54 protein-coding genes (2 of these 54 cut by a window edge) are annotated in these 56963 nt (G+C 64.9%); 29 read left to right on the forward strand and 25 right to left on the reverse strand.

The annotated features are described in order from the left end of the window. From D8676_RS21175 to D8676_RS21190, 4 genes are all read right to left on the reverse strand, one after another. Positions 1–441, reverse strand: the 5' portion of a protein-coding gene (locus D8676_RS21175; protein ID WP_245427026.1) for an SLC13 family permease. It extends 1536 nt beyond the left edge of the window; the window shows 441 of its 1977 coding nt (coding positions 1–441); the start codon lies at positions 439–441; its stop codon lies beyond the left edge, outside the window. A 179-nt stretch (positions 442–620) separates the two neighbouring features. Next, positions 621–1889: a Zn-dependent hydrolase gene (locus D8676_RS21180; protein WP_121583090.1), complete on the reverse strand. Its 1269-nt coding sequence runs from the start codon at positions 1887–1889 to the stop codon at positions 621–623. Further along, complete coding sequence (locus D8676_RS21185) at positions 1886–3268, reverse strand: amidohydrolase family protein (RefSeq protein ID WP_121583091.1); 1383 nt, start codon at positions 3266–3268, stop codon at positions 1886–1888. Before D8676_RS21185 ends, D8676_RS21180 begins: the two co-directional genes overlap by 4 nt. Before the next feature lie 84 nt (positions 3269–3352). Further along, positions 3353–4543, reverse strand: a complete 1191-nt coding sequence (locus D8676_RS21190) for a LysR family transcriptional regulator (protein WP_183097187.1) — start codon at positions 4541–4543, stop codon at positions 3353–3355. A 106-nt stretch (positions 4544–4649) separates the two neighbouring features. Between D8676_RS21190 and D8676_RS21195 the strand changes: the two genes are divergently transcribed. From D8676_RS21195 to D8676_RS21235, 9 genes are all read left to right on the forward strand, one after another. After that, positions 4650–6146, forward strand: coding sequence for an aromatic amino acid ammonia-lyase (locus tag D8676_RS21195; RefSeq protein ID WP_121583093.1), 1497 nt, complete (start codon positions 4650–4652; stop codon positions 6144–6146). Between the two features lie 7 nt (positions 6147–6153). Continuing rightward, the gene (locus D8676_RS21200) at positions 6154–7524 is read left to right on the forward strand and encodes a UbiD family decarboxylase (protein WP_245427029.1); all 1371 of its coding nucleotides are present in this window, start codon (positions 6154–6156) and stop codon (positions 7522–7524) included. Positions 7525–8077: 553 nt separating this feature from the next. Continuing rightward, a complete protein-coding gene (locus D8676_RS21205) occupies positions 8078–9013 on the forward strand; it encodes a substrate-binding domain-containing protein (protein WP_121583095.1) in 936 nt (311 codons plus the stop codon). A gap of 33 nt (positions 9014–9046) precedes the next feature. After that, positions 9047–10537 (forward strand): sugar ABC transporter ATP-binding protein, encoded by a 1491-nt coding sequence (locus D8676_RS21210; RefSeq protein ID WP_121583096.1) that lies wholly within the window; start codon positions 9047–9049, stop codon positions 10535–10537. Then, positions 10534–11526 carry an ABC transporter permease gene (locus D8676_RS21215; protein WP_121583097.1) on the forward strand — a complete coding sequence of 331 codons (993 nt, stop codon included), beginning with the start codon at positions 10534–10536 and terminating at the stop codon, positions 11524–11526. The genes D8676_RS21210 and D8676_RS21215 overlap by 4 nt, the downstream gene beginning before the upstream one ends. Beyond that, positions 11523–12737: a M20/M25/M40 family metallo-hydrolase gene (locus tag D8676_RS21220; protein WP_121583098.1), complete on the forward strand. Its 1215-nt coding sequence runs from the start codon at positions 11523–11525 to the stop codon at positions 12735–12737. The genes D8676_RS21215 and D8676_RS21220 overlap by 4 nt, the downstream gene beginning before the upstream one ends. A gap of 56 nt (positions 12738–12793) precedes the next feature. Beyond that, complete coding sequence (locus D8676_RS21225) at positions 12794–13546, forward strand: glutamine amidotransferase (RefSeq protein WP_121583099.1); 753 nt, start codon at positions 12794–12796, stop codon at positions 13544–13546. A 118-nt stretch (positions 13547–13664) separates the two neighbouring features. Next, positions 13665–14684, forward strand: coding sequence for a LacI family DNA-binding transcriptional regulator (locus tag D8676_RS21230; RefSeq protein ID WP_121583100.1), 1020 nt, complete (start codon positions 13665–13667; stop codon positions 14682–14684). A 78-nt stretch (positions 14685–14762) separates the two neighbouring features. Continuing rightward, the gene (locus tag D8676_RS21235; RefSeq protein WP_121583101.1) at positions 14763–15128 is read left to right on the forward strand and encodes a hypothetical protein; all 366 of its coding nucleotides are present in this window, start codon (positions 14763–14765) and stop codon (positions 15126–15128) included. 36 nt (positions 15129–15164) lie between these two features. On the opposite strand, the gene D8676_RS21240 is transcribed toward D8676_RS21235, so the two are convergent. From D8676_RS21240 to D8676_RS21270, 7 genes are read right to left on the reverse strand one after another with little or no spacing between them, the layout of a single operon-like run. After that, positions 15165–16598: an amidase gene (locus tag D8676_RS21240; protein ID WP_121583102.1), complete on the reverse strand. Its 1434-nt coding sequence runs from the start codon at positions 16596–16598 to the stop codon at positions 15165–15167. Positions 16599–16615: 17 nt separating this feature from the next. Next, entirely contained in the window at positions 16616–17458 is an 843-nt protein-coding gene (locus D8676_RS21245; protein ID WP_121583103.1) for a BtpA/SgcQ family protein, read from the reverse strand. Between the two features lie 20 nt (positions 17459–17478). Next, positions 17479–18405 (reverse strand): PfkB family carbohydrate kinase, encoded by a 927-nt coding sequence (locus D8676_RS21250; RefSeq protein WP_121583104.1) that lies wholly within the window; start codon positions 18403–18405, stop codon positions 17479–17481. Further along, a complete protein-coding gene (locus D8676_RS21255) occupies positions 18402–19607 on the reverse strand; it encodes a M20/M25/M40 family metallo-hydrolase (RefSeq protein ID WP_121583105.1) in 1206 nt (401 codons plus the stop codon). The genes D8676_RS21250 and D8676_RS21255 overlap by 4 nt, the downstream gene beginning before the upstream one ends. 2 nt (positions 19608–19609) lie before the next feature. Further along, positions 19610–20563 (reverse strand): ABC transporter permease, encoded by a 954-nt coding sequence (locus tag D8676_RS21260; RefSeq protein WP_121583106.1) that lies wholly within the window; start codon positions 20561–20563, stop codon positions 19610–19612. Between the two features lie 21 nt (positions 20564–20584). Beyond that, positions 20585–22084, reverse strand: a complete 1500-nt coding sequence (locus D8676_RS21265; RefSeq protein WP_121583107.1) for a sugar ABC transporter ATP-binding protein — start codon at positions 22082–22084, stop codon at positions 20585–20587. Positions 22085–22138: 54 nt separating this feature from the next. Then, positions 22139–23242: a substrate-binding domain-containing protein gene (locus tag D8676_RS21270; RefSeq protein ID WP_121583108.1), complete on the reverse strand. Its 1104-nt coding sequence runs from the start codon at positions 23240–23242 to the stop codon at positions 22139–22141. A gap of 248 nt (positions 23243–23490) precedes the next feature. Here D8676_RS21270 and D8676_RS21275 point away from each other — a divergent pair, with 248 nt between their 5' ends. After that, on the forward strand, positions 23491–24249 hold the full coding sequence (locus D8676_RS21275; protein ID WP_183097188.1) for a GntR family transcriptional regulator: 759 nt from the start codon (positions 23491–23493) through the stop codon (positions 24247–24249). A gap of 63 nt (positions 24250–24312) precedes the next feature. Here the strand turns inward: D8676_RS21275 and rhmD are convergent, their stop codons facing one another. Genes rhmD through D8676_RS21295 form a run of 4 tightly spaced genes read right to left on the reverse strand, consistent with a single transcriptional unit; the run spans position 24313 to position 27482 of the window. Further along, positions 24313–25497: an L-rhamnonate dehydratase gene (gene rhmD / locus D8676_RS21280; protein WP_210210745.1), complete on the reverse strand. Its 1185-nt coding sequence runs from the start codon at positions 25495–25497 to the stop codon at positions 24313–24315. Then, the gene (gene rhaM / locus D8676_RS21285; RefSeq protein ID WP_121583111.1) at positions 25494–25811 is read right to left on the reverse strand and encodes an L-rhamnose mutarotase; all 318 of its coding nucleotides are present in this window, start codon (positions 25809–25811) and stop codon (positions 25494–25496) included. Before rhaM ends, rhmD begins: the two co-directional genes overlap by 4 nt. Next, positions 25804–26592: an FCD domain-containing protein gene (locus D8676_RS21290; protein WP_183097189.1), complete on the reverse strand. Its 789-nt coding sequence runs from the start codon at positions 26590–26592 to the stop codon at positions 25804–25806. The genes rhaM and D8676_RS21290 overlap by 8 nt, the downstream gene beginning before the upstream one ends. Positions 26593–26603: 11 nt before the next feature. Beyond that, positions 26604–27482 carry an amidohydrolase family protein gene (locus D8676_RS21295; RefSeq protein WP_121583113.1) on the reverse strand — a complete coding sequence of 293 codons (879 nt, stop codon included), beginning with the start codon at positions 27480–27482 and terminating at the stop codon, positions 26604–26606. A gap of 165 nt (positions 27483–27647) precedes the next feature. Here D8676_RS21295 and D8676_RS21300 point away from each other — a divergent pair, with 165 nt between their 5' ends. The 5 genes from D8676_RS21300 (at position 27648) to D8676_RS21320 (ending at position 33244) form a co-directional block, all read left to right on the forward strand. Further along, entirely contained in the window at positions 27648–28673 is a 1026-nt protein-coding gene (locus D8676_RS21300; RefSeq protein WP_121583114.1) for an aldo/keto reductase, read from the forward strand. Continuing rightward, positions 28670–30193 (forward strand): sugar ABC transporter ATP-binding protein, encoded by a 1524-nt coding sequence (locus tag D8676_RS21305; protein WP_121583115.1) that lies wholly within the window; start codon positions 28670–28672, stop codon positions 30191–30193. Before D8676_RS21300 ends, D8676_RS21305 begins: the two co-directional genes overlap by 4 nt. Beyond that, positions 30190–31176 carry an ABC transporter permease gene (locus D8676_RS21310; protein ID WP_121583116.1) on the forward strand — a complete coding sequence of 329 codons (987 nt, stop codon included), beginning with the start codon at positions 30190–30192 and terminating at the stop codon, positions 31174–31176. Before D8676_RS21305 ends, D8676_RS21310 begins: the two co-directional genes overlap by 4 nt. 13 nt (positions 31177–31189) lie before the next feature. Continuing rightward, complete coding sequence (locus tag D8676_RS21315; protein ID WP_121583117.1) at positions 31190–32188, forward strand: ABC transporter permease; 999 nt, start codon at positions 31190–31192, stop codon at positions 32186–32188. Positions 32189–32251: 63 nt separating this feature from the next. Continuing rightward, entirely contained in the window at positions 32252–33244 is a 993-nt protein-coding gene (locus tag D8676_RS21320) for a substrate-binding domain-containing protein (protein WP_121583118.1), read from the forward strand. Positions 33245–33407: 163 nt separating this feature from the next. Here the strand turns inward: D8676_RS21320 and D8676_RS21325 are convergent, their stop codons facing one another. The 6 genes from D8676_RS21325 to D8676_RS21350 all read right to left on the reverse strand — a co-directional run bounded on the left by D8676_RS21325 (position 33408) and on the right by D8676_RS21350 (position 38945). Further along, entirely contained in the window at positions 33408–34454 is a 1047-nt protein-coding gene (locus D8676_RS21325) for an L-idonate 5-dehydrogenase (RefSeq protein ID WP_121583119.1), read from the reverse strand. Then, complete coding sequence (locus D8676_RS21330; RefSeq protein ID WP_121583120.1) at positions 34451–35857, reverse strand: TRAP transporter large permease; 1407 nt, start codon at positions 35855–35857, stop codon at positions 34451–34453. The genes D8676_RS21325 and D8676_RS21330 overlap by 4 nt, the downstream gene beginning before the upstream one ends. A 3-nt stretch (positions 35858–35860) precedes the next feature. Then, positions 35861–36433, reverse strand: coding sequence for a TRAP transporter small permease (locus D8676_RS21335; protein WP_121583121.1), 573 nt, complete (start codon positions 36431–36433; stop codon positions 35861–35863). Positions 36434–36504: 71 nt separating this feature from the next. After that, the gene (locus D8676_RS21340; RefSeq protein WP_121583122.1) at positions 36505–37470 is read right to left on the reverse strand and encodes a sialic acid TRAP transporter substrate-binding protein SiaP; all 966 of its coding nucleotides are present in this window, start codon (positions 37468–37470) and stop codon (positions 36505–36507) included. Positions 37471–37539: 69 nt separating this feature from the next. Continuing rightward, positions 37540–38250 (reverse strand): FadR/GntR family transcriptional regulator, encoded by a 711-nt coding sequence (locus D8676_RS21345; protein WP_121583123.1) that lies wholly within the window; start codon positions 38248–38250, stop codon positions 37540–37542. Between the two features lie 131 nt (positions 38251–38381). Continuing rightward, positions 38382–38945 (reverse strand): TetR/AcrR family transcriptional regulator, encoded by a 564-nt coding sequence (locus D8676_RS21350; protein WP_121583124.1) that lies wholly within the window; start codon positions 38943–38945, stop codon positions 38382–38384. 139 nt (positions 38946–39084) lie between these two features. Between D8676_RS21350 and D8676_RS21355 the strand changes: the two genes are divergently transcribed. The 14 genes from D8676_RS21355 to D8676_RS21420 all read left to right on the forward strand — a co-directional run bounded on the left by D8676_RS21355 (position 39085) and on the right by D8676_RS21420 (position 53799). After that, complete coding sequence (locus D8676_RS21355) at positions 39085–40290, forward strand: efflux RND transporter periplasmic adaptor subunit (RefSeq protein WP_121583125.1); 1206 nt, start codon at positions 39085–39087, stop codon at positions 40288–40290. Next, positions 40287–43361: an efflux RND transporter permease subunit gene (locus D8676_RS21360; protein ID WP_121583126.1), complete on the forward strand. Its 3075-nt coding sequence runs from the start codon at positions 40287–40289 to the stop codon at positions 43359–43361. The genes D8676_RS21355 and D8676_RS21360 overlap by 4 nt, the downstream gene beginning before the upstream one ends. A 174-nt stretch (positions 43362–43535) precedes the next feature. Beyond that, the gene (locus D8676_RS21365; RefSeq protein WP_121583127.1) at positions 43536–44360 is read left to right on the forward strand and encodes an AraC family transcriptional regulator; all 825 of its coding nucleotides are present in this window, start codon (positions 43536–43538) and stop codon (positions 44358–44360) included. A 199-nt stretch (positions 44361–44559) separates the two neighbouring features. Further along, positions 44560–45003, forward strand: a complete 444-nt coding sequence (locus D8676_RS21370) for an SRPBCC family protein (protein WP_121583128.1) — start codon at positions 44560–44562, stop codon at positions 45001–45003. 18 nt (positions 45004–45021) lie between these two features. After that, complete coding sequence (locus tag D8676_RS21375; protein ID WP_121583129.1) at positions 45022–45807, forward strand: FAD binding domain-containing protein; 786 nt, start codon at positions 45022–45024, stop codon at positions 45805–45807. A 44-nt stretch (positions 45808–45851) separates the two neighbouring features. Then, positions 45852–46334: a (2Fe-2S)-binding protein gene (locus tag D8676_RS21380; RefSeq protein ID WP_121583130.1), complete on the forward strand. Its 483-nt coding sequence runs from the start codon at positions 45852–45854 to the stop codon at positions 46332–46334. 8 nt (positions 46335–46342) lie between these two features. Then, positions 46343–47707 (forward strand): xanthine dehydrogenase family protein molybdopterin-binding subunit, encoded by a 1365-nt coding sequence (locus D8676_RS27960; protein ID WP_121583131.1) that lies wholly within the window; start codon positions 46343–46345, stop codon positions 47705–47707. Positions 47708–47710: 3 nt separating this feature from the next. Next, positions 47711–48724 (forward strand): molybdopterin cofactor-binding domain-containing protein, encoded by a 1014-nt coding sequence (locus D8676_RS27965; RefSeq protein WP_121583132.1) that lies wholly within the window; start codon positions 47711–47713, stop codon positions 48722–48724. A gap of 5 nt (positions 48725–48729) precedes the next feature. Beyond that, a complete protein-coding gene (locus tag D8676_RS21395; RefSeq protein ID WP_121583133.1) occupies positions 48730–49611 on the forward strand; it encodes a MoxR family ATPase in 882 nt (293 codons plus the stop codon). Next, positions 49608–50738 (forward strand): VWA domain-containing protein, encoded by a 1131-nt coding sequence (locus tag D8676_RS21400; RefSeq protein ID WP_121583134.1) that lies wholly within the window; start codon positions 49608–49610, stop codon positions 50736–50738. Before D8676_RS21395 ends, D8676_RS21400 begins: the two co-directional genes overlap by 4 nt. Next, positions 50738–51625: an amidohydrolase gene (locus tag D8676_RS21405; protein WP_183097190.1), complete on the forward strand. Its 888-nt coding sequence runs from the start codon at positions 50738–50740 to the stop codon at positions 51623–51625. The genes D8676_RS21400 and D8676_RS21405 overlap by 1 nt, the downstream gene beginning before the upstream one ends. 119 nt (positions 51626–51744) lie before the next feature. Next, complete coding sequence (locus D8676_RS21410) at positions 51745–53172, forward strand: aldehyde dehydrogenase family protein (protein ID WP_121583136.1); 1428 nt, start codon at positions 51745–51747, stop codon at positions 53170–53172. Positions 53173–53323: 151 nt separating this feature from the next. Then, on the forward strand, positions 53324–53518 hold the full coding sequence (locus D8676_RS21415; protein ID WP_121583137.1) for a type II toxin-antitoxin system HicA family toxin: 195 nt from the start codon (positions 53324–53326) through the stop codon (positions 53516–53518). 2 nt (positions 53519–53520) lie between these two features. Further along, complete coding sequence (locus D8676_RS21420) at positions 53521–53799, forward strand: type II toxin-antitoxin system HicB family antitoxin (RefSeq protein WP_121583138.1); 279 nt, start codon at positions 53521–53523, stop codon at positions 53797–53799. 57 nt (positions 53800–53856) lie between these two features. On the opposite strand, the gene D8676_RS21425 is transcribed toward D8676_RS21420, so the two are convergent. The 4 genes from D8676_RS21425 to D8676_RS21440 form a co-directional block, all read right to left on the reverse strand. Next, positions 53857–55131 carry a cysteine desulfurase-like protein gene (locus tag D8676_RS21425; RefSeq protein WP_121583139.1) on the reverse strand — a complete coding sequence of 425 codons (1275 nt, stop codon included), beginning with the start codon at positions 55129–55131 and terminating at the stop codon, positions 53857–53859. Positions 55132–55165: 34 nt separating this feature from the next. Then, the gene (locus D8676_RS21430) at positions 55166–55840 is read right to left on the reverse strand and encodes an amino acid ABC transporter permease (protein WP_121583140.1); all 675 of its coding nucleotides are present in this window, start codon (positions 55838–55840) and stop codon (positions 55166–55168) included. A gap of 186 nt (positions 55841–56026) precedes the next feature. Further along, entirely contained in the window at positions 56027–56824 is a 798-nt protein-coding gene (locus D8676_RS21435; RefSeq protein WP_121583141.1) for an ABC transporter substrate-binding protein, read from the reverse strand. Positions 56825–56899: 75 nt separating this feature from the next. Beyond that, positions 56900–56963 carry the final stretch of a pyridoxal phosphate-dependent aminotransferase gene (locus D8676_RS21440; protein ID WP_121583142.1) on the reverse strand. The gene runs 1142 nt beyond the window's last position, so only the last 64 of its 1206 coding nucleotides appear in the window; its start codon lies off the right edge, out of view; it ends in the stop codon at positions 56900–56902.

Consider the following 56963-nt stretch of genomic DNA (forward strand, 5'->3'; position numbering starts at 1 on the left):
TACCAGTCGGGTCTCCCTCGATCCGGCATAGCGGATCAGCACATCTCCCGTTCTCTGCGCGACGCCGGTGCGCACGAGCGCCTCGCCGACGACGAAGAGTGCAGCGATCAGAATGATGTTCGGATCGCTGAATCCTGTGAGCGCATCCGATACCGTGACCACACCCGTCAGCGGCAGGATCGTCATCATGATCAACGCTACGGCATCCATGCGCGGCCGGTTGACCGCAAACATGATGATGGTCGCGGCAAGCAGGACGAGCACAACGGCAAGATCGGTGTTCATACGGCCTTCCAGACCTCGCAAGCTTGAGCCGGTGCAACGCCTCGCGAATCGGCGGGCTGTCAACATGATAGTCTGGTCTAATCGTCGACCATCGACGTAGTCAGCCGATACGCTCCAAACGACACGGTGTGGCAGGGATCGCCGCAGAAAGCCCAAGATGATCGGCCGTGTGTAGCCTGGGATTTCACGCCGACAGAAGCCACCACAAGGCTGAACTGCTGCCTATCGCGATCAAAAGATACGATTCTTCAAAGAGAAGGTCCCACATAGCGCCCGATAGGCCGAACGTGCAATTGCGAGTGCGGCATCTGTGGCCATGTCGACCCTTCTTGGGATCAGACGTCTCGCTCGGAAATTTGTCCGTCGAGCGCTCTGACGGTTTCGAGCAGGACTGCGGCTCCGAACGCTATATCATCGTTCGCCGCAAACTCCTCCGGCGCATGGCTCCGGCCACCGAGGCAGGGGATGAATATCATCGCCGCGCGCGAAATTCTGGCCATGAACGCGGCATCGTGCCCGGCGCCGGAGGCGAGTTGCCGGTGCCGTCCGCCAAGGCCTTCGACTGCGCCGGCCAGAATGGCGCCGATGCCGGCATCCATCGGCACCGGGGTAGCGTCTGATATCTGCCGCAGGGAAATGCTGGCCTGATCTTGCGCTGCCACGGAAGCGCAAAGCTCTTTCAGGGCTGCCGCGAACATGTCCAGATCTTCGCGTTGCTCGGAGCGGACATCCACCAGCAACCGGACGTTCGACGGCACGACATTGGCGGCATTGGGCAACATCGCGAATTCGCCGACGGTTGCGGCAAAATGCCGGGGCTGCAGCGAAAGATCGGTCGCCAGGCGTTCGATGCCGAGGACCAGCTTGGATGCCGCCACGAGCGCGTCGCGGCGTGCGCCCATCGGTGTCGTGCCGGCATGATCGGCGCGCCCCTCGACCACGATCTCGATGCGGGAAATGCCGGCGATCGCGGTGACTATGCCGATGTCGCATTTTTCGGCTTCGAGAACCGGACCCTGCTCGATATGCAGCTCCAGGAAAGCCTTGACGTCCTGCCGGGGCGGGTCGGCGGTTTCGCTGCCGCCGGCGGCGACCAGTCCTTGGGACAGCGTTATCCCGTCCGCCCTCCGCTCGAGCCATTCGGGGGGGCGAACTCCCGCCATGCCTCGGCTGCCAATGCAGGAGACACCAAAGATGGAGACTTCCTCGGCCAGGAAGTCGACGACATCCAGATCATGATCCAACTGGATTCCGGCATCTGCGAGCGATCGGGCCACCTCCAGCGCCGCCACCACGCCCGCAATGCCATCGTACCGGCCCCCATCGGGGACGGTGTCCGAATGAGAGCCGAGCATCAGGGTGCCCGATCCCGGCTTCCGGCCGGCACGGCGGCCGATCAGGTTGCCCGAAGCATCGATCCGCGTCTCCAGTCCCGCAGCCCGGAAGCGCTCGGCGAGCCAGTCGCGGCCCTGGCGATGAAGCGCGGTGAAGGCACGGCGAGTCCAGGGCCGTCCCGGTTCGGTGATTGCGGCCAGCGCATCGATGTCCAGCGCGATGCGCGCGGCGGAAACCGGCAGGTTGGGCCTGTCGCCGATCCGGCTCATGCTGCCTGCCTCGACAGAGGAAGCGACGCCGGCGGCCGCACGAAGCGGCCTTTGCCGGGAGCGGCAACCACGGCCGTGCCGTCGTATACCAGCTCGCCGCGGCAATAGGTGGCGGCGACGCGATAGGGCAGGGTCATTCCGTCGTAGGGCGACCAGGCGGCGACGGTGTTGCCGGTTTTTCCGGCATCGTAGACGTAAGGCTCCGGGGTAAGCACCGCGATGTCGGCCTGCTTGCCGGGTTCCAGCGCGCCCTTCACGTGATCGATCCGGAAATGGCGTGCGGGATTGAGCGCCATCAGGCGCGCGCCCCAACTGAGCGGTACGCCGCGCTCCAACGCACCCTTGACGAAAAGCGGTATCAGCGTCTCCAGTCCCGGCAGGCCCGAGGCGTTGGCCAGCATGTCCGGATTGCTCTTGCGGTCGAGCGACCAACTGACGTGATCGGTGGAAAGAAGCGTGACATTGCCCGACGCAAGCTGCCGCCAGAGCGCCTCCACCTCGGCTCGCGGGCGGATCGGCGGATTGCATTTCGATCTGCCGCCGAGCCGCCTCGCGTCGTTCTCCTCGTCCAGCGTCAGGTAGTGGATCAGGCATTCGACGGTCGCGGCATGGCCTTGCGCACGGTAAGAGGCCGCGATCTCATAGCCACGCGAAAGGGAACAATGCACGACGTGCGCAGGGCAGCCTGTTTGCGCCCCGATCTCGTAGATTTCGTGCATAGCGAGCAGTTCGGTCAATGGCGGTCGCGAAAGCCCGTGAGCAGTGTAGTCGGTGATGCCGGCAGCCTTGACCTTTGCCATTGCCGCGCGGACATATTCGTCGTTTTCGTTGTGTACGCCCGCGCTCAAGCCGGTCTTGGCGACTTCTGCGAAGCATTCGGCCAGCAACGCGGGCGGTATGCGCGGAAAGCGTTTCGGATCGGTGCCGAACGTCGAAAACTTGAAGGCCGCCACGCCGGCTTCCGCCTGCTCGGCGATGCGGACAGCCCCTTCTTCGGGATCTATGGTGCCGTAGAGTGCGAAATCCACGCGTGCCTGGGTCTCGGCATGCGCGATCTTTCCTTTGACGGCCTCGGCACTGCAGACGAGATTGCCTTCGTCATAGGGCATGTCGACAATCATGGTCACCCCGCCCGCGGCGGCCGCGCGCGTCGACCAGATGAAATCCTCCTGGTCCTTCTGGCTCAGCGAATGAACCTGGGCATCGATCGCGCCGGGCATGATCAGCGCCTTCCCGAGGTCGTGCCGCTCGCGGGCGGCCGGCATGGCGCCTTGTCCTAGCATGGCCACCACGCCGTCACGGACGGCGAGGAAGCCCGACGGCACGACCCTATCGGCGAGCACCAGTATGCCCTTGAGCACGAGGTCGAAATCGGACATCTGAAAGTTCCCCGGCGGCGGATGCGACGGACCGCACTTTAGGGTCGCCGGCATCGACAGAAGATATGCTGAATTCTGGACAGGCTATGCATTGCCAATCGCTTGGGCGATCTGCGTGGCGATCCTGCGCGAGGCCTGCGTCCGCTGCCAGACGAGGTGAAAACCGACCCGAGGGGCATCCGGCAGCCTTATGATGCCGATCGGCCGGTCGAGCGCCGCAACAGCTTCCAGCGGCAGCACGGTGAGAAATCCGTGGTCGAGCACGAGGTTGATGACGATCGAGAGTGCATCGACCTCCACCAGTCGCGCTGCGGCGTGGCCTTCGCCGCCGAGGAAAGGCTCGAGCGCTTCGCTGACTGACTGGCGCAGTCCGCTTCGCAGGCTCGGAACCGCGATCAGATGACGATCGACCAGCGGCTGGATCGCGGCGCCAGGCGCTACGAAATCGGCCGGGCCGACGATCACGAGTTCGCCGGAAAAGATCTCCCTGCTCTCAAAACGCTTGTTGCGCAGGGCTATGTCGGTCAAGGCCACGTCGAACTGCCCCGACCGCAGTCCTTCAGCAAGGTCCTCCGCAGTCGTACTGCTGACGAAAAGATCGGGTTTGGCGTCATCGGCATGCCATGCGGCGACCAGGGCTGCCAGACGTGCCGCCAGCCGGCTCTCATGGCCAACTGGAATGATCGTGCCGAGCCTGATGGCTCGGAGTTCGCGGGCGAAGCGCTTCCGCGCCGGCCCGGTCAGGCCCGCAAGCTTACTGGTAAGCGCCTGCGCAGTCTCGCTGAATTCCAACCCCTCGGGAGTGGGTTCGCAGCCGTGCACATCGCGGATCAGCAGCTTTTTGCCAAGCAAGCGTTCGAGGGCGGCCACCTGCCGCGAGAGGTTCGGCTGGCCGATGCCGAGTTCGCGCGCGGCACGTCGGATCGAGCCGGCTCGCACCACTGCGCTGAAGTTGCCCAGCGTCGTCACGGGGATGGCATTCTTCGCCGCCCATGAAAGCGCGTGACCGGCCTCGGCAGGCTCCTCACCGGCGATCCTGGCTATGCGCGCAAGAACCTCGGTCAGCGCGGGAATGGATCGCGCAAGGTTCTCGCCGGCCAGAGTGAGGGATAGTCCGCCATCGCGCCGCGATGCCAGCTTCAGCGCCAGCGTGCTCTCGAACCGCTCGAAGGCATCAGCGACGCTCGAAGGCGGCCGGCCGAGCAGGACGGCTGCGCCGCGCACCGAGCTTTCCTGCATCACCGCAAGTGCCGTTGCCAGCGTGGCTGTGTCCATTCCGCCGTCGAACCCCCATACCGCATCGGCATCTGTTGTCCGGTTTTTAGCATATCCTGTTCCACCAACAAGCTTACTAAGCTCGTCACAGAATGAGGGACTGCCGATGACGCCGATGATCGTTTCCGTGGGCATGAAGCCGCTGACAGTCGACGATGTCGGCGCCATCGCCGACCGCAGGGCGATCGTCACCCTGTCGACCGATGGCCGCGAGGCGGTCCGCAAGGCGCGCGCCGTGGTCGACCGGCTGGTGGATGGGAAGATCCCCGCTTATGGCATCACGACAGGCGTGGGCAGCCAGAAGGACTTCGCCGTCGATCCCGAGGCGATCGCTCGTTACAACGATCTCATGATCACCGCGCATGCGACGCTTGCGCCCGGCCGCAACGCGCCGCCGCAGGTGGTGCGTGCGGCGCTCGCCATCCAGCTCTCGCTCTTTGCCCGCGGACGGTCCGGGGTTCGTCTCGAACTGGTCGAGAGCCTCCTGGCGCGGTTGCGGGTCGACGACCTGCCGGGCGCAAGGCTCGGCATGTCCGTGGGGGCCTCCGACATCGTCGCGATGAGCCAGATGGCCGTGCCGCTGATCGGACGGGACGGCGCTCAGGCAGGCGGGCATGGCCCGGAGCCGCTCGACGGCCTTGCTGCCAAGGAGGCGGTGTCGCTGCTCAATTCCAACAGCCTGATGCTGGCCGAGGGCGTTCTGGCCGTCCGTGAGCTGCGCGCGTTGCTCGACGCGGCCACCCTGGCCGGCGCCATGTCGATGGAGGGCCTGCGTGGCAACCTGCGATCCTGGAGCGAGAAGGTCGACCTGGCGCGGGGCCAGCCCGGCCAGATCCGTGCGGGCAAGGCGCTGAGGGCGGCGCTGGCCAACAGCAGGCTCTGGCAGCCAGGCGAGGCGCGCTTCCTGCAGGACCCGCTGAGTTTCCGCTGCATCCCGCAGATCCATGGCGCCGCCGAGGCGGCCTACGACTTTGCCCATGCGATCTTCGAGACGGAACTGGGCGCGGCCTGCGACAATCCGATGATCGACACCGCCACCGGTGATTTCATCTCGCACGGAAACATGGAGACCACGGCCTGCGCACTCGCCATGGACACGCTTCGCCAGGCGGTCGCCAAGGTGATCGAGGCTGCCGGGCAGCGCATTCACAAGATTCAGTGGCCGGGTTTCACCGGCCTGCCGACCAGCCTCGCTGCGGAGCCCGGTGCCATCGGCGGCGTTCAGTTCCTCAATTTCGGCCATATCGCCGGCGCCACTGTCGGCGCGGTGCGCCAGGCCGCCCATCCCGCCATGCTCAACTATTCCGGACAGCTCGACGACGGGGTCGAGGATGTCGCGGGCAACGCGCCGCAGTCGGTCGCCGAGACGGTGCGCATGCTCGAGCCGGCCTGGACGGTGGTCGCCATCGAGGCCGCATGCGCGGTCTGGGCCATTCATCGCCGCGCCCTTGACGTCGCGACCCTGGGCGATGGACTGAGGCCGGTTGTGGAACGCATCCTGCCCGCGCTGCCGATCGGCACGGAAGGCCAGAAGGTCTTCGATCTCGGCGAGATCGTCGGGATGCTGAAGGCGGAGTTCGGCGTCACCGGGTCGTTGGCGTGAGGAAAGGATGATGGCGGTAACGGACCAGAGCTTTCGCGGCGTCATCGAACGGCTCAAGGCTGCGGGCGATCTGCACCGCGTCGAGCGCGGCGTCGATCCACGCTTCGAGCTAGGAGCGGTGCTCTCCCTGCGCGACAGGGAGCAGCCGCAGCTTTTCACCGCGGTGAAGGGCCACGGCATGCCCGTCGTCGGCAACATCATGAATTCCCGGGAACGCGTCGCGAGACTGCTCGGCGTGGAGAAACCACGCCTCCACCAGGTGATCCTCGAGGCACTGGACAGGCCTATCCAGCCTGTCCTCGTCGAAAAGGCGCCGGTGCAGGAGGTCGTGCATGAGAACGATATCGACCTTGGCCGCATCCTTCCCGTGCCGACCTGGTTCGAACACGAAGCCGCCCCCTATGTCACCGCCGGAGTGATTGTCGCCCGCGACCCCGAAACCGGGCGCAGGAATGTCTCGATCGCCAGGCTGCGCCTCGAGGGCGGCGGCCGCGTCATGGTCGGGATCGCCAAGAACCATCATCTCAACCTGCTGGCCGAGAAGGCACGCAGGCTCGGGCAGAAGCTGCCCATCGCGGTCGCGATCGGCAATCACCCGGCCGTCCTGCTCGGTTCGCAGATGTATCTCGGGCTGGGCGACGACGAGTACGATGTCGTTGGCGGGTTGCTTGGCGAGCCGCTCGAACTCGTACGCTGCAGGACGGTACCGCTCGAAGTGCCCGCAGGCGCCGATATCGTCCTGGAAGGCCATATCGACAATGCCGACCCGATCGAGGAGGGCGACGTATCCGAGTTCCACGGCTTCTATGTCCGCTATGGCGCCGGCACGGGAGGCGCCATCACCTGCGTCACTCATCGCCGTGACGCCGCGTACCAGGCAATCCTGCCCGGATACGCCGCCGAGCACTGCCTGCTCGGCGCGCTGGCGATCGAGGCGGTGGCTTGCCAGGCTTTGCAGCGGGCGATCCCGGCGGTGCGCCGGGTCTTGGTCACGGATGGCGGCATGGGCCGCTTGCATGCGATCATCAGCATGCACCGGCCGCGGCTCGGCGAAGGCAAGCGCGCCGTCATCCTGGCCATGGGCCAGGTCAATCTGTTCAAGCTGGTGACCGTCGTGGAGGACGACATCGATCCGGAGGATCCGACCGCGGTCGAGTGGTCTCTCGCTGCGCGTTTCCGCGGGCACGAGGACATGGTGGTTCTGCCGGGCATGAAGGCCGACCGCTGCGATCCCGTGCATGAAGACCTGACAGTCACCAAGATCGGTCTCGTCGCCTGCACCCGTCCCGGCGACGGCGACCGAGGCTCGCTCTCCGAATTCGCCCGTGCCCCCGAGGATATCCTGTCGTCAGTTCGCGCGCAGCTTGCGGAGTATTGATCGTGACGCCCCCACGGTCGGCGTCACCGGTGCATCGGGCTTCGACTGTGCAGTTGCCTTCTCAAGCTGTTGCATCAGCTAGATATCGAAACCCATCTCGTCGTATCGCGTGCGGCTAGTACTCTTCCGCGAAACGCCACTGCATCTCGGCCACTGTCACAACATCCTCGGACTGACCGCGATGGGCGGCACCGTCATGCCGCCGGTTTCCGCTTTCTAGCCAAGGCCGAAAACGATCGAGGAAATGGTGACCTATCCCGTGGCGCGGGCGCGCCCGATCTCTCCGAGATTTGAGATTGAGATCGACGATCGATGGAAAGAGAATCAATTCAGACGATAGGGGCTCAACGCCATTGTGGTTTGGCTAGTTTTCGCTTCTATGGCCGCAGCCCCTGGACGTGTATCGACGTCCAAAATTGCTCAGAGGAATATTCTGTAACCAACCTACTTGGAGCGTGCAGGGCATTGACAATTGCCGATGTAATCGATTTCATGCGCGAGCCTAGCTCATCAACATGACTTGATCCTCAGCGATTTCGAAAGGCCAAACACAATGAAACTCGGGAACAGACTGCTCGCGGCGCTTGCCGTGTCTTCACTCGCCCAACTGGGCATGTCCGCCGCCTCACTAGCGCAAGACGCCTACACGATCGGCGCCACCACCTACAGCCGCAGCTTCGAATTCTACCAGGACATCGAGGCCGGCATGAAGGAAGAGGGCGGCGATCAGGTCACCTTCGACTTCCGCGACCCCAATGGCGATCTCGCGGCACAGACCGCGCAGATGGAGGACTTCGTCGCCAAGGGCGTGAACCTCGTGACGATGGTGCCGATCGACTCGACCGCCGGCGAGGCCGCTGCCCGCCTGGTGACGTCCGCCGGCATCCCGCTGATCACCGTCGACATCGCCGTGACGGCCGATGTCGGCCAGGTCGCCCACATCGCTTCGGACAACCATTTTGGCGGCGAGATCGCCGCGCAGAAGATGGCCGAGCTCCTCGGCAACAAGGGCGAGGTGCTGGTCATCAACAACCCGGCCATCGTATCGGTCGTCGACCGCGAGAAGGGTTTTGTCGAAAAGCTCGCCGAGATCGCGCCCGACGTGAAGGTCGTGGCGAGCCAGAGCGGTGATTCCAAGCGCGAGAAGGCCCAGGCGGTCGCCGAGGACCTGCTGCAGGCGCATCCCAACGCCGTCGGCATTTTCGCCGTGAACGACGAGATGGCGCTCGGCGCGTTGCAGGCGGTGATCGCCGCCGGTCGTCAGGACACCATGAACATCATCGGCTTCGACGCCAGCAGCGAGGGCATCTCCGAAATCGCCAAGGGCAATTCCGCCTTCAAGGCGACCGTCGCGCAGGACCCGGTCGGCATGGGCAAGATCGTCACCAGGACCGCGCTTTCGGTGCTGAAGGGCGAAACCGTGGACAAGTTCATACCGGTGCCGGTCGTGCTGGTGGACAGCTCCAACCATACGGACTACGCCAAGTAAGCAGCCACGCCTGCGCAGCGGAGCAAAAGACGCATGACCGACATTGCGCCGTTTGTCGAACTGCGCGGAGTGACCAAGAAATTCCCGGGCGTCATCGCCGCCCGGGACGTCTCGATCTCTTTCTTCCCGGGCAAGGTCCATGCCCTGCTAGGCGAGAACGGCGCCGGCAAGTCGACCCTGGTCAAGATCATCAGCGGCATCTACACACCGGATGACGGCCAGATCCTCTTCGACGGCCTGCCGGTGCGGCTGAAGGCCCCCGTCGACGCGGAGCGCAGGGGCATCGCCGTGGTGCATCAGCACCGCACGCTGGTGGACGACCTCACGGTCGCGGAGAACCTCTTTCTCGGCCAGCTCGGCTCGAACTGGTCGACCTTCAGCCGCAATGCCTGCAACCGCCGCGCCAGGGAGTTGCTGGCGAGCGTCGGTCTCGACGTCGATCCGGCCGCGATGGTCAGGGACCTCAGCCCCGCCGAGCAGCAGTTCCTCGAGATCGCGCGGGCGATCGGTCGCGAGGCGCGTCTCATCATCTTCGACGAACCGACGACGTCGCTGACGCCGCCCGAATGCGAAAGGCTCTTCTCGCAGATCAGGCGTCTCAGGGCCGAGGGGTTCGCCGTCATCTACATCAGCCATGACCTGGAACATGCGCTGGCGCTGAGCGACGAGATCACCGTCCTGAGGGACGGCACGGTCGTTGCGCACGAGGTCGGCCTGAAGGACATCCAGACCGTCGTGCGCCATATGATCGGGCGCACGCTCGATGCCGGCTACCCGCGCAGCCGCACCGCCTCCAGCGACGAGATCCTGCGTGTCTCTGAACTGCGGTCCGGCCGGCTGAACGGGGTCGACCTGCATGTGAGGCGCGGCGAGATCGTCTGCATCGCCGGGCTTGTCGGATCGGGGCGCACCGAACTCCTGCGGGCGGTGTTCGGGCTCGACCGCTTTGCGTCCGGCAGCATCAGCTTCAAGGGCGCTGCCTTCACGCCGCACTCGCCGCGCCAATCGATCAGTGAGGGTCTGGGCTTCGTGTCGGAAGACCGCAAGCAGCAGGGCCTCGTGCTCGATCTCGGCGTCTCGGCCAATCTCGTGCTCGGCAACGAGCCGGCGATGCGGCGCTACGGTTTCATGTCGGCGGGCAGGGAGCGCAGGCTGGTGCAGGATGCGATCCGGTCCCTGCGCATCAAGACGTCGTCGCCCAACACCAGCGTCGGCACGTTGTCGGGCGGTAACCAGCAGAAGGTCGTGCTCGGCCGCTGGCTGGCGCGCTCCACGCAATTGTTGCTGATAGACGAGCCGACGGTCGGCATCGACGTCGGCGCGCGCGCCGAGTTCTACAGGCTGCTCGACGAATATGTGGCGGCCGGCGGCGCATGCCTGATCGTGTCGTCGGACCTGACCGAGGTTCTGGGACTTGCCGACCGGGTCGTCGTCATGCGTGACGGCGCCTCGGTGGCGGAGATGGAAAAGACGGAAATGAACAGAGAAAATCTGCTTCGCGCCATGACGGCGGTGGCGGCATGAGCAGCGCCGCCGTCAAGGAAGGCAAGGGCGGGGCGCTCTCGCTCCGTTCGATCCTGGTCAAGAGCGATGCGTTCGGCGGGACGGCGCTTGCGGCGCTCGTCATCATCTGCCTGGTGCTCGCGGTGATCGAGCCGCAGTTCTTCACCTCCAGCAACCTGCTCAATGTCGGCCGCCAGGCCGCCGTGCTGATCATCGTCGCCTGCGGCATGACGATGATCATCCTGTCAGGCAATATCGACCTTTCCGTCGGTTCGGCGCTGGCGCTCTGCGCGGTGGTCGGCGCGAGTCTGGCCACGGCCGGCGGGCTGGACGCGGTGTCGACGGTCGCAGCCGTTGTCGCGCTCGGCGCCCTGATCGGGGCGGTGAAGGGAGCGCTCGTCGCCTGGGCGGGCATCAATTCCTTCATCGTCACGCTCGGCATGATGACGGTGCTGCGCGGCGCCGCGCTTACCTTCACCGGCGGCTATCCGATCGCCGGCGTGCCGGACGACGTGCGCTACCTGGGCTTCGGCATAGTCGGCGGATTCCCGGTGCCGTTGATCGTCACCGCCATCGTCTTCGTCGTCGTGGCGCTCCTCCTGTCCAAGACGGTGCTGGGGCGCCACATCTACGCCATTGGCGGCAACGAGACGTCGTCGCACATCGCCGGCGTGCCGGTCGCCTGGACGAAGTTCGCGGTCTTCACCATCAGCGGGGCGCTCTGCGGGCTTGCCGCCGTGGTGCTGCTCGGCCGGCTCGGCGCCGGCCTGCCGACCTCCTCGCAAGGGCTCGAGCTCGATGCGATCGCCGCGGTGATCCTCGGCGGCGCGAGCCTGTTCGGGGGCAGGGGCAGCGTGTTCGGCACCCTTTTCGGGGCGCTCATCCTTGCGGTGCTGCAGAACGGGCTGAACCTCATCGGCGTCAATTCCTTCATCATTCAGATCCTCTCCGGAGCGATCATCATCCTTGCGGTCCTGCTCGACCGCCTACGCGCGAGGTCTTCACGATGATCGGAGATGAGGCATGGATCACGAGCGCGCTCGCCGCGCTCGTCTCGACGGCGTCGCTGTCCGGTAAGGAGGCGGCCGTTCAGGAGATCGTCAAGCGCCTGATGGTCGAAGCGGGAGCCGACGACGTGCGTGTCGTCCCGGTCGACGCGGCAAAGCTCGAACAACGCTACGGCTTCAAGACGCCGACGCCGACGGAAGGCATGTTCGCCGTGGTCGGCTCGTGGGGCGACCCGGCATCGGGACCCTTCGTCGTGCTCAACGGCCATGTCGACACCGTGCCGGCGACGGCCGGCTGGGCGATCGATCCGTACGAGCCGCGCATCACCGACGGCTGGATGAACGGCCTCGGCTCGGCGGACATGAAGGCTGGCGTCGTCGGCGCCATAGCGGCCGTGGCGCGGGCAAGGGCTGCCGGCACGCTCCGAGGATATGTCGAGATCCAGTCGGTTCCCGACGAGGAGGATGGCGGCGGTACCGGCACGCTCGCCTGCGTCGATGAATTGCTGGACAAGGGACGGATCCCCGATTTCGCTATCGTCTGCGAGCCGACCAAGGTCGAGATCGCGACGGCGCAGGTAGGCAGCCGCGCGATGCACTTCAGCTTCGGCGGCGTCCAGTCGCATGCGAACATGAAGCATGCCGGCGTCAGCGCTGTCGAGGCGGCGATAGACCTTGCCAACCGCCTCGGCAAATGGGCCGAGATGCCACATCGGCAGGTGCATCCGCTGCTCGGGCCAGCCTCGGTCAATATCGGCCTGATGCGGGGCGGGATCGGCGCCACCAGCGTCGCGCCCGACTGCGAGATGGAAGTGTGCTTCACCTATCATCCGGTCGACGAGCCTCTGGTCATCCAGGAGATCGACGCGATCATCGCCGATTGGCGCAAGCGGCAGCATCCGGCGATCATCATGCAGTACCATGAACTGCACAACGTGCATCCCTTCTCGACCGACCCGGAACTCGGTCCGATCCGGGCGCTTGCCCGCGCCCTCGGCCGGCAGCAGGTCGACCCGCGTGGCTTTCCGGCCGGCTCGGACGGGCGGCTGATCAGCCGCCTGCTGAAATGCCCGACGGTCATCTTCGGCCCCGGCGACGTCAACCGCATCCACAAGATCGACGAGGCAGTGGAAATCGCCGAAGTGGTCGCTCATGCCGGAACGCTGGAGAGGTTCTTGTCCTCCAGCATCGAACTCGACGAAAACGGGCGATAGCCCGGAAGGATTCGGTCGGGTAGATCTCGGCCGACGCGAAACAGAAAGGAATTCATATGTCCAACAAGCGCATACTCTTCGCCGGCGAAAGCTGGGCGACCTACGGGATCCATACGAAGGGCGCGGCGTCCTACACGACCTCGGGCTATGAGGAGGGCGCGACGGTGCTGCTCGGCGTGCTCAAGGACGCCGGTTTCGACGTCACCTATGTGCGCAACCACGAGGCCGTGGAAGGCTTTCCTTACACGACCGAGGAGTTCGCCGACCGCTTCGACCTCGTCGTTTTGAGCGACATCCCGGCGGACTCGCTGCTCCTGCCGCATGCGGTGTTCGTCAAGGGCGAGCGCCGCCCGAACCGCCTGCGTTCGCTGGCCAGGTTTGCCGAACAGGGCGGCGGCCTGCTGATGATCGGCGGCTTCATGTCGTTCGCCGGCTTCGAGGGCCGCGGGCGCTATGCGATGAGCCCGCTCGCCGACGCGCTGCCGGTCGAGATCGCCCGCAGCGACGACCGCATCGAGGAGCCCGAAGGCGTCAACCCGATCGTCGCCAAGGACCATGCCGTCCTGAAGGGCATCGACGGCGACTGGCCTTATTTCCTCGGCTACAACCAGTTCAAGGCCAAGGCCGGCAGCGACGTGCTGCTGTCGGTCGGCGACGATCCGTTCCTGGTGGTCGGGCAGCACGGCAAGGGGCGCGTCGGCGCCTTCGCATCGGATTGCTCGCCGCATTGGGGCAGCCCGGAATTCATGGCATGGCGCCACTACGCGACCTTCTGGTCGCAATTGGCCGGGTGGCTGGCTGACGCCTGACCTCTGTGCTAGTTCCTGCTCGAACCAGCCAATCTCAGGTCCTGGCTGGTTCGGGCGTCCGTTCATCGGTTTTCGGGGGCGCCGAACGCAGATGCCGGAGTGACATTCAGTGGTGACGATGTTGGACGTCTCCCGGGAGGCGGGGGTGTCGTCGGCGACGGTTTCCCGCGTGCTCACCGGTTCGGCCGAGGTCGATCCGAAGACGCGGATGCTCGTGCTGGCGGCGGTGGAAAAGCTGGGCTACCGCCCCAACCTCGTCGCACGGGGGCTGCGGCGGCAGGCGAGCCAGGTCATCGCCCTGATCATCACCGATATAGAGAACCCCTTCTATACAGCGGTTTGCCGGGGCGTTGAGGATTCGGCGCGGCTCGCCGGCTATTCGGTGATCCTGTGCAATGCCGACCGCGACATCGAGAAGGAGCGCGAATATCTCAGGGTCGTCGAGGACCAGAACGCGTCGGGCATCATCATCAGCCCGGCGTCGGCGCACCGCACCGACATCTCCAACCTGGTCGCGCGCGGCTTGCCCGTCATCGCTGTCGACATGGCGCTCGCCGCGGCGACCGGTTCCGTGCTGGTCGACAACAAGGACGCCGGCGCGCTGGCAACCAACCATCTCATCGGCAAGGGCTGCACGCGGATCGCCTGCATCACCGGCCCGGCCGAGAACTCGACCGCGGCGGACCGCGTCGAGGGCTATCGCCGGGCTATCGCGGAAGCCGGAATCCAGGAAGAGCCGAAGCTCGTCATCTATGCCAACTACCTCGAGGACGGCGGCTACAAGGCCACGCGGCGGCTGCTCGGCCTGAAGACGCGGCCGGACGGCCTGTTCGTCACCAACAACCGCATGGCCGTAGGCGCGTTGCGGGCGCTGCAGGAGATGGGCGTCAGCATCCCTGACGACATCAACATCATAGGGTTCGACGAACTGCCATGGGCGCTCGAACTCCACCCGTACCTGTCCCTCGTCCGGCAGCCGGCCTACCGCATCGGGCAGGAGGCGGCACGGCTGCTGATCGCCTGCATCCGCAAGGAAGAGCCCGTCAAGCACGTCATCCTGGATGCCGAGCTCGTCGCGCGCGACCGGCGCCCCCTCGCCAAGGCGCGGAAGAAGCCCGCCAAAGCCACCATTACCTGAGCGTCCGCATCATCCGTTGACACGCGATGCAGGGTTGCTATTGCTATCATGTAATCGATTTCATTGGATTTATCAGCAATGCACAAGATGTATGTGATGTACAATCTCAAGCCAGGCGTGACGATGGAGCAGTACCGGCTCTGGTCGAAGGAGATCGACCAGCGGATCACGCCCGGCCAGCCCGGCATGATACGTTTCGAGATCTACGAAATGCTTGGCTCGGAGACCGGCGGCGAACCGTTTCTCCAGATCGTCGAGGACATCGAGGTGGAGGATTTCGACGCCTGGATGGAGACGACGAGGCAGCAAGGCATGGCCTATGTGGAATCCACGCTGCCAAGCCTGATCGACGAATCCTCGCGGAAGATCATGTACGGCAAGCGGATCGTTGCAGACCTGCCGCACGGATCGCGCCCGCCGGTCCCCAGCCTCGGATTCAAGTAAGCGAAAAGGGACCGCCAGGACCGCCCGTTCAAACCGTCAAATTGGCTTCGGGCGGCGGTCCTGCCAGCGGATTTCATGCTCAAGCTGTTGCGCGAGCTGCAGCAAGGTCGCTTCGTCGCCGTGGCGGCCGACGAGCTGGAGCCCGACCGGCACCGTGTCGTTCGTCAGCGCGACCGGCACCGACATTGCCGGCAGGCCGGAAAGGTTGAAGCAGAACATGTAGCCGGCGTCGGACCATCGATCCAAGTAGCGGTCGAGGTCCGTCTCCTCCATCGACCAATAGCCGACAGGCCTGGGTTTCTGGGTTAATGTCGGGGTGATGAAGACATCATAGCCGGCAATGTCGTTGGCGATTTGATGGCTGGCCAGCCGGATGGCGGCGATGCCCCGCGAATAGTCGCGGGCCGAAAGCGCGCGGCCTTTCTCGATCAGCGCCCCGTTCACCGGAGCCAGCTCGTCCTCGCGTACGGGACGTCCGAACAGCACCGCGAGCCGGTCGAAGTCCGTCGCCATTTCGACCGCGTTTATGGTGTTGTACTGCGCCCAGGCCGCATTGAGATCCGCGCCAAGGTCATGTTCTTCCACGTCATGGCCGAGCGATTGCAGGCGCTTCAGCGTCGCCTGCATGGCCGCGGCGACGTCGGGATCGAATTGGTCGTTCCACGCCGGCTTCATCGTATAGCCGATGCGCAGGCGTGCGGGCGCCTGGGCGCTCAGTTCTAGCCAGGATTCTTTCGGCCGCGACGCGACATAGGCGTCGCCCGGCAGCGTGCCCGCGACTGCATCGAGATAAGCGGCCGTGTCGCGAACGGTGCGCGTCACGCAGAAGGTCGAGACGCTGCCCATCCAGACATCGGGAACCTGTGGGCCGTAGGTGATCCTGCCGCGCGACGGCTTCAGGCCGACAAGGCCGCAGCACGAGGCAGGCACGCGGATGGAGCCGCCCCCGTCGGACGCCTCGGCCAGCGGAACCATGCGCGAGGCGACGGCCGCCGCCGCCCCGCCGCTCGAACCGCCCGGCGTCACGGCCGCATTCCAGGGATTTCGCGCCGGGCCATAGAGCCTCGGTTCGGTCGCGATGCACCAGCCGCCTTCGGGCGTGTTGGTCCGCCCGAGAAGCAGGAAGCCTGCGTCCTTGATCTTGCGGACCATCTCCGTGTCGTAGTCGCAGACATAGTCCTTCATGTAGGAGAAGCCGTTGGTCAGCGGCGTTCCCTCCCACATCGAACCGATGTTCTTGAGCAGGAATGGCACGCCTGCAAAAGCACCGCCCGTGGGACTTTTCGCGGCAGCCCGACCGATCTCGTAGGTCTTGATCACCACCGCGTTGAGGTCGCCGTTGCGCTCCTCTATCGCCGTGATCGCGGCCTCCACCAGTTCCGCCGCGGTCACGTCTCCGGCGCGGACGTGAGCCGCAAGCTGGAGGGCGTCGCTCTCTTCGTAGAGCGATTTCAGGTCGGACGTCACCATCGAGCGGCTTGCTCCTTTCAGCGGCTTTCGCGCAGCGGCTTCACAGCCTCCACGAGCGCCTTGACCCTTTCGAGCTCGACCGGGTTCCACCACACGCCACCCTCTTTGAGGCTTGAGCCGACGATGGCGCCGTCGAGCAACGGCAGCACCCTCGGCGCGTTGGCGGGAGTGATGCCGCTGCCGGCGATGACGGGCAGGCGGGTTCCCTCGCGGATCGAAGAGATCTCACGCTCGGGTACTTCATCGCCCGTCCGGTTGCCCGTGGCAATCGCAACATCGGCGTCATAGAACTCGACATCGCTGGCCTGCTCGCTGACCGGCCTGTCGGCGACGATCGCATGCGACCCATGCTTGACGTGCACGTCGGCGAAGATGGCTACATCAGTGGCGTCGATCTGCTTGCGAAAGCGCAAGGCGCGCGCGCTTTCGCCTTCGACCAGCCCCTCATTCGCGATGTAGGCGTTCACCCACTGATTGACGCGGATGAAACGCGCGCCGCCCGCCTTGGCGATGGCGAGCGCGCCGATCGCCGCGTTGGCGAGCAGGTTTACGCCTATCGGTACGCCTGCCGCATCGACGATGCGCGCGGTGATCGCCGACATGGCGGCAATGATCTCGGGTCCGATCTCGTCCGGTTTCAGGAACGGGATGTCGCCGTGGTTCTCGATGATGATGCCGTCCACGCCGCCCTTTTCGAAAGCCTCCGCATCGCGAAGCGCCTGATCCACGATGGACGCCATGCTCTCGCCGCGATAGCGCGGCGTTCCCGGAAGAGGCGGCAGATGGATATCGCCGATCAGCGGTATCTTGGTTTCGAAGATCGTGTCGAGCGCCGAGGGGCGGCTGCCGGAAATCTGCATTCTTTTCTGTCCAGTTTGCTTCAATAGGAAATCGCCCGCGTTCCCGCTCTCACATGATCCAGCCTTGCTTTGCGCTGGTCATCGGTCGGAATGCAGGTCTCGAGGGCGCCGTAGGTTTCCACCACGTAGGATGCCGAGACGGTTCCCATGGCGGCGGCGGTGACGGGGCTTTCTCCGGCGACAAGTCCTGCGACGAAACCACCGCAAAAGCCGTCGCCCGCGCCAGTGGTGTCGATGACGGTGGCGGGAAACGCAGGAACGTGCGTCAGAACGCCGGTGGCGGCTTCGCAGACCAGCGCGCCGCGCTCGCCGAGCTTGGCGACCATATGGCAGCGATGCCGCACGGCGTTCTCCTTCAGCCAGCCTTCAATGGAGTTTGGCCGCCAGATTCGGGCGATCTCCATCTCGCTCGGCAGGAATGCCGTCAGGTGTTCCAGGAAGTCGAGGTCGCGGTAAAGCGAGGCGTTGACGAAGCCGTCCGCCAGGATGTCCATCGTCACGATCGGCTTCTGCGGGAAGGCGGCTATCTGGCGTGCGTTCGCAACGCCGCTTTCGGGGCCCTGCGGAGCAAGATGGAATCCCTTCGCTTCCGCATTCGGACCCCGGACCGGCCCGCGTTCCGTGTCGAGGCCAAGCGCGTTCGACGAGGACAGTTTCGGGACCTGCTGCTTGTGGATTTCGCTTTCGTGAAGCAGCCAGAGCTCGAGCCCGTTGCCTTCGGAGCGCACGATGCTGGTCGCATCTATCCCGCGCGCCTCGATCTGGCTCAGCGTTTCCTCATAGTACGGTCGCCCGGCGACCGAGTGGATCCCGACTTTCGGGTTCCACATATGCGCGCCGACCGCCGAATAGAGCGCGCCGCCGCCGCGAGAGCCGAGCTTGCACGTGCCGTTGGTGAGGACGATGTCGTCGATCGTCAGCCAGCCGATCGTGGTGATTTCAATCACTGGCCGCTCCCCGGTTGGTCGGACATGGCGCGGATGATGGGACGCAGCAGGGCCGTGTAGACCAGCGCCTTGGACAGATTGACGATGTCTTCAAGATTGGCCTTCGGCAGGCCCGCGTCGAAATGGCGGTCCAGGCCGGGAAAGCCGAGAAGAAGAATGTTCGGCGTCTTCAGCATCACGCTGATGTCGTCGCTGCGGGATGTGTAGCTGTTCTGCGGCTCCTGCACCTTCACGCCGCACTTGTCGATCAGGCGAACCAGGTGGCGGGCGAGGCCGAGAAGGTGAGGGGGCGTCACCGCGCCCCTGCCCAGGCTCGAGAATTCGCTGAGGACGGCGCCTTTCCCGAGCCGCACGGTATTGTCCTTCGCATCGACAGGGCGGGCGTCGTCGCCCGATTGCTGCATGTCGGCGATCATGGCGAGGTCGGGAGGCGGCAGGCGGTCGATGATGCGCGAGCCGCCCCTGCCGATGACCTGGTTGCCCGAACCCTGCGGTCCCTCCTCCTCGTCCGGGAAGGCGAGCATGGCGTCGAAGCCGGCATCGGCGAGAACGGGAGCTGCGACAGCCAGCGCCGCGACGCCTCCCGCATTGTCGAAATGGCCGGTCCAGTGTCCGTCGGCGCCCGGCGCGCTGGAGGTGACGGGCACGACGCGGTCGCCGCTGCGCAGCCTGAACGACGGATTGGTCGGCCGGAAATAGGGCCGGCCGGCCTCGGACTCGAGGAAGCCGTCAGCGGCTACCATATAGCGGGCGCTCTGAAGGTCGAAGCGATAGCAGAGCGCGTCGCGCCGGCCCTCCTGGGTCAAATGATAGCAGAAGGGTATCAGCGGCTGCCGCTCGCCGTCCGCTGGGCCGGCAAGATAGCTGATCGTGTCGAGATGGGCGAAATACCAGATCGGCTTCGCGCCGGCATCCGCGCCCGTCAGGATGACGGTGCTGCCGGTGTTCGCATAGTTGGCGTCCAGCGCGAGCCGGCTGCCCAGCGCCTTGTCGGCTTCGAGAAGTTCCCGCAACACGGGCGCGCGCATGGCGCTCGCGGCCGTCGAGGGTGCTGGCGTGTCGGCGATCGCCTTGAGATAGCGGGCCATCCGCTCGCCGGTGATGTATGCGTCGACGATTGGCCGAAGCCTTTCGACATCGGCATCGAGCTTCGACAGCAGGTCAGCCAGCGGAAGCGGAGAAGTCGCCGGTGTGTCCAGCATGCTCAGGCTCTGTCGGTTCGGGACATGACGTAGACGGCGACGACGATCAGCGCGCCCTTGAAGAGCTGCTGCACATAGGGATCGACGCCGGTCAGGTTGAGGATGTTCGCCAGCACGCCGATGATGAGCGTGCCGATGAAGGTGCCCGCGACGGTGCCCTTGCCGCCGAAGAGGGAGGTGCCGCCGACGACCACTGCCGCGATCGCGTCGAGTTCATAGCCCTGTCCGGCGATCGGCGTTCCGATGCTGAGCTGCGATGCGTAGACAAGACCGGCAAGGCCCGAGACCAGCCCGGAGATCACGTAGACGATGACCTTGTAGAGGTTGACGGGAACGCCGGACAGGCGCGCCGCCTCCTCGTTGGAGCCGATGCCGTAGACGCTGCGGCCGAAGGGAGTGAGCGACAGGATGACCGCGCTGACGGCGACCACCGCAAGCAGGATCAGCGACGGGATCGGGATGCCGGCTATGTAGCCGTTGCCGAGGCTGTAGAAGTTCTCGTTGAGGATCGGGATCGGGGTGCCGCCCGTGTAGATGAAGGCAAGGCCTCGGGCGAAGGACAGCATGCCGAGCGTCATGATGAATGGCGGGATGCGCGCGAAGGCGACGCCGATGCCGTTGACCAGGCCCGCCAGCATGGCTGCGCCGAGCCCGAGCGGGATGGCGACCGCCATGCTGTAGTTCTCAAGCAGGCCGGCATAGAGCACGACCGAGATGCCGAGCAGCGAGCCGACCGAGAGGTCTATGCCCTTGGTCAGGATCACGAAGGTCATGCCGATCGCCAGGATGCCGACGATCGCCACCTGCCGCAGGATGTTCAGCAGGTTGGGAACCGACAGGAAGCGGTCGGACAGCATGGATGCGGCGATGATCAGCAGGATGAGCGCGGCGAAGACGCCGACGCGCCGCCAGATCCTGGCGAAGGACGCCACGTTCGAGGAAAAAGCAGTCGTCATCGAATACCGTCCGCTCGTTGTTCAACCCGCAAGGGCGGCTGCATGCATGATGGTGGATTCACTTGCTTCGTCGCGGCTGAGCGTGGTCGCAATGCGTCCGCGCCGCAGCACCACGACCTTGTCGGACAGGCGGAGGATCTCCTCCAGTTCCGACGAGATCAGGATCACGCAGATCCCCTTGGAGACCAGCTCCTCCATGATCGCGTAGATCTCGCTCTTGGCGCCGATGTCGACGCCGCGTGTGGGTTCGTCGAAGATCAGTATCCGGGGATCGATGGCAAGAGCGCGGCCGATCAGGACCTTCTGCTGATTGCCCCCGCTGAGGGTGCGGATCTCGACGTTCATTCCGGCCAGGCGGATGTCGAGCTTGCGGATCATCTCGCCGACATAGGCGCGTTCCTTGCCCAGTCGGAGGAAGCCGAAGCGCCGGAAGCGTGAGAGTTTCGATATCGTCGCGTTTTCCCTGACCGGGCGATTTGGAAGCAGTCCGAGCGCCTTGCGGTCCTCGCTGACGTACGCCATCGCCAGCCGTGTCGCAGCCTTGGGATTGCGCAGCCGCACCTTGCGTCCAAAGATGCGGATTTCTCCCGAACTGGGCTGCGTGACGCCACAGATCGCCTGCGCGACTTCCGTCCGGCCGGCGCCGACAAGCCCGGCCAGGCCGACGATCTCGCCCTTGTGGGCGGTGAAGGTGATGTCCTCGAAGACACCAGGCAGCGTCAGGCCCTTCACTTCCAGCGCGGGCTCGCCGATCTTGCGCATGCCCGCCGAGAACTCCGGAAAGTCGCGGCCGATCATCTTGGACACGAGCCAGTTCTGGTCGATGTCCGCCACCGCGCTGACGCCGGTGAGTTTCCCGTCGCGAAGCACCGTCACCGTGTCCGCGATCCGGAATATCTCCTCGAGGTGATGGGATATGAAGATGATCCCCAGCCCTTCCGCCTTCAGCTTGGCGATGAGGTCGAAGAGCGTGTCGACCATGGATTCGTCGAGCACTGCCGTCGGCTCGTCGAGGATCAGCACCTTGGCGTTGAAGGAGATCGCCTTGGCGATCTCGATCATCTGCTGCTGTGCGATGGACAGGTCGACGGCAAGCGTCTGCGGGTCGATGTCGATGTTGAGGCGTTGAAGCAGGCTGCGCGTTTCGCTGCGCATCCTGCGTCGATCGACGAAGCCGAGCCGCGTGCGCGGGAAATGTCCGAGGAAGATGTTTTCGGCCACCGAGAGGTGAGGGGCGAGCGACAGCTCCTGGTGGATGACCACGATGCCGCGGCCGATCGCGTCGGCGGGCGAGCGAAGGACCGTATCCTGTCCGTCGAGCAAAAGCTTGCCGGCCTCAGGGCGATGCACGCCGCCGAGCGTCTTGATGAGCGTCGATTTCCCGGCTCCGTTCTCGCCGACGATCGCGTGCACTTCGCCGGCATGAAGCGTCAAATCGACGTCCTTGAGCACCACGTTGCGGTCGAAGGCCTTGGTCAAGCCTTGCGCCTCGAGCAGCAGCCTGTCGCGGTCGAACGGCATGAGCTCCTCCCTGGAAAGGGAGATGCCTGCCCGATCGGGCAGGCATCTCGATGCTCACTTCTTGCACGGATCGGGGGTCGGCTCGAAATCGCCCCAGCCGCGGCCGATCCACTCGTCGGCATTGGCCGCAACCACCGTCGGGGAATCGGGCAGCAGGAGGCGGCTGCCGGGTGCGTCATACGCGGTGGCGCCGGGAATCTCCTTGCCGGTCAACTGGTAGAGCGCGGCGCGCAGGCCGATGTCGGCGATAAACGGCGTGTAGTTGCCATCGGCGCCGAAGGTGCCTTCCTTGACCGCCTTGAAGCCCGCGTTCGACCCGTCGAACGTATAGTGGCGGATGCCGTCGGCGCAGCGATTGGCGCGTGCGACTGCCAACTGGGCGCCCCAGGACGATTCTTCGGCGTGCGAGAAGACCGCGTCGATGTCGGAATGTGCCGTCAGGTAGTCCTCCATGAGCGGCACGGCCGGCTCGCGGATCCACTGGGCGTCGCCGACGGCGAGCACCTTGATGTCAGGATATTTCGCCAGCACGTTCTCCATGCCCTTGTTGCGGTCGACCGCGGGGGAGGAGCCCTTGAGGCCGGTGAGGACGACGATGTTGCCCTTGCCGCCGAGGTCTTCGGCCATCTTCTCAGCCACCTGCTCGGCCATCGTGACGTTGCTCTGTCCAATGAAGAGGGTCTTTTCGGCGGGGACGTCGCGATCCATGACGATGAGCGGGATGCCGGCGTCGGTGACCGCACGGGCGGCAGGAACGAGAGCGGCCGACTCGACCGGGCTCAGCAGGACCGCATCGACGCCGCGCACCAGGAGGTCACGGACGTCGTTGCTCTGCTTGGCGACGTCGACATTGCCGTCGAGGACGACAAGCGAGACGTTGGGATGGCGGCAGGCTTCGGCCTGCAGCGATTCCAGCATGGAGACGCGCCACGGATGGTTGAAGGCCGTCTGCGAGAAGCCGATGGTGATGTCCTTCGCCTCGCCGTCGATGGCGACCGGACCCTCGTCGAGTGGAAGGATGTCGGTGAAGGGCAGTTGCTTGTACTGGACGAGCAGCTCTTCGCAGGTCTTGCCGGAGATCGGCTGCTTTTCCTGCGCCTGCGCAGCAACGGGCGCGAGCGCCGCAACCGACAGGGTCAACAATAATCTGGCTAGCATGGATGGTTCCCTTTCTGTGGACAGGTTTCAGTCGAGGCGTTGGCCGCCTTCTGTTCTGGTGTGAAGATGGTGAGCAGGTCGGCTTTGCCGCCATGCCCGACCGGAATTCATGATCGCCTTTCTGCGTGGCCGCGGTCGCCTTTCATCCGGTTGCGATCTGCGTTATTGCTCGTTGCAGACGGAAGCGATGACGGGGTTAGTCTGTCTTGCCTCTTTAAATGTCATGACGTTCGTACGATATGACGGATATGTGGAACAAACCGCTGCAAGAGTCCAGCCCCCTTCCGCTCTGGTTCCAGATCGCGGAGCGGCTGCGTCAGGCCATCGCCGCCGGGATTTTCACGGCCGGGGATGTGCTGCCCTCCGAAAGCCAGCTCAACGAGACGTTCGGCATCAGCCGCGCGACCTCGCGCTCGGCATTGGACAGCCTCGAGCAGGAAGGCCTGATCGTCCGAAAGTCCGGCAAGGGCTCGATCGTGCTGGGGCCTCGCGTCGAGCAGCCGGCCATTGAGATGTACGGCTTCTCCGATGACATGCGGCGCAGGGGATTGCGGCCGTCATACCATACGGTGTTTGCCGGCCGGGGAAGGGCCAGCCGCGAGACCGGCGACGCGCTTGGTATTGGGGTCAATTCGCCGGTCTATCATTCGCGCCGCATACTGAAAGCTGACGATCAGCCGATAGGAGTCGCGCTGTCGTGGATACCGTTGAGTATTTTCGAAGGCACGACCTTGCCGACGGCAGAGGACCTCAGCCGCAATTCCCTGTATCGCTGGCTGAACGATACATGCGGTGTGAAGCTCACAGGCGCGCGCGAGACGATCGAAGCGGCGCTAGCGGAAGGTGACATGGCCGCGGAGCTTGAAGTGCCCGCGGCGGCCGCCGTCCTTGTCGTTCGGCGCCGATCGGAGAATGCCGACGGCACGCCGATCGAATATGCCGTCCTGCATTTCCGGGCCGACCGCTACCGGCTGCATCTAGAAACAGGCGTTGTGGTGCGCCGCTAGGAAGGCCAGCCGCTCAGACGGGTGCAGGCCGCACACTGACCTTCCGTGCCGCGTTCTTATCGATTATCGAACGATCTCCAGCGAAGCCCGGTCGGCCAGCGTCATGCCGAAGCCCGGCGCGTCGGAGAGCTTGAGCCTGCCGTTCTCGGGCATCTCCTCGCCTTCGAACAGGTCGCCGAAGACGGGCATGATCGTCTTGCCGTCCGGGCTAGCCGCCACGTATTCGCAGAAGGCCGGGCCGGTCTGGCTGGCGATGAAGTGATAGGAGTAGGGCCCGCTGCCATGCGGCACGACCGGCAGGTCGTGGGCCGAGGCATGCGCCGCGATCCTGAGCGTCTCGGTGAGTCCGCCGACCCACATCACGTCCGGCTGCAGGATATCGAGCGACCCTTGCTCGATCAGCGCGCGGAAGCCGTAGCGGGTGTATTCGTGCTCGCCGGTGGTCCACTTCAGATAGGGGTGCGCGGCCTTTATGGCGCGATAGCCGTCGACGTCCTCGGGCGACAGAACCTCTTCCCACCAGTGGATGTTCAGGTGCTCGGCCGCCTTGGCGAGGCGGATGGCGTAACCAGCGGTCAGCGACATGTAGCAGTCGACCATCAGCGGATAGTCGGGGCCGACATCGGCGCGGTGCCTGGCGAGGAACTCGACATTCTTCCTCAGCCCCTCCTCGCCCTCGAAATGGCTGTGCGGCAGCGGCACCTTGGCGCCCCAGAAACCGAGCGCCTTGATCGCCGCCGGTTCGGGCGTCGTGCAGTAGAAGGTGATCTCGTCGCGCGCCATGCCGCCGATCAAATTGTAGACCGGCTCGCCGCGCACCTTGCCGATCAGGTCCCAGAGCGCGAGGTCGACGCAGCTTATCGCCATGACCGGCAGGCCCTTGCGTCCATAGGGTAGCGACGAGCGGTAGAGCTGGTCCCACAGCATGTTGGTCTTGCGCGCATCCTCGCCGATCAGGAAGCGGCGGAAATGATGATGGATCATCCACGCCGCCGGGGCACCGCCCGAACCGGTGGCGACGCCGACGGTCCCGTCCTCCGTCTCGATCTCGACCACGATGGCGCCGAGCACGCCGATGCCCCAGCTCGAGCGCTTCTCGCGATAGCGCGCATAGCCCGACATCGGGTTGGCGATCAGCGTGTCTACCAGCCAGTGCTTGCTCTCGCCCGGCTTGAAATAGGTGCCGGCCTTGTCGCTCGGCTTCACCGTGTAGGCGCGGACATCCTTGATGCGGAACGCGGTGCTCACGGTAGATAGAACACGCGCTTGAGCGGCACCTGCACCGGCACGTTGTCGGGGTGCGTCTCCATGATGTCGGCCATGTGCTTCCACCAGCGCTTCATCACTTCCGTGTCCGGCAGTGCGGCCATGGTGTGGTCGTCGGTGCGGGTCAGGATGCCGAACAGGTGGTTCGATTCCGGATCGAGCCAGATCGTGTAGTCGGAGACGCCGGCATCCTTCAGCGCCTGGGCGAGGTCGGGGAATATCTCGTCGTGCCGCTTCTCGTATTCGGCGGCTTGCCCAGGAAAGAGGTTCATGCGGAAGGCGATGCGTTCAGCCATGTGTCAGTTCCCGTGATCGCTTGGCAATGGCCATGATGGTGGTGTCCCTCACATGTTCGAGATGGGCGCGGTAGGCTGCGACCGCAGCAAGTGTGTCGCCGCTCAGGATCGCGTCGGCGACCTCGACATGCTGCCCGACGCTCTTGTCGATGACGCCGGGGACCTCGCTGGCGGCGCGGCGTACGTCGAGCCCGAGGTCGTAGAGCACATGCGCGAGCGCCGCCAGGAGCGCATTTCCGGCGCCGTCGTTGATCGCCTGGTGGAATTCGATGTCCAGCAGCCGGAAAGCCACCGGGTCGTGCTCGAAGGCGCGGCCGTCCACGGCGAGCTTGTGGATGCGTTGTCGCTGTTCGAGGCTGGCCCGCTCGCAGCAAAGCCGGACAAGCTCCAGGTCGACCACGATACGCGTCTCGAACTGCTGGTGAACGTCGTAGTCGGCGACTGCCAGCACCGAATTGAACGGCGCGGCCAGCCGGCTCGGCGACAGGTCGGTTATGGTATAGCGCCCGCCTTGCCGGCTCGACAGCACGCCCATCAGCGTCAGCGCCTTCAGGGCCTCGCGCAAAGGCGGCCGCGAGATGCCGAAGGCGATCGTCATCTGCTGCTCTGTCGGCAGGCGGTCGCCGGGCTTCAGATTGCCCGACTTGATCATGCCCATGATGCGGTCCGCCACTTGCTCGCTGATCGAGCGGCGTTCCAGCGTGCCGCCGCCAAAACTCCCGGTGTCCTCGGCCAGATCGGCGAACGTCCTGTCGGGCTCTTCTTTGGCTGGCTTGCTCACGCGTTCCTGTCCTAAAGATCCAGGCGATAGAACTTGATGGCGTTGTCGCGGTAGATTTTTCGCGTCTCCGCCTCCGAAAGGCCGAGGTCGGCGAAGGCATTGTCCAGCACCTGCACCCATTCGGGGATGCTGGTCGACTGCAGAAGGATCGGGTAGTCGCCCGCGTAGATGGTGCGGTCGGGCCCGAAGGCGTCGAGCGTCGCCTCGATATAGGGGCGGAGCTGCTTCTCGCTCCAGTTCTCGCCGGCATAGGGCGGCAGGTCGGAGAGCTTCACCCACATGTCGGGGTGCCTGGCGAGATCGTTCATGTCCTCGCGGAACTGCTCTATCCTGCCTTGCTTGATGCCCGGCTTGCCGCAATGGTCGAGGATCATCGGCACGCCGTGGATGAGCTTCACCCATTCGCGGATGAAATCCATCTGCGTGTAGTTGGGATTGATGTCGAAGGTCCAGCCGAACTCTGCCAGCAGGTTGGTGCCCTCGATGAAACCTTCGCTCATGGTGAGGCCGCGCGGGTCCTCGTCGAACTCCATGATGCGGCGGATGCCGCGCACATCAGGATGTTCGTCGCGCATCTTCTCCAGCATGGGCCGGACCTTGGCGCCCCACTCGAGCGGCGCCATCGGGATGATCGCCTTGATGCGCGGGTCGCGTCGCTGCTCATCCTCGACGAATTCGATCTCCTCGATATACTGGCCGCCGCCCTCCCAGAAATCCGCGTAGCATTCGAGGAACACCATCGCCTCCACCTCGACGGCGCCGCAGTCCCGGCGATAATCCTCGACATGGTAGGGATGGCCGAAAAGCGGGCTTCCCTCGAACGCGCTGTATTTGAGCCGGGTCTGGTCCCAGACGTGCAGGTGCGTGTCGATGATCGGAAAGGCTGGCATCTTTCTCCCTCTTATCGGGCTCCAACTCTGCCGGTCGGTTGCTCCTGCGATGCCTACGAATGGCCATCGGGTAAAAACTTGTCAAACTAATTTTTGTCTGACAAGTTGCACTCGAACGAGAGCGAGTGCCTGTCTCGCCGCGTCGCTTTGGGAGGAGCTACCGCCGTGACCGTCACCGTTGCCAGTCGCCGTCGTGTCGGAAAAACCTCCCTTGAACTTCCCGTTTTCGGGCTAGGCACCGCGCATCTGGGCGAACTCTATGGCAAGGTCGACGAAGCCGAGTCCCGCGCCACCATGGATGCCGCCTGGGCAGCCGGCGTGCGCTATTACGACACCGCGCCGTGGTATGGCCGCGGCCTCTCCGAACACCGGCTTGGCGGATTCCTGCGGACCAAACCGCGCGGCGATTTCCAGGTGACCACCAAGGTCGGACGCACCCTCCACCGCCCGGCCGACCCGAAGACCTTCGACCGCGCGCCGTGGACTGGCGGGCTGAATTTCGAGGTTAACTTCGACTACACCTATGACGGCGTCATGCGCTCCTACGAGCAAGCGCTGCAGCGTCTCGCTCTCGACACGGTGGACGCGCTGGTCATCCACGACCTCGACGCCGGTTTCCACGGCGACAGGCAGGCGGGCTACGAGAAGCAGCTCATCGAGTCCGGCGCCAGGGCGCTGGTCGAGCTGAAGAAGTCCGGCGATATCCAGGCATACGGCATGGGCATCAACAACAACGAGGCGCTGGAAGGCATCGCGACAAAGGTCGATCTCGACTTCTGCATCGTCGCCATGCCCTACACGCTGATAGACCAGGACAGCCTGACGCGCGGCATGAAGGCCCTGCACGACCGCAACGTCTCGGTGATCATCGGCGCTCCCTTCGCCTCGGGCATCCTCGTCACCGGCTCGGGCGCCGGCGCGAAATACGCCTACGGCGCGGCATCGCCCGAGGTGCAGGCGCGGGTGCGCGGCATCGAGGCGGCGTGCAAGGCGCACGCCGTCAGCATGCCGGTCGCGGCGCTGCAGTTCGTGCTGGCCCACCCGGCCGTCGTCTCGGTCATACCTGGGGCGGCGAAGCCGAGCGAGGTCGAGGCCAATGTCGCGGCGCTGGGCGTGAAGATCCCGGCTGCGTTCTGGGCCGAGCTGAAGGCGCAGAAGCTGATCCATCCCGATGCGCCGGTGCCTGCATGAGCGAAGCCGACGCCACTCCGCTGATCTCGGCGCGCGACATCTCGAAATCCTTCGCGGGTGTCGAGGTGCTGCGCGGCGTCGATCTCGACCTGATGAAGGGCGAGATCCATGCGCTGCTGGGTGAGAACGGCGCCGGCAAGTCGACCTTCGCGAAGATCCTCGCCGGCGTCCACCTCCCGACGCGCGGCACGCTGGCGCTCAATGGCCAGCCGGTCGAGGTAACCAATCCCGTGGTGGCGCAGAAGCTCGGCATCACGCTGATCCACCAGGAGCCGATCTCCTTCCCCGACCTGTCGGTGGCCGAAAATCTCGTGCTCGGGCGTTCAGAGGATGGCTGGTTCTCCAAGGTGCCGTGGGCCGAGATGACGCGAGAGGCGCATCGCTACATGGACTTGCTCGGCGTCCACATCGATGTGACGCGTCCGATGCGCGGCCTGTCCATCGCCGACCAGCAGATGGTGGAGATCGCCCGCGCGCTTGCCTCCGACAGCCGGCTGATCATCATGGACGAGCCGACCGCGCCGCTCACGCCGCGCGAGGTCGAGACGCTGTTCGGCATAGCTCGGCGCCTGCGTGACGAAGGCCGCACCATCATCTTCATCTCGCACCGGCTCGAGGAAGTGCGCGCATTGTGCGACCGCGTCACCATCTTCCGTGACGGCGACAAGATCGCCACCGATACGATCGGAAATCTCAGCGACGCCGACATCATCCGGCTGATGATCGGTCGGCCGCTCAAGGAATATATGCACAAGCACTCGGCCACGATCGGCGACGTGGCGCTCGAGGTGCAGGGTCTCACTTTGCCTGGCGTCTTCTACGATATCGGCTTCTCTGTCAGGCACGGCGAGATTGTCGGGCTTGGCGGCCTGGTCGGCGCCGGCCGCACCGATGTCGCCCGCGCCATCTTCGGTGTCGCGCCGGCCGAAAGCGGCACGGTGAAGGTCAACGGCAAGGCTGCCGAGATCGAAAAGCCGGAGGATGCGATCGCGCTAGGCCTTGCCTTCGTGCCCGAGGACCGGGCCGTCGCGGGCATCTTTCGCACCTTGCCGGTCGAGCAGAACATCACCGCCGCGATCCCGGGCAAGATAGCTCCGGCCGGCATAATCCGCCGGGCGGTCGAAAAGAGCCTGGCGCAGGACGCAGTGAAGAAGCTCCGCATCCGGCTTGCCTCGGTGAAACAGCCGATCGGCGAACTCTCGGGCGGCAACCAGCAGAAGGCGATCCTTGCCCGCTGGCTGCTCGCCGACCCGTCCATCCTCATCCTCGACGAGCCGACCCGCGGCATCGACATCGGCGTCAAGGCAGAGTTCTACGACATGATCGGCGAACTGGCCGCGCAGGGCAGGGCGATCCTCCTCATCTCCTCCGAGATGCCCGAGCTTCTGGCGCTCTGCGACCGTATCCTGGTGATGGCCGAAGGCCGGCTCACGGCCGAGCTTTCGCGCGCCGAAGCGAACCAGGAGAAGATCATGAGCGCCGCCGTGCCGCGCAGCCAGCGCGTGGAGGAGGCAGCGTGAACGCGCTCCGCTCGATCCTCGTCCGCCGCGAGACCGGAATCGCGGTGATGATCGTGCTCTTCACTGTCGTAGTCAGCCTCTACAAGCCTCAGTTCTTTACCCTCAACAGCTTGCGTGTCATCCTGCTCCTGACCCCGCTGGTGATGATCGCCGCCATGGGCCAGATGCTGGTGCTGGTCGCCCGCCATGTCGACCTTTCGATCGGCTCGATGCTCGGCCTCTCGGCCATGGTGACCGGCATGATGTTCCGCGACATGCCCGGCATCCCCTGGGGACTCGGCTTCGTCGTCGCCATCGGCATCGGCGCACTGCTCGGGCTGGTCAACGGTGCGCTCGTCACCCTGTTCCGGCTGCCGGCGATCATCGTGACCCTGGGAACGCTCAACCTCTATCGCGGGCTGACCTTCATCGTCTCGAACGCGCGCCAGGTCGATCGCCAGTTCATCCCGAGCGAACTGAAGGCGATGAGCCAGACCTCGCCGATCCTGGGGATTCCGTGGATCATCTTCATGGCCTTCGCGGTGGCGCTCGCGACCTACTGGTTCGTCATGCATACCCGCGTCGGGCGGCAGATCTTCGCGCTCGGCTCCAACCCGGTGGCGGCGCCGCTGCGCGGCATCAAGGTCACGCAGGTCACGCTCCTCGTCTTCGCCATTTCCGGCGCGCTCTCCGGGCTCGCCGGCATCATGTATGCGAGCCGCTGGGGCTTCGTGAACCCATCCAACACCGGCTTCGGCTTCGAGTTCCAGGTGATAGCAGCGGTGGTCATCGGCGGCGTCTCGATCAATGGCGGTGTCGGCTCGGTGCTCGGCGTCGTGCTGGGCGTGCTGCTGATGGGCTGCGTCGCTGCCGCACTGCCGTTGCTTGGTATTCCCGGCACCGCACAAGGCGCCATCTACGGCGCCGTGATCCTCGTCGCGCTGCTGATCGACCGCTCGGTGCGCCAGCAGGGCATCGCCGGTCTCAGGATCGCCCGAGCATGAGGATTCCAGGGGCATGAGCGCGGCCGACACCACACGGAATATCGCCGGCCGCGAGGCGGCGCCGCCGCGTCCGCTCCTGCATGTCATCCTCGTGCGCCCCGAGACGATGACGCTCGCCCTGCTTATCCTGGCCGTCATCGTCGCCAGCCAGCTGTCGCCGTTCTTCCTCGACATCAACTACATTCTCAGGAGCTTCACCCTCTCGGCCGAGTTCGCCATCGTCGCGCTGGTGTTCACCATGGTGATCATCGCCGGCGAGATCGATCTTTCGCCGGCGGCCAACATGGCGCTCTCGGCCTGCCTGTTCGCCTGGGCGCAGGCGTCGGGCATCCCGATGCCGGTCGCCATCCTGATCGGTCTGGCCGCCGGCCTTGCCATGGGCGCGCTCAACGCCTTCATGGTGATCGCGCTGCAACTGCCCTCCATCATCGTCACCATCGGCACGCTGACTCTGTATCGCGGGCTCGCGCAGATCATCGCCGGCGACAAGTCGATCCGCGTGCCGGACTGGTTCATCGGCATCGACAAGGTGCTGGTTCTCGGCATCCCCGTGCCGGTGGTGATCTTCGTCGTCGTCTCACTCCTGCTTGGGCTGATCCTGGCCGGCACCATCTTCGGCAGGCAAATCTATCAAATCGGCACCAACGAAGTGGCGGCCCGCTATGCCGGCATCCGCACCCGGCGCATAAAGCTCGTCCTGTTCCTGCTCATGGGGCTGGTCGCTGCTGTCGCCGGCATGATGACCGCTTCGCGCCTCGGCTCGGTGCGCTACGATCTCGGCCTTGGCGGCGAGCTGCAGATGGTGCTGATGGCGATGCTGGGCGGCACCTACATCTTCGGCGGCCGGGGCACCATTCTCGGTACTTTCCTTGCCGCCTGGCTGCTGGTCGTCGTCTCAACCGGTATGACGGTCGCCAACCTGCTGCCTGCCATTCAACTGACGGTGCTGGGCGTTCTGCTCATCGTCGCCATCATCGCCACCAATTTCATCTATTCCCGCACGCAAAGGTAGCGGGCAATGATCCCGGATCCACCGGGTTAATTTCAACAGGACTTTCAACAAGGAGGATTTGAAGTGCTGAAGAAATCACTGATAGCTCTGGCGGCAGGCCTCGCGCTCTCCACCGGCGCCCTTGCCCAGGACAAGATCGACATCGTGTTCATCGGCAAGAACACGGGCAACCCGTATTTCGACTCCCTGACCAAGGGCTTCGTCGAGGCTTGCCAGAAGATCGCCTGCAACTTCGAGTTCGTCGCGCCGGCGACCGCCGAAGCCACCTCGCAGATCCCCTTCATCGAAGCCCAGATACAGCGTGGCGTGGACGTCATCGCCATTTCGCCCAACAGCCCCGACGCGTTGAACCAGGTGTTCGACGCGGCGCGCGCCAAGGGCATCATCGTGATGACCGTGAACGGCGACATCACCGGGAACGAATCGCACCGCGATCTGACCATCCTGCCGACCGACTTCACCAAGGTCGGCGCGGACCAGATCGAGATGGTCGGCTCGCTGATCGGCTACGAGGGCGAGATCGCCATCCTCTCGGCCACCACCGAGGCTCCCGACCAGAACTTCTGGATCAAGGGCATGAACGAGGCGATCAAGGACCCGAAATACGCCAAGATGAAGCTGGTGGCGACCGTCTACGGCGACGACCAGCCGGAGAAGTCGACCAGCGAGATGGAAGCGCTGCTGGCCAACTACCCCGACCTCAAGGGCGTCATCGCGCCGACGACGGTCGGCGTTGCGGCGGCCGCCCAGGTGGTGCAGTCGCGCGGCGTCGCCGAGCAGGTCAACGTGACCGGCCTCGGACTGCCGAGCGAAATGCGCGACTTCGTCAAGGACGGCACGGTCAAGGCCTTCCAGCTGTGGTCGCCCTACAATGAAGGCTGGCTCGCCGCGCACCTCGCAGTCGACCTGAAGGCCGGCAAGGCCAAGAATGAGGTGGGCTCCACCTTCGAGGTGCCTGATCTCGGCACCATCACCATCAACGAGGGCAATTCGATCAACACGCAGTCCTCGCTGACCACCTTTACCGCCGAGAACATCGACCAGTTCGATTTCTGAGCGGCTATTCAATTTGGGGGCGCCGGCCGATAGGCCGGCGCTTTTCTTTTCTCCAGCAATCTATCGAGTACTACCGCGGAATGATTTGGCCGTTCCGCCGCCACCCGCTTCAGAGCAGTTTCGCGACGGCCGCCCGTGCGGTCGCCCGGCATGGGCGTGGGGATCAGTCCCGGCTCAGCATGACCTTGACGCTCCTCGACCGGTCGAGGGCCAGCGTGAAGGCCGCCGGCGCCGATGACAGCGCCTGCTCGGCGGTGACGAGCTTGAGCACGTCCACCGCGCCGGCCGCGATCAGGCTTACTGCCTCGTCGAACTCTGCGCCGAACCGGAACGTGCCCCTGAAGTCGAGTTCCTTGGCCATGATGGCGTTGGCTGCGACGGGGATCTGGCCGCCGGGGAGGTTTCCGATCTGCACCAGCGTGCCGCCGCGCCGCACGCTTGAGATCGCCGAGGCGAGCCCGGCCGCCGTTCCCGTCACCTCGAACGCCACGTCGAAGGGGTATTCCCTGGCGGCGGTCCTCAATTCGTCGTCGCCGGCGCCCGCATTGATGACGCGGTTGGCTCCAAGGCGTTCCGCGAAGGTCAGCGGCGCTGCCGCGACGTCCACCATCGTGGCGCGGCCGCAGCCCTTCAGCTTCGCCGCCAGCATCGTCAGCAGCCCGATCGGTCCGGCGCCGAACAGGACGACGCTCTTGCCGCCGATATCTCCGGCGCGCGCCACCGCATGCAGGCAGACCGCCAGCGGCTCCGCCAGCGCCGCCGCCGCATAGGGCACGCTGTCGGGAACCTTGACGCATTGCGCGGGCGTGGCGTCGAACAGGCTGGCGAAGCCGCCCTGCATGTGCGGCGTCTTCGACGCCGAGCCCATGAAATAGATGTTCTCGCACAGATTGGGCCGGTCCTCGCGGCAGTAGCGGCAATGGCCGCACCAGCGCGACGGGTTGACGGCGACACGGTCTCCGAACGACAGGCCCGGTGCTTCGCCGTTGATCTCGACGACATCGCCGGCGACCTCGTGGCCGAGCACCAGCGGCGAGGTGACCACGAAATCCCCGGTGCGCGCATGGCGGAAATAGTGGAGGTCGGAGCCGCATATGCCGCCGGCGCCGAAGCGGATGCGCACCATGCCTTCTGCCAGCGGCGGCAGCTCCGCCGCGACGAGCCGGAGGTCCTCCGGGCCGAACAGCGTGGCGGAAAGGGCCTCGCTCATCTGATCAGGCCCATCTGCGTCGGCAGCCACAGCGAGACGGCCGGCACGAAGGTGATGATCACCAGGGCGATGAGCAGCGGCACCATCCAGGGCAGGATCGCCATGGTGGTGCGCTCGACCGACAGGCCCGATATCCGCGACAGCACGAACATGACCACGCCGACCGGCGGCGTCAGCAGCCCGATCATCAGGTTGAGCGTCAGGATCAGGCCGAAATGCACGGGGTCGACGTCGAAACGGGCGAGGATCGGCATCAGGATCGGCACCAGGATGGTGATCGCGGCGATCGTGTCGAGGAAGCAGCCGACGATGAGCAGCAGGATGTTCACCAGGATCAGGAACATCCATTTGTTGTCGGTTAGCGAGAACATGGCGTCGGAGAAGAGCTGCGCGGCCTGGCTGACGGTAAGCAGCCAGGCGAAGATCGACGCGGCGGTGACGATGAACAGCACCGAGGCCGTCGTCTCGATCGTGTCGAAGCTGGCCTTGGCGAGCGAGCGCAGCGTCATCGAGCGGTAGCGCACCAGGCCGAGGAACAGCGACCAGATGACGGCCGCAACCGCTGCCTCGGTCGGCGTGAACCAGCCCATCGTCATGCCGCCGATCAGGATGACCGGCGTCATCAGCGCCATCACCGCCGAGAAATCGAAATACCAGTCGAGCACGATCAGCACGACCAGCGCGACCAGCACCGAGAGATTGATGGACAGGCCGGTGAGCGTCAGCAGGTAGACGGCGACCGGGAAGGCCGCGACGACGAGCACCTCGGCCGAGGCGGCGAACAGCCGGCGCCAGCTGAACGGGGTGTCGGAACCCCAGCCGTAGCGATAGGCGAAGATGGCGACCGTGATCATCATCAGCACCATCATGACGATGCCCGGCAGGATGCCGGCCATGAACAGCGCGCCGATCGAGACGTTGGCCATCATGCCGTAGATGACGAAGGGTATCGACGGCGGGAAGATCGGCCCGACCGTGGAAGAGGCCGCCGTCACGCCGACGGCGGCGTCGATCGGATAGCCGTGGTCGCGCATCGCCTTGATCTCGATCGTGCCGATGCCGGCGGCGTCGGCGAGCGCCGCGCCCGACATGCCGGCGAAAACGACCGAGCCGATGATGTTGACCTGGGCGAGGCCGCCCTTCATCCAGCCGACCACCGCCAGCGCGAAGCTGTAGATGCGGCCGGTCACGCCGGCCGTGTTCATCAGGTTGCCGGCGAGGATGAAGAAGGGCACCGCCAGCAGCGGGAAGCTCTCGACGCCGGCGATCATCCGCTGCGCGGCGATGATGTCGGGGGCCACGCCGTAGAAGATCAGGTAAAGCAGCGAGGCGGTGGCCATCGACACCGCCACAGGCGCGCCGACGAGCATGAGCAGCAGGAACGAACCGATGAGCAGAAGCATGTTTCAGATCCCCTGGGTCTCGAAGGCTTCCGGACGTTCCAGCACGGAATAGCCGCGCCGGAGATCGGCGAAGAAGACCTGGATCTGCCTCAGCATCATCAGGAAGAAGCTGGCGAAGACGGTATAGAAGACGAGGTTGCGCGGCAGGTCGATGGTCACCATCCGCTCGCGGTGGACGATGCCGGCATAGCGCCACAAGAGCCACGACATGTAGGCGAAGAAGCCGATGCTGATCAGGCTGACGGCAAGGGCGAGGACCCGGCCGACGTGGGCCGGCAGATAGCGGTAGAGCATGTCGACATGGATATGGCGGGTCATCCGGGTACACATGACCGAGCCGAGGAAGACCACCACCACCAGGCAGTTGATGGCGATCTCCTCCGTCCAGGCCAGGCTGTCGTTGAGTGCGTAGCGGGTGAAGAACTGCAGGAAGACGCAGAGCCCCATGCCCCAGAACACCGCCATCGTCACCCAGTCCTCCACCGCATAGATCGACAGGTCGGCCGGAGGCGGCTCCTCGTCGAAGACCTGTGCGATCTCCTCGGCGGTGATCTGGGTATGGATCTCTTGCGTCATCGGTAGCTTCCGCGCTTGGCTTGTCGGAGGGACGTGGACCCGGCGGCAGGCGCCGGGCCCGGTCGGCTGGGCTACTGGATGGCGCGGATCGCTTCCCAGTCGGCCTTTTCGTAGCCGAATTCCTCGAAGGTCGCCTTCTCGAGCACGTTCTTCTCGAAATCGGACGTGTCGGATTCGACGACGGTCAGGCCCTTCTCCTTGAACTCCTGCACGAGTTCCTTCTCGCGCGCGACGATCTTCTGCGTCGCCCTGGCTGCGGCCTCCTGCATCACTTCGGTGAAGATCGCCTTGTCCTCGTCAGACAGGGAGGCCCAGCGCGACTGCGAGACGACGGTGTTCAGATGATCGACGATGTGGCCGGTCAGGTTGATGTGCGTCTGCACCTCGTAGAACTTCTTCGCCTCGATCGTGGTCAGCGGGTTCTCCTGCCCCTCGACCGTGCCCTGCTGGAGCGCCAGGTAGACTTCCGCGAAGGCGATCGGTGCCGTGTTGGCGCCGCAGGCGCGCGGCATCGCCAGATAGGCGGGCACATCGGGCACTCGGATCTTCAGGCCTTCCATGTCGGCGCATTTCTCGATCGCCTTGTTCGCCGTCGCATGGCGCGTGCCGTAGTAGGTCGTCGCCGTGATGTGATGGCCCGAGGCCTCCTCGTAGCCCTTGGTGAGCTCCTTGTAGATGTCGCTCTTGGCATAGGCGAGCAGGTGGTCGGCGCCGCGGAAGATGTAGGGATAGTAGGTCACGCCGATGCGCGGGAACTCACGCGCCGCGAAGCTCGATCCGGAGATGATGATGTCTACGGTGCCGAGCGTCAGGCCCTGGTTGATGTCGGTTTCCTTGCCGAGCTGCGAGGCGGGGAACACGTCGATCTTGTAGCGGCCGTCGGTGCGCTTTGCGATCTCCTCGGCCGCCCACACCGACTCCGTATGGAAAGGTTCGGACGTTTCGTACACATGCGCCCATTTGAGCGTCGTCTGGGCCGTAGCCGGGGTAACCAGCGCGGCGAGCGCGCCGGCAATGATCGCGTATTTCCTGAGCATGATTTCCTCCTCCTTGATTTGACGATCAGGCCGAACTCCTCCCGGCCTCGCCTGTCTCCATTGCCGAACTCATTGCCCCAGTTTGTCACCGAAATTGCGCGAGAATCTCTGCTGCGATAGTCGCAGATGCTCCTGCATCGCCGCCTTGGCCCGTGCCGGATCCCGCCCGGCGATGGCGTCGCGCACCGCGACATGCTCCTCCAGCGCCGACTGCCACGACTGACGGTTCTCGAAATAGCTCGAAAGGCGCTGGAAATAGGGATTGAGGCGCTGGTCGAACATCTCGCCGATGAAGCGGACGAGCACTGCGTTGCCCAGAATGCTCGCCACGCTGGTGTGGAACTCGCGGTCGAGGCCGATCGTCGCTTCCGACGGGTGGTCGCTGCTCTTCATGCGGTCGAGCACGTCGTCGATCGTCTTGATGTCGTGCGGGCTGGCCAGAAGCGCGGCTTCGGCCGCGATCGCGCCTTCGACGAATTCGCGCGCCCTCAGCAGCTCGAACGGTCCCTCGTCATTGGTGGCCTGGGATGGTGGCGGTACGTTCTCGGCCATGGCCCGGACATAGATGCCCGAACCCACGCGGATGCGGATGCGCCCTTCCACTTCGAGCGCTATGAGCGCCTCGCGGATGGTCGGCCGGGAAAGGCCGAACTGTTCGGCGAGTTCCCGCTCTGCCGGCAGACGCGCTCCGACGGCGTACTCGCCGCTGTCGATCATCTGCCTCAACTGATCGGCCACCTGACGATAAAGTCGCGGCGGTTCGATGGCATGGATCGGCACGCTTCCCCCCGCTTCGGACCGGAAATCGGTAAATTGGTCTGACCATTTCGAGCGTGCAGCGATCGTGCGGTCGAGTCAAGCCGCTGATTCGGTCTTTGGGGCGTGAGTGGATTTTGGTGTGCGCGCGACGACTACGGGCGCGCCAACCCTTTGCATTTCACGATATCGTGAAGTTTCTCGATGACCAGATGGCGTTCCTCCTGGGTCAGCACGTCGATATCGAGCAGGGGGAGGCAGCGCAGCCCTTCCAGCGCCATGAAGGCGACGAGGGCCGCGGACTGGTCGGAAGCGTTCGAGCGTATATTGTCGATCAGCCTTCGGCTCACCTCGCGGACAGGAAGCAGAAGATCTGGGTTTTCGACAAGCGCCGCAAGAAAGCCGGAAGCCGGGGGCAGCCCTTTCTTGCAGTCCATCTCGTAAAGAGCCACGCAGGCCGCAATAACGCTGTCGGGCTTGCCGCGATCCACCTCGGTTCTTTCGGCAAGCGCACTTTCGAACTTCTCCAGATGATAGGAGACGATCGCTTCCAGGAGCTTTTTCTTCGACGGGAAGTTGTAGAGCAGCCCGCCCTTCGATACTCCGGCGCGATGCGCGACGGCGTCGAGCGAGACGTGTCCCGGTCCGACCTCCTTCGCCAGGTCGACGGCGGCCGCTACAATCTTGTCGCGCGAACTGGGCCTGCCTACTTTTGTCATGAAGCCTATCTAGCGCGGATTGACATTACCGTCCAGACGGTACAGTAATGCGCGCCAGGTGACCGGCGCCAGGGGTGGCTCTGCTGGCGGCGCCTGTAACGATTCCCTCCAACCTCAAATAATCTGCCCGGTCGGAACCATGATCCTCCGCTTCATCATCGCATTTGTGCTCGTTGTCCTGGTTTGCGGGGGCATCGTCGGCTTCAACATGTTCCGCGACCAGGCGATCCAGGACTTTTTCGCCAACATGCCGGTCGCTCCGGTCACAGTGTCGACGATCAAGGTCGAGCCGATCGAGTGGACGCCCGGCATTGAGGCGATCGGTACGGTTGCTGCCGCGCGCGGCGTCGATCTGACGGTCGAGGCTGCCGGCGTGGTCAAGGAAATCCGCTTCAAGTCAAACCAGCGGGTGACGCAGGGCGACGTGCTGGTGCAGCTGGACGACGCCGTGCAGCGGGCCGACCTCGAAGCGGCCAAGACGCAGGCGGCGCTCGACCAGCAGCGGCTCGAACGGGCCATGGAACTGCAGAAGAGGCGCGTCGGCTCCGACGTCGCCGTCGACGAGGCGCAGGCCGCGTCCTCGGCTTCGAAGTCGCAGGTGGCGAAGCTGCAGGCGGTGCTTGACCAGCGCCAGCTCAGGGCGCCGTTCAGCGGCACCATCGGCATTCCGCGCATCGACGTCGGCCAGTACCTCTCGCCCTCGCAGGTCGTGGCGACGCTCCAGGATCTCGAGACGATGCGGGCCGACTTCTCCGTGCCCGAGCAGCGGCTCGCCCAACTGGAGATCGGTCAACCGGTCCGTTTCGGCGTGACCACCAACGACATGCCCTTCACGGGCTCCATCGTCGGCATCGATCCCAAGGTGGATCCCGCGACCAGGCTGGTGGCCGTCCGCGCCGAGATCACCAACCCGCAGGGGCTTCTCAGCCCCGGCCAGTATGTGCAGGCTCGCGTCCAGCTGCCCGCCGAGAGCGACGTGATCGCATTGCCGCAGACCGCCTTGGTCAGCAGCCTTTACGGCGACTACATCTATGTCGTCCGCCCGAAGGAAGGCGCGGCTGCCGCTGGATCGGCGGGCGAGGCCGCCGGGCAGGCGGCAGGACAGGAAGGAGAGGCCGCACCGGAGAAAGCCGAGGGTGAACAGGCTCCCGTGCTCGTCGCGCGGCAGATATTCGTCAAGCCGGGACGCCGGAACCAGAACCGGGTTGAGGTCACCGAAGGCGTGAAGCCGGGCGACGAGGTCGTCACCGCCGGCCAGAACCGCCTGTCCAACGGCGCCGTAGTCGTCATCGACAACACGATCGACCCGACGACGCGCGCGACCCAGGCGGCGATGCTGCCATGAGTCCGTCCGATATCTTCATCCGTCGACCGGTGCTGTCGACGGTCCTGGCCCTTATGATCCTGCTGCTGGGCTTCCAGGGGCTGTTCAACCTGACCGTGCGCCAATATCCGGAGGTCGAGGAGACTGTCGTCACCATCACGACGCCCTATCCGGGCGCCGCGGCCGACCTCATCCAGGGCTTCATCACGGCGCCGATCGCGGCTGCCGTCGCCACCACCGAGAACATCGACTACGTGACCTCGCAGAGCCGTCCCTCGGCCAGCGTCGTGACCGTGCAGATGCAGCTCGGTTCCGACCCCGACGCGGCGCTGACGGAAGTCATGTCCAAGGTGCAGCAGGTGCGCAGCGAGTTGCCGCCGGACGCCGAGGACCCGACCATCGTCAAGGGCACCGGCCAGCAGTTCGCGATCATGTATCTCGCGATGCAGAACCCGAACATGACGGCCGAGCAGCTGACCGAATATATCGAGCGCGTCATCCGGCCGCGCCTCTCGACCGTCGAGGGCGTCGCCGAGGTGCAGGTGCTCGGCGCCGCCAACTATTCGATGCGCATCTGGATCGATCCCATCCGGCTCGCCGCGCGTGGCATCACGGCGTCCGAGGTGCTGGCCTCGCTCAAATCGGCCAACTTCCTGTCGGCGCCGGGCAAGACCAAGAACGAATACGTCACCTATTCCGTCACCATGCAGTCGACGCTGCAGACGCCGGAAAGCTTCGGCGCGCTGCCGCTGAAGTCGGCGGACGGCAAGGTGATCCGCCTGCGCGAGGTCGCCGAGATCGAGCTCGCCGCCGAGAGCACCGACACGGTCGTCAAGTTCAACGGCGAGCCCGGTACCTTCATCGGCATCTTCCCGACGCCCTCGGCCAATCCGCTCGACACGGCCGCCGCCGTGATCGCGGAACTCCCGGCGGTGCAGGAATCGCTGCCCGAGGGTATGACGATCACGCTCGTCTACGATTCGACCGAGACGATCAGCGCCTCGATCGAGGAAGTGTTCAAGACGATCGCCGAGGCGGTCGCCATCGTCGTCGTCATCATCCTCCTGTTCCTCGGCTCGTTCCGTTCGGTGCTGATGCCGATCGTGACCATCCCGCTGTCGCTGATCGGCGTCTTGTTCATCCTTTTCCTGATGGGCTACTCGATCAACCTGTTGACGCTGCTCGCCATGGTGCTGGCGATCGGCCTCGTGGTCGACGACGCCATCGTGGTGGTCGAGAACATCCAGCGCCATATCGAGGAAGGCATGTCGCCCATGCAGGCGGCGTTCCAGGGCATGCGCGAGATCTTCGCGCCGGTCGTCGCCATGACGATCACGCTTGCCGCCGTTTTCGCACCGCTTGCCTTCACCGGCGGTCTCACCGGTTCGCTCTTCCGCGAATTCGCGCTGACGCTTGCCGGCGCCGTCGTGATCTCCGGCCTCGTCGCCGTCACCATCACGCCGATGATGGCCGCGCGCATCCTGAAGGGCGGCGAGCATGGCCGCTTCCAGCGGATCGTCGATCGCACGTTCGACAGGGTCGCCAGCCGCTACGAGCGGCTCGTGTCAGGCTCGCTGAAATACCGGCCGGTGACGCTGATGATCGTCATTGCCCTGATTTCGGTGACCGGCTTCATGTTCCTGAAGACGTCGAGCGAGCTCGCCCCGGAAGAGGATTCCGGCGCGCTCTTCTCGCTGGTGACGGCGCCGCGCTACGCGACCACCGAATACACCTCACTCTATGCCGACCAGATGATGGAGCTGACCAAGGAGATCGAGGAGCTGCGGGCCTACTTCACGGTCGTCGGCTTCGGCGGCCAGACCAACAGCGGCATCGCGCTCTGGGCCTTCAAGGACTGGGGAGAACGCGGCCGCTCGCAGAAGGAACTGCAGCAGGACATCCAGGGCCGGCTCTCGAAGGTTGCCGGCGTCGAGGCGCTCGTCTTCGCGCCGCCCTCGCTGCCGGGCGCCGGCGGCGGCCTGCCGATCTCGATGGTGATCCAGTCGACCAGCGATCCGAGCCAGGTCTACGAGATCGCCGAGCAGGTCAAGCAGAAGGCGCAGGAATCCGGCCGCTTCATCGTCGTGCAGAACACGCTCGCCTTCGACGCACCGCAGGTCACGCTGAGCATCGACCGCGACCGGGCGGCGGCGCTCAACCTGCCGATCAGCGAGATCGGCTCGACGCTCAGCCTGCTCGTCGGCGGCGGTGCCGTCGCGCAGTTCGACCGCGATTCCAACAGCTACGACATCATCATGCAGGTGCCCGAAAAGCTGCGCGGCAATCCCGAGCATCTCGGCAGCTACTACGTGCGGTCGGTCACCGGGGACATGGTGCCGCTCTCGGCGGTGGTTTCCGTCTCGACCAACGCCTCGCCGGCCGCGATCGAGCAGTTCAACCAGCTGAACTCGGCGACCATCTCGGCGCTGCCGGTTCCGGGCGTCACCACCGGCGACGGGTTGCAGACTATCGAGGACATCGCGCGGCCGCTGCTGCCGGCCGGCTTCTTCATCGACTATTCTGGCCAGTCGCGTCTCGAGAAGGAGCAGGGCAACACGATTGCCATCGCCTTCGTTCTGGCGGTCGTCGTCATCTATCTCGTGCTAGCCGCCCAGTTCGAGAGCTTCCGCGATCCGCTCATCATCATGATGTCGGTGCCGCTGTCGATCTTCGGCGCGCTCCTGCCGCTCAACCTCGGCCTGGGTACGCTGAACATCTACACGCAGGTCGGCCTGATCACGCTGATAGGCCTGATCACCAAGCACGGCATCCTCATGGTCGAGTTCGCCAACCAGTTGCGCGAGGAGCAGGGCCTCTCCCGCCGCGATGCCATCATCGCCTCGGCCAAGACTCGGCTTCGCCCCATCCTGATGACGACGGCCGCCATGGCGCTCGGCGTCGTGCCGCTCATCATCGCGGCCGGCGCGGGCGCTGCGGCGCGCTACTCGATGGGTCTGGTGATCTTCTCCGGCATCCTCATCGGCACGCTGTTCACGCTCTTCGTGGTGCCGATGTTCTACACCTTCATCTCCCGCAAGGAGTTGAAGCCCCACGTCGAGGCAGCGCCGCCTGCCGTGGCGCCGGCACACTGATCGAAGAAAGGGCGGCCTCGGAGCCGCCCTTTCTGTTTGGACGGCGGGCATGTCCCGCGAACGCCCGTTCGCGCCGTCGCATTCCGCCCGTATTGACGAGCGAGCGCCGCCACAGCACTATTTCCAGGAACGGGGCCACGAGAACACAAGCCACGAAGCCCTGGGAGGAAGCAGATGGCCACCTCGATCCGCCTCTTTCGCGGAGCATTCGGGCATGTGTCCGTGCTCAATGTCGCCAGCGATTTCGTCACCCATGCCCATGCGGAGGCGCACATCATCCTCTGGCTCGACGGCGCCGCCGGCGAGATGACGGTCGGCAGCGTGAAGGTGCTGCTCGGTCCGGACGTCGCCGCCGGCATAAACTCGCTCCAGCCGCACAGCCACGCGCTTTCGGCCGACGGCCGCCCTGGAAAGTTCCTTGCCTTCTACATCGATCCGGAATGGTTCTATCGCCGCCGCGGCATCCCGCGCGGGCAGACGATTTTCGCGTCCGCGGCGATCCCGATCGACCCGTGGCTGCACCGCGCCGCCGTCATGCTCTACGAGGAGCTCAGCAATGGCGAGGTGGACGAACTCGCGCTCTACGAGATCGAGCGGCTGATCGACAGCCTGGCCGACGCCGCCGATCAGGTCCGCCCGCGCCGCGTCCGCGTTTCCGGCCATGACGGCATCGACCACCGCGTGCTCAAGGCCATCGATCTGATGAAGGCCAACGTCTGCGAGCGCATCTGCTTCGACGAGGTGGCGAAGAACGTCGGCCTGTCGCGGCCGCACTTCTTCGCGCTGTTCAAGGAGCAGACCAGCCTCACGCCCAACGTCTATTGGAACACGCTGCGCATGGAGGAGGCGCTCAGGCAACTGCAATGGTCGCGCGAGCCGCTGACCTCGGTCGCCTGGAATCTCGGCTTCACCACGCAGGGCAATTTCACGCGTTTCTTCCGCGATCATGCCGGCGTGCCGCCGACGCTTTACCGCGAGGCGATGCAGAGCGCCGTCTAGAGCAATTCCAGCAAAAGTGCGCAGCGGTTTTGCGTCCGGAATTGCGTAAAAACAAATCAATAGAGCGGTTCCGCGATTCTGAGAAAGCTGGAAACGCTCCCGTACAAATTCAGACGGATCGATAAGCGATCGAGACGCATTGATAAGCGGCGTCTGAAGCGGGGCGTTATTCTCCTGACGAAGATCGAGGGAGGATTGCGTGCCGAAAATCAGGATTTCGAGCGTCATCGACGCGCCGATCGAGAAGGTCTGGGCGCGCATACGCGACTTCAACGGGCTGCCGGGCTGGCATCCCCGCATGGTGGAAAGCGAAATCGAGGACGGCAGAAAGGCGACGGATATCGGCTGCGTGCGCAAGTTCAAGGTCGCCTCCGGCGCGACCATCCGCGAGAAGCTGACCGCCTTTTCCGACGATGATTTCCTGACCACCTATTCGATCATCGGTCATCCCGCGCCGATCTCGAACCACAGCTCGACCCTGAAGCTCGAGCGCGTCACCGACGGCGACCGGACCTATGCCGTGTGGACGGCGGACTTCGACGCCCCGGCCGACAAGGGCGACGAGATCGCCAAGGGCATGGGCGAGAACGTGTTTCAGGGCGGCTTCAACGCACTGAAGAGCCATTTTTCGGGCCAGAGCTGATTTAGCCGGGAGGCTGCAATGCCGCTTGCCCTGAAGACCTATCCGACGCTCGCCGAAGCCGGTTCCGCATTGTCGGATGCCGGAGCGCGCTACATCGGCGGCGGTACGCTTGTCGTCCGCGCGGCGAACGAAGGCGACGTCTCGCTGTCGACCTTCGTGCGCTCGACCGATCCGGAACTGTCCGTGATCAAGGTCGAGGGCGGCCGCGCGACCATCGGCGCGTCCGTCGCCATGTCGGCGGTTGCCCGCCATCCCGACCTGTCGGCAATCGCGAAGGCCGCCAGGGCGGTTGGCGGTCCCGCGATCCGCAACATGGCGACCGTCGGGGGCAACCTTTTCGCCGCCGCGCCCTATGGCGATTTCGCGGTTGCGCTGCTGGCGCTCGATGCGACGGTCCACACGACGGCGGGCGACCTCGGCATCGAGGAGTTCCTGGCCGGCCGCGACGGCAGGGTCGTCGCCGGCGTCAGCTTTGCCGTGCCGCCGGCCGAAAACTTCCGCTTCGTCAAAGTGTCTCGCGTCAAGCCGAAGGGCGTCGCGGTGCTGAGCATCGCAGCCGTCATCGAGGCCGACGCCGGCAAGGTGAGGAGCGCGAGGATCGCGCTCGGCTGCATGGCTGATCGTCCGATCCGCGCCAGGTCTGCCGAGAAGGCGCTCGCCGGCGCAACGCTCAGGGAGGAGGACGTTGCGCCGGCGGTGGCCGCCATAGGCGAAGGCGTGCATCCGATCACCGATGCGATCGCCAGCGCATGGTATCGCGCAGAGGTGCTTCCGGTGCATTTCCGCCGCCTGCTTCTGGAGTAGCGCGGCCGACGAGCGATCCGGTTGGAGAACGCCAGGGAGGAAAGATGGCGAAGGTTCCGGTCCAGTTTACCCTCAATGGCGAGGAGAAAGCCGAGTTCGTCGACGCCGGCGCGACCCTCATCAAGGTGCTGCGCGACAAGCTCGGCGACACGTCACCCAAGGGCGGCTGCAATCAGGGCACATGCGGCTCCTGCTCGGTCATCATCGACGGCGAATTGAGGCTTTCCTGCCTGACGCTCGCCGAGACCTGCAACGGCGCCGACATCCTCACCACCGGCGGCCTCGCCAGGGACGGTGTACTGCATCCGCTGCAGCGGGCCTTCATGGACGAGTTCGCTGCGCAATGCGGCTTCTGCACGCCGGGCATGATCATGGCCGCCAAGGCGCTGCTCGACAGCAACCCGAAGCCGACGCGCGAGGACGTCATCGACGCGCTCTCCGGCAACATCTGTCGCTGCACCGGCTACGAGCCGATCATCCGCGCGGTGCTGACCGCCGCCCGCTCCAATTCCCAGAACGCTGCGTGAGGCTTCAGATGAAACTCGCCAAGAGCTATTTCGCCGACCAGCGCAAGGACGACCTCAAGGAACTCGGCCAGGGTCTGCAGCGTGCCGATGTGCCCGGCCACGTCACTGGCAAGACGACCTATTTCGCCGACCGGCATTTCCCGGGCACGCTCTATCTCAAGATGGTGCGCAGCCCGCATCACCACGCCCGCATCAGGAAGGTCGACCTGTCCGAGGCGGAAAAGCATCCGGGCGTGCATCGCATCCTCACCCACAAGGACATACCGCACAACCTCTACACCATCCTCATCCTCATCCAGGTCGGACCGGAGGACGAGCATGTGCTGGCCGAGGACAAGGTGCGCTGGAAGGGCGAGGCCATCGTCGCCGTGCTCGCCGACAGCGAGCGTGCGGCCAACGAGGCAGCCGCCAAGGTGAAGATCGACTACGAGGTGCTGCCGGCCGTCCTCGACATCGAGTCGGCACTTGCCCCGGATGCGCCCATCGTCAACGAGCACCACGGCCAGAATTTTTACATGTACGACAGCGGGCCGTCGCGAAAGGTGCGCTTCGGCGATGTCGAGAAGGGATTTGCCGAGGCCGACCACATCCTCGAACAGACCTACTTCTCCTCGCCGATCGAGCAGGCGCCGATGGAGACGACGGGCTGCATCGTCGTGCCTGAAGGCAACGACCGCTTCACCTGCTACACCAACACGCAGGCGATGTTCTTCACGCTCGACAACACCTCGATCATCCTGCAGATGCCGGGCCATAAGCTGCACATGGTGGGCGGCACGGTCGGCGGCGGTTTCGGCGGCAAGGTAGACGTGACAGTCGAGCCGATCGCCATCCTCGCCGCAAAGATGACGGGCCGGCCCGTCTCCTTCGTCTACAGCCGCTACGAGGAGATGCAGATTTCCTCGCCGCGCGCCGCCGAGAAGATCGTGCTCAAGGACGGCGTCATGAAGGACGGCCGCATCGTCGCGCGGCAGGTGTGGGGCTACACCGACGCCGGCGCCTATTCGCGCCACTCGCCCTACGGCGCGCAGAAAGGCGCGGCGCATTATCCCGGCCCCTACACCATACCCAACGTCTGGGTGGACACCTGGTGCGTCTACACCAACCGCACGCCGTCCTCGGCCATGCGCGGCTTCGGCGTTACCATCGCCGACTTCGCGCTCGAGGTGCAGATGGACAAGCTGGCGCGCCTGATCGGCATGGACCCGCTCGAGTTCCGCTTCATCAACGCCTATCGCGACGGCGACATGAAGGCACACCGCCAGGAAACCACGGGCGCGGCGCTGATCGAATGCATGCAGGAGGCGTCGCGTGTAGCCAATTGGCCGGTTGCGGAAAAGTACCTGAAGATGTCGTCCTACGGGGAGGCCTGAGCGATGACGATCCGGCGCGGCCGCGGCGTTGCGGCGATCAACTATCCGACCGGCATGAATCTCGGCGGCGACCCCAGCCAGGCGCTCGTCCACTCGACCCCAACAGGCAATTTCATGGTCACGCTCTCCTCGGTCGACCTGGGGCAGGGGTTGAAGCAGGTGATGGCGCAGATCTGCGCCGAAACCATAGGTGTGAAGACCGACCAGGTCATCATCGACACCGCCGACACAGATACCGGCCCGCACTGCATGGGCACTTTCGCCTCGCGCGGCACGCACCGTATCGGCAACGCCGTCATTCAGGCGGCGAAGGAAGCGCGACAGGTGATGCTGGAAGTCGCGGCGGAAGCGCTGGAAGTCGATGCCGGCGACCTCGATACGGACGGCGAGGGCAACATCCACGTCAAGGGCGCGCCGCAGAAATCGATCTCGATCTTCGACACTGCGCTGATGGCACATTTCAAGCTCGGCCGTTCGATCTCCGGCCGTGGCATGTTTTTGGTGCCGCGCTCCTATCCGGAGGTGGAGACCGGCGCGATGAAGCCCTCCACCTGCTATGCGCATGCCTGCACGGTGGCCGAGGTCGACGTCGACGACGAGACCGGCGAGGTGACCGTCGTCTCCGTGAAGAACGTCTTCGAGATCGGCCGCGCGCTGAACCCGAAAATGGTCGAACAGCAGCTGGTCGGCGGTTCGTGGATGGGTATGTCCCATGCGCTCTACGAGACCACCGAGCCCTATTATCCGAAGCGCGACCACGCCGGCACCGACTTCAACGAATATCTGATGCCGGGTCCTGGCGACATCGCGCCGACCGAGATCGTGGTGCTGGAGCGTCCCGCCGCCGACGGCCCCTATGGAGCGAAAGGGCCGGGCGAGATGTGCGCCAACCCGCAGATTCCGGCGCTCGCCAACGCCATCTTCGACGCGGTCGGGGTGCGCATCGACATGATGCCGATCACGCCCGAGCGCATTCTCCGGGCGCTGAAGGAACAGCGCGCCGCAGGCACGCATTAGGCGAGATGCCGGACATCGCGAAGAATGGCATCGCGGAGTCGCCGGAGGCGCTGGCCTCCGGCCTCGCCGAAATGCGCTATCTCGCCGACGACGGTCTCGCGACCGCCATCTTCCTCGCCATCCGGCTCGGCAAGCCGTTGCTCCTGGAGGGTGCGCCGGGCGTCGGCAAGACGGAAGCCGCCAAGGCCATCGCTTCGCTTCTCTCGCGCGATCTCGTCCGCCTGCAATGCTACGAGGGCATCGACGCTGCCCACGCGCTCTATGAATGGAACTATCAGCGCCAGCTTCTCGCCATCCGCCAGGCGGGCGAGCGCGAGGTCGATATCTACGACGACCGTTTCCTGATCGCGCGCCCTTTGCTGCAGGTTCTGCAGGATCCCGAGCGCAGGGTGCTGCTTGTGGACGAAATCGACCGGTCCGATCACGAATTCGAAGCCTTGCTGCTTGAATTCCTTTCGGATTTCCAGATCACCATTCCCGAGCGCGGCACAATTTGTTCACGCAGCCAGCCGCTGGTGGTGCTCACCTCCAACCGCACGCGCGAGCTTGCCGAGGCGCTGCGCCGCCGCTGCGTCTATCACTGGATCGCCTACCCGGATGCCGAACGCGAGGCTGATATCATCATGTTGCGCGCCGGCGAGGTCGCCGAGGCAACCGCGCGCGCCGTGGCAAAAGCCGTCGGCGAGATCCGCACAAGACCGCTGGCAAAACCGCCCGGCATCGCCGAGGCAGTCGAATGGGCGAACGCCGCGACCGTGCTCGAAAAGGGCGGCAGCCCCTGGCCGGAAGCCTTCCGCCGCGCGCTCGGCGTGCTGGTCAAGGACGAGGAGGACATGCGTTTCCTCGATCCCGAGCTCGACCGCATCCTCGAAAGGGCGCTGGCGTGACCGCGCTCCCGCCCGCCGCGCGCCCCTTCGCCGGTTTTGCCAGGCATCTCAGGCGTTTCGGCTTTCCAGTGGCGGGCGAGCAGGCGATTGCCTTCATGCAGGGCGTCACCCTGCTCGGACCCCGCTCGATGGAGGACATCAGGCAGGCGGCCCTGGCGACGCTCGGGCCCCCGCACGACCGCATCGCCGAATTCGATGCATTGTTCCGTAGCTTCTTCTACGGCGAGACGACCGTCACGGTGGATGCCGAGGGCGACGAGGATACCGAGACCAAGGACGACTCGGGCGTCGAGCGGGAAGGGGAGCAGCCGGAACTCAGGCAGGAGGAGAGCGGCGAATCCGCCTCGGTGCTGGAGCAGCTTGGCTGCCGGACGTTCCGCAGCGACCAAGAGACACTCAACAGCTTCCGCAAGGCGCTTCCCTCTGCCCTGCCGCAACGCCGCTCCTTGCGCTCGGTGCGAACGAATTCCCGCGGCTCGCCTGATCTCCGGCGCGCGCTCCGCGCCATCGTGCGGGCGGACGGCGACGTGCCTGCGCCGCCGTTCCGCCGCCGTTCGACAGTCTCGCGTGGGCTGCTGATCCTGATCGACATCTCCGGCTCGATGAAGCTCCATACCGGCGACTACCTGAAGCTCGCGCACAGCGCCGTGCAGGCGACCGACCGCGTCGAGGTCTTCACGCTCGGCACGCGGCTGACCCGCATCACCCGCGCCCTCAAGCTCCGCGACGTCGACGCCGCGCTCGGCCGTACTGCCGCGCTGGTCGAGGACTGGGACGGTGGCACACGCATCGGCCCGACCTTGCTCGCCTTCCTGTCGGTGCCGCGCTTCGCCGCCTTCGCGCGTGGGGCGGCGGTTCTTCTCCTCTCGGACGGACTGGAGCGCGGCGACTATGCCGAGATGGAGACGGCGATCCGCCGGCTAGGCGCGCGCGCCTTCCGCCTGTCGCTCGCCACGCCGCTCGCCGGCGATCCCCGTTTCTCGCCAGAGACAGCGGCGCTGAAGGCGATCCTGCCCTCGCTCGACGATCTGGTCGACGGCTCGTCGCTGGCCGATCTCGCCGATTTCATGCTGACGCTCGCCCGGGCCGCACCATCGGCCGAAACGATCTGGAGGAGAACCCTCTGATGCAGAAAGCCATCGACTCGCATTTCCACATCTGGCGCCAGCAGGACCAGCCCTGGCTGGTCGGGCCGATGGTGCCGCGCATCTTCGGACCCTACGAGCCGATCCGCCGCGACTATCCGATCGAGGAGTTTCTTGCCGACCAGCAAGGTTCCGGGGTCGAGAAGGCGGTCTACGTCCAGACCAACTGGGCGAAGGAGGATTTCGAGAAGGAGGTCGCCTTCCTCAGCGACACTGCCAAGGCGAGCGGCTGGCCGCATGCGATCGTCGGTTATGCCGACATGACGGTGGATGACGTCAGGCCGCAGATCGACCGGCTGGTGAAATACCCGCTGCTGCGCGGCGTGCGCATGCAGCTCCACTGGCACGAGACACCGGCCTTCCGCTTCGCGAAATCTGCCGACCAGGTCATCGACCCGGTGGTGAAGAAAAATGTCGCGCGGCTGAAGGACTACGGGCTCTCTTTCGACCTCCAGCTCTTTCCGGCACAGATGAAGGACGGGCTGCAACTCGTTGGAGAGAATCCGGAAACCGATTTTATCCTCACCCACACCGGCATGCTGACCGACCTCGCCGAGCCGGTCGTGGAGGAGTGGAAGGCAGGATTGCGCACCCTGGTCAAGGCGCCCAATCTCTACGCCAAACTCTCCGGCCTCGGCACCTTCGTGCACCGCAACGACCCGCAAGTGATTGGCACGGTTGTCGACAATGCGATCGAAATCCTCGGCAGCGACCGGCTGATGTTCGGCTCGAATTTTCCGATCGAGAAGCTCTGGACCACGCATGCCGAGCTGATCGCGGCGCACCGCAAGGCCGTCGCCAGGCATGGGGCGAAGGCCGAGGCCGACATCTTCTGGAACACGGCCGAGCGCGTCTATCGACCGGTCTAGCCCGCAGTCCGGTCGAGTTGCCGCGCCTGGACAATGAGGGTCACTTCCGTGGCTGTTGTGCAGGCTGCGCTTCTTCGTGTTAAGTCCATCCCGAAGATGATCGAAGAGGTGAGTAATCCATGAGCAACCATCAGAAATTCTACATCGACGGCAAATGGGTGGACCCGGTGAAGCCGGCGCTTCTCGACGTCATCGACCCCTCGACCGAAGAGGCCTACACGCAGATTTCCGTCGGCACGAAGGCCGATGTCGACCGCGCCGTCGCCGCGGCAAAGGCGGCGTTCCCGTCCTTCTCGCTGACCAGCAAGGAGGAGCGGCTGGCGCTCTTGCGGCGCATCCTCGAAGTCTACAACGAGCGCTACGAGGATATCGCGCAGGCCGTCAGCTACGAAAACGGTTCGCCCATCAGCTGGGCGCGCGAGGCGCAGGCCTGGGCGGGCAGGGCGCATATGGAATCGACGATCAAGGCGCTCGAGGACTACGAGTTCAGCGAACGTCGCGGCGGAACCATGGTGGTCAAGGAACCGATCGGCGTCTGCGCGCTGATCACTCCGTGGAACTGGCCGCTCAACCAGATCGTCTGCAAGGTGGCTCCGGCGATCGCCGCCGGCTGTACCGTGGTGCTGAAGCCTTCCGAGGTCGCGCCGATCTCCGGCATCGTCTTCTCCGAGGTGATGGACGCCGCGGGTACGCCGAAGGGCGTCTACAACATGATCAACGGCACCGGGCCGGATGTCGGCCAGATCATGGCCGGCCATCCCGACGTCGACATGGTGTCTTTCACCGGCTCGACCCGCGCCGGCATCATCGTTGCCGAGACCGCCGCGAAGACGGTCAAGCGCGTGGCACAGGAACTCGGTGGCAAGTCGGCCAACATCATCCTGTCCGACGCCGATTTCGAGCGCGCGGTCAGGAAGGGCGTCAACGCCTGCTTCGGCAACAGCGGCCAGTCCTGCGATGCGCCGACCCGCATGCTGGTGCCGGCCGCGCGCCATGACGAGGCGCTTGAAGTTGCCAAGAAGGCGGCTGAAGCCCACAGCGTCGGTGACCCGCGCTCGGAGGACACCCAACTTGGCCCGGTGGTCAGCCAGATCCAGTTCGACAAGATCCAGGGCCTGATCGAGAAGGGCATCAAGGAGGGCGCTACGCTGGTGACCGGTGGGCTCGGCCGTCCCGAGCATCTGAACCGCGGCTACTACATCCGCCCGACCGTCTTCGGCCATGTGAAGCCCGGCATGTCGATCGAGAAGGAGGAGATCTTCGGACCGGTGCTGTCGGTCGTCTCCTATGAGGACGACGACGACGCTGTGAAGATCGCCAACGACACGGTCTACGGGCTCGCCGCCTATGTCCAGTCGAAGAACCTCGACCATGCGCGTTCGGTCGCGGCGCGGCTCCGCGCCGGCCAGGTCTCGATCAACTATCCCGAATGGGACACCTTCGCCCCGTTCGGCGGCTACAAGCAGTCCGGCAACGGCCGCGAATATGCCGACTGGGCGATCCACGACTTCCTCGAGGTCAAGGGCATCATCGGCTACGGGGAGTAGGCATTCTTCCACCTTCTCCCCGCATTGTGCGGGGAGAAGGTGTCATGAAGTGACGGACGAGGGGACGGTGCGGGCATCCGCAATTAGCGTGTCGAACAAGGGGAAGATGGTCGGCTGCTGGGGGCGCTGTTCCCCGAATTTTTGAGGTTTGATGCTCAAGGATAGCCGCGATATCATACGCAGATTGAAGTCGGATGGCTTCGAACTGATGTCTGTGCGCGGTTCGCATCACAAGTTCAGGCATTCCGCGAGCGGCAGGATCGTCATCGTGACGCATCCGCGCAGAGACATACCGCTCGGCACCGTCCGTTCTATCTATGCGCAGGCCGGCTGGGCAAAGGATTGACGATGACGCACTATATCGCCCTGATACACAAGGAAGCCGACAGCGGTTACGGCGTTTCGTTCCCGGATGTTCCGGGTGTGATCGCCGTTGGCGACACGTTGGACTCCGCCTTGCACGAGGCTGGTGTAGCTCTCGGTTTCGCTTTCGAGGACTGGGCGGGCGAGCGGCCCATGCCGCGCACTCTGGACGAGTTGCGCAAGGATGCCGAATTTCTGGAATGGTCGGCAGATGCGGTTGTCGCGGCCGTCACGCCCGCGAGCGGGATAGCCGAGGCAGCTTAAGACCCGAGCCCGCGTCGGAAACCGACCCGCACCGGGCGATGGCAGGCGTCACGAGGCTCACCTCAGCTTGGCGATCACCGCCTTCAGCGCCTCGCCGAAGCGGCGGACCTCGTCCAGCGTGTTGTAGTGGACGAGCGAGGCGCGGATGGCGCCGGAATCCATCGAGAGGTTGAGGCGGTTCATCAGGCGCGGCGCGTACATGTGGCCGTCACGGATGCCGATATCGCGCTTCGCCATCTCTTCGACGATTTGCTGCGGCGACAGTTTTCCGATGTTGAAGCAGAAGGTCGGTACGCGCTCGTCGAGCCTGGCCTCGTCGGCGACGCCGTAGATCGTCGCCCCGCAATCCTTCAGCACCTTCATCATGGCCCGCGCCAGCACAAGCTCGTATTGCCGGATGGCGCCCATGCCGGCGACGATGTTCTCGCGCCGCGTGCGGTTGTTCGACGGCGCGAAGTTGCGGCCGATCGATTCCAGATAGCGCACCGCGGCGTCCATGCCGGCGACGTTCTCGTAGATGAAGGTGCCGGCCTCGACCTTATAGGGCGGCTCGTCGGGAATGAAGTCCTCGCGGAAGGTGGGCAGGCGCTTCAGGAGATCGAAGCGGCCCCAGAGGAAGCCCATATGCGGCGAGAAATTCTTGTAGCCGGAGCAGACGAGGTAATCGCACTCCCAGGCCTGCACGTCGATCAGCCCGTGCGGGCCGTAATGCACGCAGTCGAGGAAGACCTCCGCGCCGGCCGCATGCGCGATCTTCGCCACTGAGGCGACGTCGACGATCGAGCCGATCGAATGCGCCGTCACCGTACAGGCGATGAGCCGCGTGCGGTCGCCGACCAGCGGCTTCAGGTCGTCGACATGCAGGTTGCCGTCCTCGCGCATGCGCCACCAGATGAACTTCGCGCCCTGCGCCTCCAGCGCCAGCCACGTCGCGATGTTGGCGTCGTGATCCATGTCTGTGACGACGATCTCGTCGCGCGTCCGGTCGCGGGAGATCATCTGGCCGATGCCGAGGCTGACCAGGCGGATGAAGGACGTCGCGTTCATGCCGAAACAGATCTCGGCCGGGCTGTATGCGTTGATCAGGGTCGCCACGCTCTCGCGCGCCTCGTCGATGACGCGGTCGACGGTGACGCTGCGGCCGTAGCGGCCGCCGCGCTGCACATTGTGCGAGACGAGATGGTCGGTCACCGCGTCGAGCACGCTTTGCGGGATCTGCGCGCCTGCGGCATTGTCCAGGAAGATGAAGTCGCCGGCCTTCTGGAGCGCCGGGAACATCGCCCTGATCTTCTCGACGGGAAAGGCTTCGGCGGCGGATTGATGCTGGTTCATTGGATTTCTCGAATCTGCTTTTCTTGGATGCGGGTCAGCGCGCTGCAGCGGCCTTGCTGCGCTTCTCGACATAGCCGACCAGGCGCACCATCGGCCAAAGGAAGGCGAGGTAGACAAGTGCGGCACCGATCAGCGGTGAGGGGTTGGCGTAAAGCGCCTGCGCGTCGTTGGCCTCTTTCAGGAGCTCGGGAAGCGCCACCGCGGAGGCGAGCGACGTGTCCTTGAACATCGACACGCAATTGCTGGTGGTCGGCGGAATGACGAGCTTCACCGCCTGCGGCAGGATCACCTTGCGCAGCGTCAGCACGAAGGGCAGGCCGAGCGCCTGCGCGGCCTCGAACTGGCCCTTCGGGATGCTTTCGATGCCCGAGCGGAACACCTCGGCCGAATAAGCCGACATGATGAACACGAAGGCGAGCGTCGCCGACACCATGGACGAGAAGCGGATGCCGACGAAGGGCAGCGCGTAGTAGATCAGGATCAGCACCACCAGCACCGGCATGGCGCGGAAGATGTCGATGTAGCCGATTGCGAGCCAGCGGAACGGCGCCGGCGCGTAGAGGCGGACCAGGCTGATCAGCAGGCCGAGCGGAATGCCGATGCCGATGGCAAGCAATCCGAGCTTCAGCGTGTTGATGAGGCCGCGCAGCAGCGCCGGCAAAGCTGAGACGAGGACATCGACGTTGAAGAAGGTATCGACAAGGGTCATCGGCGGGCGCCCGGGAAGTGGGGGTTGAGACTGGTTCTATCGTCTTGTCGGAGCGTCGGATTCGTCTGAAGCCGCTTCACGCTTTTCGCTCACGCGGCCCGGTCCGATGCTCCGGAATTGCGCCGGCCCCAGAATGCGTCACTCTGGGGCCGGCACGATCCGTCAAACCGGTTGGTCAAGCGGCTGTCAGGCCTTCGGCAGCGGCGCTTCCTTGACGGTCGAGGAGTCGGCCGGCGCTTCGGTGCCGAACCACTTCTTGTGGATCGCCTGCATGGTGCCGTCCTTCTTCATCTCGGTCATTGCGTTGTTGATCTTGTCGAGCAGCGGAGAATCCTTGGTCATCATCAGACCGTATTGCTCGCCGGTCTTGATGCGCTCGACGACGCCCAGCCCCTTCATCTTGGTGAAGGCGTATTCCATGCCGGGGATGTCGCTGACCACGCCGTCGACGCGGCCGGCGGCGAGGTCGAGCAGCACTTCCTGCTGGGTGTTGTAGCCCTTGATCTCGCTGAAGCCGTACTTCTCCTGGTTCTCCTTCGACCACTTGTCGCCGGTCGAGCCCGAGAGCACGCCGACGACCTTGCCCTTGAGGTCGGCGAGACCCTTCACCGCGCCGTCGACCGTGGCGGCGACGCCCATGTCGGAATCGTAGTAGGGTTGCGTGAAGGACTGCGAGCCGAGGCGCTCGGGCGTGATGGTGATCGATGAGATCGCAGCGTCGATGCGCTTCGAACTGGTGGCCGCGAACAGCGGCTGGAAGTCGTAGCCCTCGATGTTGACGCTCATGCCGGCGCGCTTGGCGGCTTCGGTGACGATGTCGACCTCAAACCCTTCGAAATTGCCGCTCTCGGCCTTGAACTCGAAGGGCGGGTTGTTCGGATAGGAGCCGACGTTGAGCACGTCCTGCGCGACGGCGGCGGCAGGCGCGGCGGCGACGCCGACCGCGGCGGCGAGTATGAGCAGACTGCGACGGGTGAAGTTCATCTTGTCTTTCCCTCTGGTTGGTCCGGACGAGTCCTCCCCTTCCGGTTCTGTGGACGCCGCGCTTGCGGGCAGGCGTCAATTCTTCATGGCGAGCATGCGCTCGAGCGCGGTCTCGATCTGGCCGGCGTCGCGATAGACG

Source organism: Mesorhizobium sp. YM1C-6-2, from assembly GCF_003666685.1.
Taxonomy (GTDB): Bacteria; Pseudomonadota; Alphaproteobacteria; order Rhizobiales; family Rhizobiaceae; genus Mesorhizobium_K.

What these genes read in the sequence shown, in the direction of transcription:
- D8676_RS21200 (WP_245427029.1), top strand. Translation starts at nt 6,154, where the DNA reads ATGATGGCGGTAACGGACCAGAGCTTTCGCGGCGTCATCGAACGGCTC.
- D8676_RS21255 (WP_121583105.1), bottom strand. Translation starts at nt 19,607, where the DNA reads ATGCTGGACACACCGGCGACTTCTCCGCTTCCGCTGGCTGACCTGCTG.
- D8676_RS21180 (WP_121583090.1), bottom strand. Translation starts at nt 1,889, where the DNA reads ATGAGCCGGATCGGCGACAGGCCCAACCTGCCGGTTTCCGCCGCGCGC.
- D8676_RS21215 (WP_121583097.1), top strand. Translation starts at nt 10,534, where the DNA reads ATGAGCAGCGCCGCCGTCAAGGAAGGCAAGGGCGGGGCGCTCTCGCTC.
- rhaM (WP_121583111.1), bottom strand. Translation starts at nt 25,811, where the DNA reads ATGGCTGAACGCATCGCCTTCCGCATGAACCTCTTTCCTGGGCAAGCC.
- D8676_RS21190 (WP_183097187.1), bottom strand. Translation starts at nt 4,543, where the DNA reads ATGGACACAGCCACGCTGGCAACGGCACTTGCGGTGATGCAGGAAAGC.
- D8676_RS21435 (WP_121583141.1), bottom strand. Translation starts at nt 56,824, where the DNA reads ATGAACTTCACCCGTCGCAGTCTGCTCATACTCGCCGCCGCGGTCGGC.
- D8676_RS21375 (WP_121583129.1), top strand. Translation starts at nt 45,022, where the DNA reads ATGCCGCTTGCCCTGAAGACCTATCCGACGCTCGCCGAAGCCGGTTCC.
- D8676_RS21360 (WP_121583126.1), top strand. Translation starts at nt 40,287, where the DNA reads ATGAGTCCGTCCGATATCTTCATCCGTCGACCGGTGCTGTCGACGGTC.
- D8676_RS21365 (WP_121583127.1), top strand. Translation starts at nt 43,536, where the DNA reads ATGGCCACCTCGATCCGCCTCTTTCGCGGAGCATTCGGGCATGTGTCC.
- D8676_RS21420 (WP_121583138.1), top strand. Translation starts at nt 53,521, where the DNA reads ATGACGCACTATATCGCCCTGATACACAAGGAAGCCGACAGCGGTTAC.
- D8676_RS21270 (WP_121583108.1), bottom strand. Translation starts at nt 23,242, where the DNA reads ATGCTAGCCAGATTATTGTTGACCCTGTCGGTTGCGGCGCTCGCGCCC.
- D8676_RS21355 (WP_121583125.1), top strand. Translation starts at nt 39,085, where the DNA reads ATGATCCTCCGCTTCATCATCGCATTTGTGCTCGTTGTCCTGGTTTGC.
- D8676_RS21415 (WP_121583137.1), top strand. Translation starts at nt 53,324, where the DNA reads ATGCTCAAGGATAGCCGCGATATCATACGCAGATTGAAGTCGGATGGC.
- D8676_RS21265 (WP_121583107.1), bottom strand. Translation starts at nt 22,084, where the DNA reads ATGCCGTTCGACCGCGACAGGCTGCTGCTCGAGGCGCAAGGCTTGACC.
- D8676_RS21425 (WP_121583139.1), bottom strand. Translation starts at nt 55,131, where the DNA reads ATGAACCAGCATCAATCCGCCGCCGAAGCCTTTCCCGTCGAGAAGATC.
- D8676_RS21240 (WP_121583102.1), bottom strand. Translation starts at nt 16,598, where the DNA reads ATGGTGACGTCCGACCTGAAATCGCTCTACGAAGAGAGCGACGCCCTC.
- D8676_RS21210 (WP_121583096.1), top strand. Translation starts at nt 9,047, where the DNA reads ATGACCGACATTGCGCCGTTTGTCGAACTGCGCGGAGTGACCAAGAAA.
- D8676_RS21350 (WP_121583124.1), bottom strand. Translation starts at nt 38,945, where the DNA reads ATGACAAAAGTAGGCAGGCCCAGTTCGCGCGACAAGATTGTAGCGGCC.
- D8676_RS27965 (WP_121583132.1), top strand. Translation starts at nt 47,711, where the DNA reads ATGACGATCCGGCGCGGCCGCGGCGTTGCGGCGATCAACTATCCGACC.
- D8676_RS21195 (WP_121583093.1), top strand. Translation starts at nt 4,650, where the DNA reads ATGACGCCGATGATCGTTTCCGTGGGCATGAAGCCGCTGACAGTCGAC.
- D8676_RS21380 (WP_121583130.1), top strand. Translation starts at nt 45,852, where the DNA reads ATGGCGAAGGTTCCGGTCCAGTTTACCCTCAATGGCGAGGAGAAAGCC.
- D8676_RS21185 (WP_121583091.1), bottom strand. Translation starts at nt 3,268, where the DNA reads ATGTCCGATTTCGACCTCGTGCTCAAGGGCATACTGGTGCTCGCCGAT.
- D8676_RS21335 (WP_121583121.1), bottom strand. Translation starts at nt 36,433, where the DNA reads ATGACGCAAGAGATCCATACCCAGATCACCGCCGAGGAGATCGCACAG.
- D8676_RS21235 (WP_121583101.1), top strand. Translation starts at nt 14,763, where the DNA reads ATGCACAAGATGTATGTGATGTACAATCTCAAGCCAGGCGTGACGATG.
- D8676_RS21315 (WP_121583117.1), top strand. Translation starts at nt 31,190, where the DNA reads ATGAGCGCGGCCGACACCACACGGAATATCGCCGGCCGCGAGGCGGCG.
- D8676_RS21410 (WP_121583136.1), top strand. Translation starts at nt 51,745, where the DNA reads ATGAGCAACCATCAGAAATTCTACATCGACGGCAAATGGGTGGACCCG.
- D8676_RS21405 (WP_183097190.1), top strand. Translation starts at nt 50,738, where the DNA reads ATGCAGAAAGCCATCGACTCGCATTTCCACATCTGGCGCCAGCAGGAC.
- D8676_RS21260 (WP_121583106.1), bottom strand. Translation starts at nt 20,563, where the DNA reads ATGACGACTGCTTTTTCCTCGAACGTGGCGTCCTTCGCCAGGATCTGG.
- D8676_RS21330 (WP_121583120.1), bottom strand. Translation starts at nt 35,857, where the DNA reads ATGCTTCTGCTCATCGGTTCGTTCCTGCTGCTCATGCTCGTCGGCGCG.
- D8676_RS21305 (WP_121583115.1), top strand. Translation starts at nt 28,670, where the DNA reads ATGAGCGAAGCCGACGCCACTCCGCTGATCTCGGCGCGCGACATCTCG.
- D8676_RS21245 (WP_121583103.1), bottom strand. Translation starts at nt 17,458, where the DNA reads ATGCAGATTTCCGGCAGCCGCCCCTCGGCGCTCGACACGATCTTCGAA.
- D8676_RS21325 (WP_121583119.1), bottom strand. Translation starts at nt 34,454, where the DNA reads ATGAGCGAGGCCCTTTCCGCCACGCTGTTCGGCCCGGAGGACCTCCGG.
- D8676_RS21220 (WP_121583098.1), top strand. Translation starts at nt 11,523, where the DNA reads ATGATCGGAGATGAGGCATGGATCACGAGCGCGCTCGCCGCGCTCGTC.
- D8676_RS21430 (WP_121583140.1), bottom strand. Translation starts at nt 55,840, where the DNA reads ATGACCCTTGTCGATACCTTCTTCAACGTCGATGTCCTCGTCTCAGCT.
- D8676_RS21340 (WP_121583122.1), bottom strand. Translation starts at nt 37,470, where the DNA reads ATGCTCAGGAAATACGCGATCATTGCCGGCGCGCTCGCCGCGCTGGTT.
- D8676_RS21225 (WP_121583099.1), top strand. Translation starts at nt 12,794, where the DNA reads ATGTCCAACAAGCGCATACTCTTCGCCGGCGAAAGCTGGGCGACCTAC.
- D8676_RS21275 (WP_183097188.1), top strand. Translation starts at nt 23,491, where the DNA reads ATGTGGAACAAACCGCTGCAAGAGTCCAGCCCCCTTCCGCTCTGGTTC.
- D8676_RS21295 (WP_121583113.1), bottom strand. Translation starts at nt 27,482, where the DNA reads ATGCCAGCCTTTCCGATCATCGACACGCACCTGCACGTCTGGGACCAG.
- D8676_RS21205 (WP_121583095.1), top strand. Translation starts at nt 8,078, where the DNA reads ATGAAACTCGGGAACAGACTGCTCGCGGCGCTTGCCGTGTCTTCACTC.
- D8676_RS21230 (WP_121583100.1), top strand. Translation starts at nt 13,665, where the DNA reads ATGTTGGACGTCTCCCGGGAGGCGGGGGTGTCGTCGGCGACGGTTTCC.
- D8676_RS27960 (WP_121583131.1), top strand. Translation starts at nt 46,343, where the DNA reads ATGAAACTCGCCAAGAGCTATTTCGCCGACCAGCGCAAGGACGACCTC.
- D8676_RS21395 (WP_121583133.1), top strand. Translation starts at nt 48,730, where the DNA reads ATGCCGGACATCGCGAAGAATGGCATCGCGGAGTCGCCGGAGGCGCTG.